The sequence below is a fragment of the Haemophilus parainfluenzae genome (assembly GCF_003252795.1).
GTDB classification, from domain to species: Bacteria; Pseudomonadota; Gammaproteobacteria; order Enterobacterales; family Pasteurellaceae; genus Haemophilus_D; species Haemophilus_D parainfluenzae_K.
This window is the reverse complement of the sequence record NZ_QEPQ01000001.1, coordinates 172,819-230,489: the sequence shown is the minus strand read 5'-3', so window position 1 is coordinate 230,489 and position 57,671 is coordinate 172,819. Positions and strand designations below refer to the sequence as shown.

The window sequence follows — 57,671 nt, the reverse complement described above, 5'->3', positions numbered from 1 at the left end:
ATTGAATTTAGCTAGAATAAGTGAAAGTCCCCATAAAATTAAAATATTAAATGGGGGAAGAATCATGGCTGTAATCAGTTTTTTCAATTCAAACATTATTTATCCAATTCAACAAAATCTAGCTCTTTGGTCCATAATTTGGCATAGCTACTATTTTTACCATAAGAGTTATCGCAAACACGATTTGGAATTTCTAACAAGCAAGAGAAAATATGACCATGTAAGCGAGTTGTGGTGACTTTATCATTCGCTAAGAATACTTGTGCAACACGTTTTACAATGCGTTGAGTATAGGCATACCAAAACTGATGGCAAAGATCTTTCAGCCAACCCAGACCAAATTTATTGGCTATTTTACTCATTCGCCAGCTTACTGCTAAAACAACATCGTCTTCTGTTGAAAGAATATCTTCCCAGTCTTTTACATCGCTGTTAGCAGGCAGTTGAGCAAGGATATTTTTCTCGATATCACTCGCTTCAATATCTTTACGTAGGAAGTAAAGTTGCTCACCAGTTTTGCCTTGTTTCGTTTCCATGGTTCCATAAAGCTGATGAGCCATGTCCGGTGACAAATAAACATGATTTGAAAATTGTGCAAATAGATTCGCTGTTCTTTCGTCACGAGCCAGTAGATGGCAATCACTGTGGCTACGGAAAAGTGCGGCTGATTTTTGCAGATTTTCTTCGTGTTTAAAATAAGCAGTTTGTGGCAGCACAATAATTCGATTATTCGGGAAATGCGTCACCATTTCTTCACGGATCTTTTGGTGCTGCGGATAAAGATCGCCAAAGTTACCGCCACCATGTAAAAGGATGGTGGTGTTTGGTGTAATTTTCGCTTTAACTTCTTCAAGATCTAAATCATATTCGCAACGTTTTAAGGTTACGTTAATGTGGTGATCTTTAAAAAATTGCTCAGTTCCGTGATAAATCAGCAAATCGCCCACGTTCAAATGAAGCGGGTAGTCGAAATAAAATACGTCGTTTTTATCTTTGATCAGTTCAACAATAGGATTCAGTTTGTTTTTTAAATCAATAAGGAGTTGATTCATTTTTTTACTCTTTTCTTTAAATAGCTAAACAAGAAATTTTTTTCTGCTGTGTTTAATCCGAAGATTAAAATGACACAGATTAATACCATTTCTAAAATGATGGATTGTCCAATAAATTCCAATAAAGAATAACTGCGGGTGGTATCTGATATATAGATGATACCTAATAGCAGGCCAAACACCACGCCCACATTCACTAAATATGAGACAAATTCTTTGTGGTTAAATTTAATTTTTTTATTAATAAAATATAATCGATAGATTTGTGAGATGACCATCGTACTAAATTTACCCACAAAGGCAAATACTGGATTATAACCTAGTGTGAACAAATAATAAGCCAAAGGCACCGTACAAAGATCGATTAATGCTACGATGATATTGTATTGTTTTACGGTGGATGTGCCAATGGCTAATGCACTCATCCAAAATGCCCCAGCCATCGCACTGATTAATAAGCAAGCAATAATAGCTTGTACAAGCTGTTCAGTATATTGCGGAAGATGATCACCTAACCAAAATGTCAGTAAGGTATGGGTGAAATACAATACAGGTGCAGAGAGAATCGCCATTAAATAAAGTGAATATTTTGAAATACCAAGAATTAATTGGCGATTGCGATCGTAATCTTTTGCTGCATAAGACTGCACTAACTGCGGATTAGCCGCCATTTGGAAATTATTCACAAAGCTATAAACGGCACCTTCTACCTGTGTCGCAATGGCAACAGCGGCGTTGACTGCCACACCAAAGAATAAGTTTGATACCATATTCAAGCCTTGTGTTGAACCCACATAGGCAACTTGTCCCATGAGCATCCAACCGGAAAAACTTACCATTTCTTTGGTTTTGCTTAAATCTTTATATAAGCGGAAACGTGCGGCTTCTTTGAAATAATATTTAGTGAATAACACATAAAGGGAGAGCACAATTAAGCTGACTGAAAGCAATAAGCAGCCATAAGTAATCAACTTATCGTAATGTGTGATGTGGCTTAAGATAAAGACAGAAGTCAGTTTTAAGATGGTTTCACCTAATCCCAACCAAGCATAGAATCCCATTTTCTCGTGTGCAACAATCATGGCATTGAATGGCACCTTGATGATTTCAACAAGGGCAATAATTAATGCTAATTGGTAAACGATATTTACGGCTTGCAAGCGTTCAGCGGGGATCACCAATTTGTGATTTAAAAACCATAAACCGACGGTTTCAGCTAACACGAATACGATAAAAATAATGAGTAGGTGATTTAAGATACTAATATTAAAGACTTTATTAACGCGTTGAATGTCATTCGAGGCTTTTTCTACGTTAATAAAACGCTGTGTAGTGGCGGTCATTGTGCCATTAAAAAAGGAAAATAAGACCACAACCCCCATCACAATGTTGTAGATACCAAAATCTTCCACACCCAATACCTGTAATACTACACGAGAGATATATAGCATCGCCCCCATATTGAAGAGCATTCGGATATAAAGAAATAGCGTATTTTTAGCAATGGTTTTATTTGACATTGTGAAAATGAAATTAAAAAAGTTGGGGGAATTATAGGGGGGATTGGGGTGTGTAGCAAGCCTTGAGAGACTTCTTATAAGTTCAATTGTATTTAGTAAAAAAAGAAAAGGCTAAATATAAATTTAGCCTTTTATTATTTAGACGATGCAGACTGCTAAATCTAGTTGCTTATTATGGAACTGATGCAATGTGCCACGATGACCCACGCTCAGAATGATCATATTGGGTAATCGCTCTTTAATTGTTTTATAAAGGAGGTACTCGGTTGGCTCATCAAGTGCTGATGTGGTTTCATCTAAAAAGACCACTTCAGGTTTCGTCAGTAAAATCCGAATAAATGCCACGCGCTGTAATTCACCTGGCGACAAAATTGCTTGCCAATCGTTCTCTACATCAAGGCTATGAAGATATTTATCTAAACAGCAATCAGTCAGTGTTTTTTCCAATTCAGGATGATAAGGATCGATATCCGGATAGCAAATCGCTTCACGTAGCGTACCTTGTGGCATATAAGGACGCTGCGGTAAGAATAAACTGGTCACACAAGGATGTTCCACCAGACCAACAGTCTCAAAAGGATAAATCCCCGCCATCGCTTTTAATAGAGATGTTTTCCCTGTGCCAGATGGACCTTGAATTAATAAAGCATCACCATTTTTTAATTCAATATCTAAGTTATTAAGCAACAATCTACCTTGCTCATCTTTAATACCAAAGTTTGACAATGCAACACGGTTAGAACATTTCATGGGTTGATGAACCTCTGAATGATCTAATTCATCCAACTTAGTCATAAAACCATAAAGACGATTTAAACGCGCTTGGTAGAGTGTAAATTCTTCATAGAACAAACGGAAGAAAGAAAGTGCTGTCATTAATCGGTTAAATGCTTGCACAGTTTGGTGCATATCGCCCAGTTTGATTTGTCCAGTGAAAAAACGAGGGGCTTGCAGCATTAACGGCAAGAGTTTTGCAACACGCGTGACACTTCCATTAAAGCCGTCTAATCCCAGCATTCTCAATACAATTGCCCAACGGTTATGAATGATTTGAGCAAATTTGTTTTTCAATAAATGTTGTTCTTGCAATTCACCTTGATAGAACGCGATACTTTCCGCATTATCTCGCACTCGAATTAAAGAATAACGATAGTCACCATTAAGTTTTTCTTTGTTAAAGTTTAACTTGATCAAAGGGTGACCAATCCAAACAGACATTAACGTTGCGAGGATAATAAAGGCGTAAATAAAGAAGACAACACCTTTTTCGATATTTAATCCGAAAAGACTTAACACGCCAGAAAGAGACCAAAGGATGATAGTAAATTCAATGGTGGTCAGAACAGAATTAATCATGCCACGTACAATAGTGACAGTGCTACTGATGAATTCACGAGCATCTTGTTCAATACGTTGGTCAATATTATCGGGTAGCTCTTTTTCGTATTTAAGACGATAGTATTTTTTATTTTCTAACCAGCGTTTAACAAGGACTTTATTTAAGCTTTCCAACCAACGAATTTCAAATACTTGCTGCAAGAAATAATCGGCGATGGAGTGGATAACTTGTACCAATACTAAGAGGGCATTCAGTTTTGCAAAGAACCAAAACTTATCCGCATCTAATTCCTGCATGGAGCTATAAAGCCCATTGTAGAAAAAAGAATTGAGAACACTGAAGCGTACTTCTAATAAAATCATGGTAAACAACACCAATAGCATAAGGATTATTTTGATGCTGTTACTTCGATCAATCGAAGGGGATGCAATATGCCAAAACTTTTGACCAAATGTGGTTTGCTTTAGTGCTATCATCACCATGCTAAAGCATAAAACTACCCAGAAAAGTGCGGTCAAAATCCAGCTTAAACTTGAGTTAAGTTCAGTTTGCCAATTCATTGATTATCCATAAAGTAAAAAACGAAAAAAGGGCGAAATATTCGCCCTAATATTGTGCGCTCAATTAAAACTCAACTTTCGTGTTGAAGATAAATTCACGTCCATAACCTAACGCAACAGGGATTAACGTGTTTGTTGCGTTACCAGAGGTAGATGGATAGTAAGTTTTATCTGTTAAGTTTTTACCGTTAAGTTGGAAAGACACTTTCTTGCCAGAGATTTTGGTGTCGTAAGCAATAAAGGCATCATATACCACGGCATGAGGTAATTTGTATGCTTTGGTGTAATCACTGTTATAAGCATGCCAAGAACCTAAATAACGAGCACCGCCACCAACACGGATGTTACCAAAATCAAATTCACCTATGTTATAAGCTAAGAATAGAGAAGCTTGATGTTTCGGTACACCAGAAAGTTGTTGATTTACCGCATCAGGATAAAGCTCATTTTCAAGTGATTTTACTTTAGTGTATGTATAGTTAGCCGCTACACTTAGGTTATCAGTAACTTGACCATTAAGATCGAATTCCACACCGCGAGAACGTTGTTTGCCCACAATATTTAGCTGCGCACTTGAACCCGAACCAACGGCCTCAGCTACATTACGTTTGGTGATATTGAATAATGCAAGTGTCGCATTGAAGCCAGAGTTTTCGTATTTTGCACCAATTTCAAAAGATTTACCTTGTTCTGGTTTTAAATCACCGCTAACAGGTGTTGCAACACTCATTTGTGGACGGAAAGACTCAGCGTAGTTAGCAAATGTCGCAATATGTGGCGTAAATTTATATACGGCACCTAATTGATACAATAATTTACCATCGTGCTGATCAGTATTTCCTGTTCTTGTTAGATTTTGGCCTTTTTTACAGTTTGCAGCATTTAAACAATGACGTCCCGCAAATTGATCAAAGTACTCATAACGTAAACCACCAGTCATGATAAAGTTATCGGTAAAGTAAGCGGTATCTTGAATATAAACACCAACGGTTTTGAGATGGTTATATTGGTAAGCGTTGCCGTTACCGTTTTTATGTTCAGCAACCGGATTGGTATAATTTGGATGATCGATATTGATATCAGAACTCATGATACCTTGGTTATAAATAGGTCCAATATCACGAATATTACGCATAACATCCACACCGGCTACAAAACGGTTGGCAATATCACCAATACCAAATTCACCGACGATATTTAATGTGCCACTATGAACACGTTGATCGCCTTGTTGTTGCTCAATAGCTCGGCGTACATGACGAGCGCTTAATTCTGGAGAGGTAATCTCGCCCTTTTTATTTTTAATAGCAGGGATCGCAACATCTTTAACATTGATATTTGTAATACGTGCTTGGTTATAGAAATATTTATAACGAGCATAGCTGTAACCCGCATTTAATTTCCAACCGTCACTTAATTTGTGTTCAATTTTGAAATCGATATTATCGGTTTTTGCGGTTGTTTCATTATTCGGCTCATCTAAACGACGTGATACAGGGATATCCGGTAATGCATTCGTTGCCGTTAAAAGATTTGTACCACGATCAAATGGCTCAAGAATATCTTTATGTTCATAAGAAAGAAGCACTTTAGTTTTATCATTTTCCCAAGAAAGTGATGGTGCGTAAGTGGTATTCTTCACTTTACCAAAATTACGCCAGTAGTCTTTTTCTTGTTTGTCATAGATAAAGCGGTAAGCAAAACCATTTCCTAAGCCACCAGTGAAATCTAATTGTGTTCCCCATAGGCTATGATTACCTAAAGTTCCACCAATGATATAGCGAGGTGTTTGTTGTGGTTTTTTAGTAATGATATTAACCACACCACCAGGATCTTGAATACCGTAAAGTACAGATGCAGGCCCTTTTAACACTTCAACGGTTTCAGTTGTCGCGCTAAAGTTTTTTGCTGGGCCGGCTTGTAAACCGTTACGCATAATCGAGTTGTCACGGTTTCCACCAAAACCACGTTTTTGGATGGCATCAAACATACCACCTAGCGTATTGGCTTGGCTTACACCACTGACGTTATAAAGCGCATCAATGAGTGATTCAGGTTTACGATCTTCTAATAATTTAGTCGAAAGGATATTGACAGTATTTGGCGTATCGAATACAGGCACTTCAGCTTTTGATACAACGGATGTCCCTGTTGTTTGATAACCATTTTGTTTAATACCTGTATCTTGAACATTAATTTGTTCAAGCGTTTCAGTGTTTGCTTTTACAGGTTGTTCAGTTTCCGCAAATGCCGAAACAGAAAAACTGGTTAAAAGTGCGGTTGAAATGAGGCTTAATTTAAAATTCATAATCGCTATCCCGATAGATAATAAAAGAGGCGCAAGTATAGCGAAAACGTTTTCGTTGATCAATGAAAATTATTTTCATTTGTACGGGTGATTCGTTCAGAAAGTATCCATTCAAATTAAGTAGGGATAAAAAGAAAAAATCCCAAGCTAAAAAGCTTGGGATTGCAAGATGGTGCGACTAGCTGGACTCGAACCAGTGACCCCCACCATGTCAAGGTGGTGCTCTAACCAACTGAGCTATAGTCGCGTAAAAGATGTGGCAGATGATAAACAGTTTTGAGGATGAAAACAAGAGGATTTGTTTTAAGTTAAATTTAGCTGCTAAAAAAATAACCAAAAATTGATTTAAAAAGTCTCAGTAGTTATTTTGATTTTATGCAGGTTTAAGCGTATAATGCGCAGCGTTTTTTATCTCGGATGAGCCGAAATTTAAAAAGAGCTTTAGTAAATTGTAACCATTTGTGGAGTTTAGATAATGTCTAGAAAATTAAGAAGAACGAAGATTGTATGTACAATGGGTCCAGCAACAGACCGCGATAACAATCTTGAAAAAATTATCGCAGCAGGTGCTAATGTTGTACGTATGAACTTTTCTCACGGTACACCAGATGATCATATTGAGCGTGCTGAGCGTGTTCGTGCGATCGCGAAAAAATTAGGTAAAACCGTGGCAATTTTAGGTGACTTACAAGGTCCTAAAATTCGTGTTTCTACTTTTAAAGACGGCAAAATTTTCTTAAATGTTGGTGATAAATTTATTCTTGATGCGGAATTACCAAAAGGTGAAGGTAATCAAGAAGCCGTTGGTTTAGACTATAAAACACTTCCACAAGATGTTGTGCCAGGCGATATTCTTTTATTAGATGATGGCCGTGTTCAATTAAAAGTTCTTTCTACTGACGGTGCAAAAGTATTTACTGAAGTGACAGTTGGTGGTCCGTTATCAAACAATAAAGGGATCAACAAATTAGGTGGTGGTTTATCTGCAGACGCATTAACTGAAAAAGATAAAGCAGATATCATCACAGCTGCACGTATTGGTGTAGATTACTTAGCTGTATCTTTCCCTCGTTCAAGTGCAGATTTAAACTATGCGCGTGAATTAGCAAAACAAGCAGGTTTAGACGCGAAAATCGTTGCTAAAGTTGAACGTGCTGAAACAGTCGTTGATGAAGCAGCAATGGATGATATCATCCTCGCTTCTGATGTAATTATGGTTGCGCGTGGTGACTTAGGTGTTGAAATTGGTGACCCAGAATTGGTTGGCGTACAGAAAAAATTAATTCGTCGTTCACGTCAATTAAATCGTGCGGTTATTACTGCAACTCAAATGATGGAGTCAATGATCAGCAACCCAATGCCAACTCGTGCAGAAGTGATGGACGTGGCAAATGCGGTATTAGATGGTACTGACGCGGTAATGCTTTCAGCAGAAACTGCTGCAGGTCAATATCCAGCTGAAACAGTTGCAACGATGGCGCGTGTATGTTTAGGTGCAGAAAAAATGCCTAGCATCAATGTTTCTCATCACCGTTTAGATCGTGAGTTCAGAGATATTGAAGAATCTGTAGCAATGTCTGCGATGTATGCAGCGAACCACTTAAGCGGTATTGCAGCAATCATTACATTAAGCCACTCTGGTCGTACACCATTATTAATGTCACGTATTAGCTCAGGTTTACCAATCTTTGCACTTTCTCGTGTTCAAGAAACATTAAACCGTTGCGCATTATACCGTGGTGTAACACCAGTTCATTTTGATGGTGAATCTCGTAGCTCTGCAGGTGCAAAAGCCGCGATTAACCTATTAAAAGAAAAAGGTTATTTAGTTTCAGGTGATCTTGTTTTATTAACACAAGGTGATGAATCAGAAGGTACAACTAACGTTTGTCGTACTTTAACTGTTGAATAATCAACATTCCTGAGTGAAAAAGAGCGGTGGATTTTTCCACCGTTTTTTTATGTCTAAAATATTGAAAATATTGACCGCACTTTTTTCTTAAAACCACCTCGTATTTGCGGTATCATAAGCACAGTCCTTTAGTTTAAATTGAAATCCTTATGGCATCACAACGACAAATCCAATCTTCCGATCAGAAAACTGAACAAGTTAGCATCCCGCCTCATTCTACTGAAGCTGAACAAGCCGTTCTTGGCGGCATCATGTTGAGTAATCAACATTGGGATGGTATTGCAGAAAGAGTGATCGCTGAGGATTTTTACACGTTTGCACATAAAGCAATCTTCCAAACTATGGAAGAATTAATGCGTAACCAAACGCCGATTGATTTAATCACCCTTGATCAAGCCCTTAAAGCCAAAGGTATCAGTGATTCCGTAGGCGGTTTTGCTTATCTCGCTGATCTTTCTAATAACACCCCAAATGCTATTAATATTTTGGCCTATGCAGAGATCGTACGTGAAAAAGCGATTTTGCGTGAGCTTATTGCCGTAGGGAATCGTATTGCAGAAAACAGTTATTCGCCCAAAGGCAAAGACATCAAGATGGTGTTGGATGAAGCCGAAAGAGAAGTGTTTGCGATCGCTGAAAAACGAAGTTCTTCAACAGAAGGACCACAAAACGTGCTCAGCGTATTGGAAAGCACCATCGCTCGAATTGAAACTTTAGGTAAGCTTGAAAATCATAACGGTGTGACAGGGGTCACAACAGGCTTTGTTGATTTAGACAAGAAAACAGCTGGTTTACAGCCTTCAGACCTCATTATTGTGGCGGCGCGTCCTTCCATGGGTAAAACCACGTTTGCAATGAACCTTTGTGAAAACGCTGCTATGGCAAGTGATAAGCCAGTATTAGTATTCAGTTTAGAGATGCCGGCTGAACAAATCATGATGCGTATGATTGCCTCTCTCGCTCGCGTGGACCAAACCAAAATTCGTACTGGCCAAAACTTGGAAGAAGCAGAATGGAGCAAAATTGCCAGCGTGTTTGGGATGTTTAAGCAAAAAAACAATCTTTATATTGATGATTCATCGGGGTTAACCCCAACAGAATTGCGTTCTCGCGCACGTCGTGTGTATCGCGAAAATGGTGGATTGAGCATGATTATGGTGGATTACCTTCAATTAATGCGCGCGCCCGCATTTTCAGATAACCGTACCTTAGAGATTGCTGAGATTTCTCGTTCTTTAAAAGCATTAGCGAAAGAATTAGAGGTTCCAGTGATTGCGCTTTCCCAGCTTAACCGTACTTTGGAACAACGTGCAGATAAACGTCCGGTAAACTCAGACTTGCGTGAATCTGGCTCTATTGAGCAGGATGCTGATTTGATTATGTTTATTTATCGTGACGAAGTGTATAACGAGAATTCTGAAGATAAAGGGGTGGCTGAAATTATTATTGGTAAACAACGTAACGGTCCGATTGGTCGTGTACGTTTAGCATTTAACGGTCAATTCTCACGCTTTGATAACCTTGCCGAACAGCGTGAATACAGAGATGATTATTAGGCAAGATAGAACGGATTAGAAAAATGAACGTAAAACCGGCAACAGCGAAAATCAGTTCGCTTGCCTTAAAACATAATTTACAAGTTATTAAAGAAAAAGCGCCACATAGCAAAATTATTGCAGTGGTAAAAGCAAACGCATATGGTCATGGCGTGGTATTTGTTTCATCTGCTTTAGAAAGCATGGTAGATTGCTTTGCCGTAGCGCGTTTAGAAGAGGCGTTATCGTTACGCTCTAACGGTATTATCAAACCGATCTTATTACTAGAAGGATTCTTTGATGAAAAAGACTTACCGATTATTGCGGTAAATAACATTGAAACGGTGGTACATAACCGTGAACAGCTTGAAGCATTAAAACGAGCTGTGGTACCAAGTCCAATCAAAGTCTGGTTGAAGATTGATACGGGGATGCACCGTTTAGGTGTGTCGCTTGATGAAGTGGACTATTTTTATCAAGAGCTGAAAAAACTCCCTCAAATTCAACCGCACTTAGGTTTTGTCAGCCATTTTAGTCGAGCAGATGAATTAGATTCTGATTACACTCAAGTCCAGCTTGATCGTTTCCTTCAAGCGACAAAAGATAAAGGTGGAGAAAGAACCATTGCGGCATCGGGCGGGATTTTATTCTGGCCTGAAGCACATTTAGATTGTATTCGACCAGGGATTATTATGTACGGCATTTCACCAACGGATACTGTCGGTGCTGAATTTGGTTTAATCCCCGTGATGAACTTAACTTCTTCATTGCTTGCGGTGCGAGAACATAAAAAAGGTGAACCTGTTGGCTATGGTGGCATTTGGACCAGTCCGAAAGATACCAAAATTGGTGTTGTCGCTATTGGATACGGTGATGGATATCCGCGTGATGTGCCGGAAGGTACACCAGTTTATCTAAATGGTCGTATTGTTCCTATTGTCGGTCGCGTCTCAATGGATATGCTAACGGTAGACTTAGGCGCTGATAGCCAAGATAAAGTTGGTGATGAAGTGATTTTATGGGGTAAGGAATTACCAATTGAAACGGTAGCTAAATACAGTGGTATTTTAAGCTATGAATTGATTACAAAATTAACCCCGCGTGTTATAACAGAATATGTCGATTAATTGTTTTTGCAAGAAAGCAAAAATGTAAAGAATTCAATTTTTAAAAGGAAATATTCATGAAAAACATCAATCCAACCAATACACAAGCGTGGAAAGCGCTTGAAGCTCACCAATCTCAACTGGCTCATACCACGATTGCTGATTTGTTTAAGCAAGAAGAAAATCGTTTTAATGACTATTCTTTAACTTTTGAAAATCAAATCTTAGTAGATTTTTCAAAAAATAAAATTAATCAAGAAACCCTCAAATTGCTTCGTCAATTAGCCAAAGAATCGGCATTAGATGAAGCGATTAATGCTATGTTTACAGGCAAAAAGATTAATCGTACAGAAAATCGAGCTGTATTACATACCGCACTTCGTAACCGTTCAAATACACCTGTCTATGTAGATGGCAAAGATGTGATGCCAGAAGTGAATGCCGTATTAGCGAAAATGAGTGCGTTCTGTGAGCGTGTGATTTCAGGTGAATGGAAAGGTTATACGGGAAAAGCGATTACTGATGTGGTGAATATTGGTATCGGTGGTTCGGACTTAGGTCCTTACATGGTGACTGAAGCGCTTCGTCCTTATAAAAATCACTTGAATATGCACTTCGTTTCAAACGTGGATGGAACCCATATCGCTGAAACATTGAAAAAAGTGAATCCTGAAACGACACTTTTCTTAGTGGCTTCTAAAACCTTCACCACTCAAGAAACCATGACCAATGCGAATTCTGCACGCGATTGGTTATTAGCGGCAGCGAAAGATAACAGCGCGGTGGCAAAACACTTCGCTGCGCTTTCTACCAATGGTAAAGCGGTAGCAGAATTTGGTATTGATACCAATAATATGTTTGAGTTCTGGGATTGGGTTGGTGGCCGTTATTCTTTATGGTCTGCAATCGGTCTTTCAATTGCACTTTCAATCGGCTTTGATAATTTTGAAGCACTCTTAAGTGGTGCACATGAAATAGATAAACATTTCCGTACTGCGCCATTAGAAAAAAATATCCCTGCAACATTAGCATTGGTTGGTTTATGGAATACTAACTTCCTTGGTGCACAAACTGAGGCAATTTTACCTTATGACCAATATTTACATCGTTTTGCGGCTTATTTCCAACAAGGCAACATGGAATCAAACGGTAAATATGTTGATCGTAATGGCGATGTTATCCGTGATTATCAAACCGGCCCAATTATTTGGGGTGAACCAGGTACAAATGGTCAGCATGCGTTCTATCAATTGATTCACCAAGGTACGATGTTAATTCCTTGTGACTTTATCGCGCCGGCACAAAGCCATAATCCATTAGGTGATCACCACAGCAAATTGTTATCAAACTTCTTTGCACAAACTGAAGCGCTTGCATTTGGTAAAACCAAAGAAGAAGTCGAAGCAGAATTTGTGAAAGCGGGTAAATCTTTAGCTGAGGTAAAAGACATTGTGCCATTTAAAGTCTTTACCGGTAACAAACCGACCAACTCTATTTTAGTGCAAAAAATTACACCATTTGTTCTTGGTGCATTAATTGCCATGTATGAACACAAAATTTTTACACAAGGTGTGATTTTTAATATCTTCAGTTTTGACCAATGGGGCGTGGAATTAGGTAAACAATTAGCGAATCGAATTCTTCCTGAATTGGCAGATAAAGAGAAAGTCTCAAGCCATGATAGCTCAACCAATGGATTGATTAACCAATTCAAAGCATGGCGCTAAGATAATATAAAGTAAAAGTGCGGTCAAAATTGACCGCACTTTTTTATTTTCATTAAACTGATTTGACTTTCCACATACAGCCTACGCTGATAAAAATTAGTGCCACAGCGACATAAAAAACAGAGTTGTAGTGCCAAATTTCCGCAATAATACCCGCAATCGGTCCACCAATAATCCAACTACTTTTGGCTGCATTACTGAATAGCGTAGTGGCTGTGCCCATTTTAGTCGGCATTAAATCTTGGAAATACACCATGCCAATGGTAGCAGTAATACCAATAAAAATCGCATTAAGCATTTGTAATCCGATAAGCTGCCAAGTTTGCTCCGCAAATAATAAACTTGAATAAAAAGCAAGGCCTGAAACTAAAGCAATCATCATCAAGCGCTTTTTACTGAAATATTTGGTGAGATAGCCCGCAAAAATCATCACAGGAATTTCCAATCCAGCAGCCGTCCCCATCAATGTCCCTGCCAGTTCTTTGTTTAAATGTAATTCATTAATCACAAATAATGGCATATTAATGAGATACATGCTGTTACAGGTCCAAAGCAATAGGTTAGCGATGAACAAGTAAATCACACTTTTTCTTGGTGGCGTATTGTCTAAAATCTCTTGATTTTTAACCGCACTTTGGCGAGGAATTTTCGGCAATAATTTGCTGACGCCTGCACAAAGTAAAAAGGCAGAACCCGCCACCAAATACATGTAATCAAAGCCCCAGTTTAACGCAATGAAAAAAGAAAGCGGTGGCCCAACAATCCAAGCCAATGAGATTTGAGTTCGCATAATCGTGGTGAACATCACCGCTTCACGATGACTGCTTTCTGCATATTCTCGTGCTAAAGCAAAAGATTGTGGATTAGCGGATGAGCCCAATCCTAATAGGGTTGTACCGATAATAATCAACACATAATAATTTCGGCTATAAGCAAAAATCAGACAGCCAAGCACAGCAATCAAACAGCAAACAATCATCACTTTGCGACGGTCATCTTGCTTATCAGAATATTTCGCGAGAATTTGGCTTAAGATAATGCCAATAATGGCATTAACTGAATAGAATAAGCCCACAAAAAAAGGCGAAACTTGAATCTCTTGAGAGAGATACAAACTCAAAGTCGGTGTTTGAAACGCAGAGGCAATTCCCGTTAAAAAGGCAATCAATAGAAAATTGAACGCCACAAGATTAGATGGTGTTGCGTTTTGTTGTTGAACAAACATAGTCATTACTTAATAAGAGAACATGGTTGGAAATAAAAGTGCGGTTAATTTTAACCGCACTTGAGTTGATTATTTGTCATATTGAATTGCTGGTAAATAACCAATCATTAAATCCAATGGACGGCTACAGCTTATTGTATTTTCTCTGTTCTCAATGAAAAATCTTGATGTCATCGCTTTTTCACCCTGATTAAAGAAAATTTCAATAATTGAACGATCAAAGAAAATTTCAACAGTTTGCAGATTTTCAACTTCGCAGAAGCGTTTGGTATCGAATTTTTCCATTAAATCGGTTTGTTCGCTTTGACTGCGATCTAAGCAAACCAAGCCATTTTCATAAGAAAGTCGTAATGATTGTCCTTTTTCATTTTGGAAGAAGGTTAAGTCAAAGGCTTGGTTATTTGCCTCAAATTTAATATACGCACGATCTAAATTAGCAATATCCGCTTTTTCATTGAGATGACGCGCAGAAAGTGCGGTCAGATTTTTGTATATTTTATCAATCGGGCATTGATAAATTTTCGAACCTTCTAAACGCAATTCTCTTGGTAAGGTTAAAGCTGAGTGCCATTTAAATTTGTCTGTTGGATAAGTTAAATCTGGCAAACCAATCCAACCGAAAAGCACGGCATGAGTTTGGTTATCTAAGCCTGCAAATGTTTGTGGGGCATAGAAATCAAAGCCTTGATCTAATTCGCTAATATATTCTGCTTCAAAGGTTAAATCCGTTAATTTCCCCACAGCATAAGTCGCATGATAATTATTTTGGAATTGATGAGCTTCCCGATCTTTACCTTGTGGCGACCAAATAAACACATCTTTATCACCGAGCTTCAATAGGTCAGGGCATTCCCACATAAACACGTTTTTATTGTCAAAAGCGGGTAAGGAAAGCTCACCTAATAAACGAGGCGTATCTTCAAGATTGTCCATTTCAAAAATAATGGCTGTCCCTGTGAGGTTTTCTCGCTGTGCGCCACAGATAAAACGGATTTTACCCTCTTTAGTTAAATACGGTTTAGGATCGCGAACGTGTTCTGTATAACCTTCTGGTGCATTTTCAATTAATGGACGTTTGCTAAGCAATTTCCCATTAAGATCAAAAATCGCTAAATTTTGATAAGGCACGCGTTGATTATTACTTGGACGACGAGTATTGCCAGTGTAGAACATGGCCAATTTATCACCGACTTTTAAAGCACCACCCGAATAACATCCATGAGATTCAAAAAGCTCACAAGGAATCAGATCATCCGCTGATTGGTAATGTTGGAAGTCTTTTGTGATTAAATGCTTCCAATGTTTCATCCCGTGAATTGCATCGAATGGAAACCATTGGTAGAACAGATGATATTTCTCTCCATCGAAGATCAAACCATTCGGATCATTCATCAAGCCAGTTGGTGGGGCAATATGAAAGTGCGGTCGGAAATCCTTGTCTTTTTGCACGGTTTCAGCAATTCCCGCAAGTTCACCTTTTTCTGCGGCTAGAATACTTTTGTATTTGCCATTATTGAAAATAATCATAATTTAATCTTATTTTGGTAAGGTATTTTTTAAGCAATCATAGCGTTGATTCATTGCTTCAGCCCATGTTTTTAATGATTTGATGGTTTCATGTTGTGACGCATGAGTCCAAGCATCGCGAAATAATAGAAAATCAATTGCACACACGGCATTCAATGTGCCGATATTTAATTCTTCACCAAAACTATCAATGGCTTTTTTTAGTTCAATTAAGCTTCGCTCAGTGCGGTCAAAAATTTGCTGATGACGTTCAAGCCACCATTGCTCTTGTGGACGAAGGCATTTTTCAGGTGCTACGGATATTTCATTCTCTAAAATACCATCGGCTAAATAATGTAAACGGAGTATTTCCCAACGTGTCTCGCTGTTTCCATAAAGTGAAGGTTGCGTACCAATGTGATCGAGATATTCAGCAATGAGTGAACTGTTATAAAGCCATTCACCATTTTCTCGTTGTAATGCCGGTAAACGACCAAGAGGATTGTCTAAGTTATGTGGTGAGTTCTTATCTAAGCCACTGCTTGCGAGGAGTAATTCAACATGATCTTGCAATTGATGATATTGCACTACAGCACGGGCTTTTCTAGCATAAGGGCTAGAGTTCGAATACCAAAGTTTCATACATACTTCCTAAATTATTTTCATAAATAAAAGGTGCAGCTATTTGCACCTTTGCATGCTAATTCGCTAAAAATGCCGCTAATTGTGTTTGGTTTGGTAAGGCAGACATTGCCCCTTTTGCCGTTGTTGCAAGAGCGCCGCAGGCATTAGCCTGACGGACGATTTGCACTAATACATCATTTTCTTTCCAGTTTGGATGCTGTGAAAGTCCAGCAAGTAGGCCACCAACGAAAGCATCGCCAGCACCCGTTGTATCAACAGGTTGTAAGGCTTTTCCAGAAATCACATCTTTCTTACCTTCTAAGTGATAGAGTGCACCATCTTTACCTAAAGTCACGATAATCAATTTTTCAGGATAAAGTGCGGTCACTTTTTCAAAGGCTTTTTCAAGGCTGTCAGTATTAGTCAAAAGCGTTAATTCTTCTTCAGAGAATTTTAATACGTCAGCTAATGCAACTGCTTCCATTACCACAGTTTTCATTTCTTCTAAGCTTGACCAAAGCGACTCACGTAGATTTGGATCGAAAGAGAAGAAACCGCCAGCGGCTTTAACACGACGAATGGCTTCGAAAGTCGCTTCGCGTGATGGATTATTAATCAGCGCGATAGAGCAGCAATGCAGCCATTCACCTTGTTGGAATGGGGGTAAATCGCTAGCTTGTAAAAACTGATCCGCACTTGGGTTTACCATAAAGGTAAAGCTACGTTCGCCATTATCTAAGCCGACGATAACTGTAGAGGTGCGATGTTGCGGATCTAAAATCATATGTTGTGTATTCACATTTTCCGAATTTAAGGTATCTTGCATAAATTGGCCAAGCGGATCGTTACCTACGCGACCAATAAAGGCACTCTGGCTGCCTAATCGTGCCACGCCAACAGCCACATTTGCAGGGGCGCCACCAGCACAACGTAAATAATGATTTTCACCGTCAGGAATAAGATCGACAACCGCATCTCCGGTTACCCAAATTTTTTGGCTCATATTATTTTCCTTCTATTGTGGATATCAGTTAAAAAATAACCGCACTTAAAAAGAGCGGTCATTTTCATAGGTGTTTTATGCGATGGTTACGCGAGCGAACTTACGTTTACCGACTTGGTAAACATTCGTGCCTTTTGGCGCGTTGGCTTTCATGTCTTCAACTTTTTCACCGTTAATTTTCACACCACCTTGTTTCGCTGAGCGAATTGCTTCAGAAGTAGAAGGAACCAGTCCCGCTTCTTTTAATAAGGTTGCTAAACCAATTTCGCCTTCAAAGGTGAATTCAGGCATTTCATCTGGCATCGCACCTTTTTGGAAACGGTTAATAAATTCTTGCTCAGCCGCCTCTGCCGCTACTTCATCATGGAAACGTGCAATGATTTCTTTGGCTAATAAAATCTTCACATCACGTGGGTTTTTACCATTTTCCACTTCTGCTTTTAATTCAGCAATTTCAGTGAGTGGACGGAAAGAAAGTAAGTTGTACCAATCCCACATTAATTCATCCGAGATCGACATAATTTTACCGAACATATCGCTTGGTGCATCTGTCACGCCGATGTAGTTACCTAATGATTTAGACATTTTCTTCTCACCGTCTAAACCAACAAGTAATGGAAGCGTAATTGCTACTTGTGGTTTCTGACCAGCTGATTTTTGTAATTCACGACCAACAAGTAAGTTAAATTTTTGGTCAGTACCACCAAGTTCAACGTCTGCTTCTAAAGCAACAGAGTCATGACCTTGTAATAAAGGATAAATAAATTCGTGAATTGCGATAGGTTGGTTGTTACCAAAACGTTTTTTGAAGTCATCACGTTCTAGCATACGCGCTACGGTGTAGTTACTTGCTAAACGGATCATCCCTTCAGTACCCAATTTACCTAACCATTCAGAGTTGAATACGATTTTCGTTTTTTGTGGGTCTAGAATTTTGTAAATCTGTTCTTTATAGGTTTCCGCATTGCGAAGCACATCTTCGCGGCTAAGCGGTGGGCGAGTGGTATTTTTACCAGATGGGTCACCGACCATCCCCGTGAAATCACCGATTAAGAAATAGACTTCGTGGCCTAATTGTTGGAATTGACGAAGTTTGTTTAATACCACGGTATGCCCTAAGTGAATATCCGGAGCAGTAGGGTCTGCACCAAGTTTAATTTTAAGTGGGCGATTTTCTTTTAGTTTTTCGATTAAATCCGCTTCAGAAAGAATCTCATCAGTACCGCGTTTTAGTTCTGCGAGAACGGTATTAATATCAGTCATTCTATTTCCTAATGTTATTTCAATATTAAAGGCTACATTATAGAGAATATGGCTGAAATGAAAAGATTGAGATGAAAAAAAACGCCTATTTGTGGGGAAATAGGCGTGAAGTTGGAGTGATTATCTGTTTGTTTTTAGAATGGCTAGATGATAACTATTATCAAATAACTTGTCAACAATAAAATGCAAATAATTCTCAATTATTTTTTTTAATCGATGTAAGGTACACTTTCTGTGAGAGAAAGTGCGGTCGGAATGCCATCTGAAATGTTAAATTTTCCCGCATAAGCATAAGCTTCAACGCTCTGAGATTTGGCGTCCTTTAAAAGACGATCATATTCAGGATCTACAAACTCAGCGATTTTAAAACGATCGAAGCCATCATGTAATCCGGCAAAGAGAACAACGGCTCGATGTCCTTGTTTTTTCATAGCTAAAAGCTCGCGAACATGTTTTTGTCCACGAGTAGTTACCGCATCGGGAAACATCCCTAATGTGCCTTTTACAAAAGTGATTGATTTCACTTCAACATAACAATCTGGCAAGCCCCCACCTTTAAGTAAGAAGTCGATACGGCTATTTTCTTCACCATATTTCACTTCAGGATAAATTTCATCATACATAGCGAGTTCTTTAATTTGCTTATTTTGCAAGGCTTCAAAGACTAACTGATTGGATCTGTGAGTATTAATGCAAACAAGTTGGCCATTTGCTAATTGCGTTAATTCCCAACTGTGTGGATATTTGCGAGTTTGGCTATCAGAATGAGAGTACCAAACGGTATCGCCTTTTTCACCACAGCCAGTCATTGCACCAGTATTTGCACAATGAATCGTGATCACTTCACCATTTGGTAATTCAATATCAGTCAAAAAACGCTTATAGCGGCGAATTAATTTTGCGGATTGTAGGGTAGGGAGTTGCATGATTGTTCCTTGATTGTCCTTGTTAAAAGAAAGTGAGGTCAAATTTAATGATGAAATTAATCGCTCTTTGATCTGCCCCCCAAAAGTTGGACAGGTTAGTTAACTTAAATATTGAGATCGGTATTGCACTGGGCTCAATCCTTTGAAAGCAAGTTTAATGCGTTTTGGGTTGTAATACACTAAATATTCTTCAATTTTAGCCTGTAATCCAGCAATTGAATGATAAGTCCGAGAGTAAAAACACTCTGATTTTAGTATCGCAAAAAACTTTCAATCACCGCATTATCATAGCAATTTCCTCGGCGGCTCATACTTTGCACCGCTTTGTGATAAAGCGAAGGAGTGGAATATGATTGCATATAGATTTTTTTACCTTAGAAAAGAGGGCGAAACAGTGTTTTTTAGCTCTTTATTATTGGTTATAACAATGGATTTCAGTCAATTTCTTTAAAAATTTTACAAAAATCTGTAAGAAATCGGATTATCCGCCGTCTAACCTTATGTAACGTTAATTTTCACATCATAAGGAAAAACAATGAAACTATCAAAAACATTTCTATTTATTACCGCACTTTGTTGTGCTACACCAACTTTAGCAATACAAAATTCAACATCATCATCTGGAGAACAAAAAATGGCAATGGAAAATACACAAAACATTCGAGAAATTTATCTTGCTGGTGGCTGTTTCTGGGGTATGGAAGCATATATGGAGCGCATTCACGGGGTGAAAGATGCGATTTCTGGCTATGCCAATGGTAATACGGAAAAAACCAGTTATCAGATGATTGGCGTAACCGATCACGCAGAAACAGTAAAAGTCACTTACGATGCAAATCAAATTTCGCTCGATAAATTATTGCAATATTATTTTAAAGTGATTGATCCAACGAGTGTAAACAAACAAGGTAACGATCGTGGCAGACAATATCGCACAGGGATTTATTATCAAGATGGGGCAGATAAAGCGGTGATCGAACAAGCACTCGCCCAGCTTCAAACCAAATATAAAAAACCAGTGCAAATTGAGGTGCAGCCGCTTAAAAATTACATCGTAGCAGAAGAATATCATCAAGATTATTTAAAGAAAAATCCAAATGGTTATTGCCATATTGATATTACCAAAGCAGATGAACCTATGATTGACGAGAAAGATTATCCGAAACCGAGTGATGCAGAACTTAAAGCGAAATTGACACCGTTGCAATATTCCGTTACTCAAAATAAACATACTGAACGCTCTTTTAGTAACGAATATTGGGATAACTTCCAACCGGGTATTTATGTTGATGTCACCACGGGCGAGCCTGTTTTCTCTTCAAATGATAAATTTGAATCGGGTTGTGGCTGGCCGAGTTTTACGAAACCAATAGCAAAAGAGGTAGTGCATTATCAAACAGATAATAGTTTTAATATGCAACGTACCGAAGTGCTAAGCCGTGCGGGCAATGCTCATTTAGGTCACGTATTTGATGACGGCCCGAAAGATAAAGGCGGTTTGCGCTATTGCATTAACAGCGCATCAATTAAATTTATTCCGTTAGCTGAAATGGAAAAAGCAGGATACGGATATTTGATTCAATCAATTAAAAAATAAGGAGATGCAGGATGTTAGATCAACAACTCCTTATTGGAACTGTATTTTTAGCTGGGCTTGCTTCTTTTCTTTCGCCTTGTATTTTCCCGATTATTCCAATTTATTTTGGTATTTTGAGTAAAGGCGGTAAAAAAGTCCTAAATACTTTTTTATTTATTTTAGGGCTTTCCCTTACATTTGTAAGTCTAGGCTTTAGTTTTGGTTTTTTAGGGAATATTTTATTTAGTAACACTACCCGCATTATCGCTGGCGTTATCGTGATTATTTTGGGTATTCATCAACTTGGCATTTTCAAAATTGGTTTGTTGGAACGCACGAAATTAGTGGAAATCAAAACATCAGGAAAATCGACCGCACTTGAGGCATTTGTGCTTGGTTTAACGTTTAGTCTTGGTTGGACACCTTGTATTGGCCCGATTTTGGCTTCCGTGTTAGCTTTATCAGGCGATGAAGGCTCTGCACTTTACGGTGCATCAATGATGTTTGTTTATGTACTTGGTTTAGCAACGCCTTTTGTGCTGTTTTCGTTTTTCTCTGATAGCTTGCTAAAACGTGCCAAAGGGTTAAATAAACACTTAGACAAATTTAAAATCGGTGGCGGAATTTTAATTATCGTGATGGGCATTTTATTGATTACGAATAATTTTTCGTAAGACATAACCTCAACAAAAGAAATCTATAAAAGGAAAAAAACAATGAAAAAACTACTATCAATATTTTTAATGGCATTCAGCCTAAACACTTTTGCACAAACTAATTTGGCGGATGTTCAACTCAAAGACTTAAACAATCAGCCAGTTACTTTAAGCCAATATAAAGGCAAACCTGTGTATGTAAAAATGTGGGCATCTTGGTGTCCAATTTGCTTGGCTGGCTTAGCTGAAATTGATGATTTAAGTGCGGAAAAAAATCGTGGATTTGAAGTCATAACCATTGTTTCGCCAGGTCATAAAGGTGAAAAATCACCTGCTGATTTTATTGAATGGTACAAAGGGCTAGAATATAAAAATATTAAAGTCTTGCTAGATGAAAATGGTGATATTATTGATCGTGTTCATGTTCGAGGTTATCCGTTTAATCTATTTTTAGATTCTGATTTAAATGTGAAGAAAACTGTGCCAGGGCATTTAGGCGCAGAGCAAATTCGAGTGTTTGCTGAAAAATAACGATGACAAGCGGCTTATTTTTAAGCCGCTTTAGGTGAAAAGTCTGTGGTTTCTGGAATTTCAATGCCTTTCTTTTTCATCTTTGGCTTCACTACTTTCGGTGTTTGAAGGTTTGTATAAGGCGATTTTATGCCATCAAGCCCTCTTTCCCGAAATGCTTTTAGCCAATAAATGACGAGAGCATGGGAAATTTGATGAAGTTTAGCCACCTCACGGATACCATAATCCTGTTCGGTGACGAGTTTGATAATTTTCAAACGAAATTGATAAGAGTAGGACATAATCTGCATCTCAAATTAGATGTCCAGGTTTTGGGGGTAGATCACTTTTACCTTCTTAAATTTAAAAATTAAAACAAATTCTTGATTTACCATTGACTTTTTGACCTATAGTCCTTACTTTACGTATTGATGTTTCATCAACTTTATTCTTTGTAAAATAAGGAGCTTTTATGCAATCTCGCATTGTTGTTAATTCACAGGAAGAATCACTACTTAGCACACATAAAGTGCTACGTAATACCTATTTCTTATTGGGATTAACGATGGCATTTTCGGCAGTTGTTGCTTATATCTCTATGAGCTTAAACTTGCCTTATCCTAACCTTATCGTGTTACTTGTGGGTTTCTACGGTTTACTTTTCGTGACAAACCGCTTAGCAAATAGTGCATGGGGAATCTTAGCTGCATTCGCGTTTACTGGGTTTATGGGTTATACCGTCGGGCCAATTTTAAACATGTATGTGGCGAGAGGAATGGAAGATTTAATTATGCTTGCATTCGCAGGTACAGCAATCGTCTTCTTTGCGTGTTCAGCTTATGTGCTCACTACGAAGAAAGATATGTCTTTCCTTTCTACCGCAATTTTCTCATTATTTATCGTGTTATTGTTAGGGATTGTGACAAGCTTCTTCTTCCAAATTCCGGCACTAGCGGTAGGGATCAGTGCATTGTTTGTGGTGTTCTCAACAATGACAATCCTTTATGAAACCAGCAATATTATTCACGGTGGTGAAACAAACTATATTCGTGCAACTGTGAATATTTATGTATCAATTTACAACTTATTCATTAGCTTATTAAGATTACTTTCTATCTTCTCAAGCGATGACTAGTCAGCATTAAATTTAAAGACGCTCCTTATTAGGGGCGTTTTTTGTTTTGAACTAATTTTCTGAAGAGAAGTCTTAGCATACAGGTTCGCTACTTGAACCTATTGATAATAAAACAGGAGTTTTTATGAAATCTTTAAAATCACTTTTAACATTAACATCACTCGCATTAGCGGTATCAGGCTCTGCATTAGCAACGAATACTTCCGTATTGCCAACAAAAGAAGATGTTGTAACCAATTCAAAATCAATGGTTGAAAGCACAAAAGCTGATATGAAAAATGCAGCAAATGATAAGCTTAAATCAATGACAGATAGTGCAAGTTCAACAAAATCAACTGCATTAGATAAAGTAAAAGAGGCTAAAGAAAAAGCGACATCTGCAAAAGATGCAATGAAAGATAAAGCAACTTCTGCAAAAGATGCGGTAAAAGAGAAAGCATCAGCGTTAAAAGAAAAAGCGACTGAGAGTAATCAACCCTCAATTAAAGATAAAGCTACTGAAAAATTAAATTCAGTCAAAGAGAGTGCAAAAGAGAAAGCGTCTGATGCAAAAACAAAAGCAGCAGACAAAGTAAAAGAAGTGAAAGAAAAAGCGGCTTCTACAAAAGATGCAGCCAAAGAGAAAGTCGCTTCTTCTGCAAAAGTGAATGTCAATAAAGCGGATGCTGAAACCTTACAAAAACTTTCTGGTATTGGTGAGAAAAAAGCACAAGCGATCATTGATTACCGTAACAAAGTGGGCAAAATCAAAAACGCTGCCGAACTTTCAAATATTGATGGTATCGGTGAAGCCACAATTGAGAAAATCACACCATTCTTAAGCTTCTAAGAAAGCATAGATAAAACAGACCGCACTTTATGTGCGGTTTTTTTATTGAAGTAGATCACAAAATTGTAACAAAGTGTGATTTGGTGGATTATTTCTTTTTGTATCCTATGTATAATGTGCGGACAACATCATGTAATACAAGGGGTAGATATGCAGCATTATAATGCCTTTGATGAATGGTTGGCTTCAACTGCTTTAGGTGGGGCGAATCAATCGTATATTGAAGAGTTATACGAAAGTTATTTAGAAGATCCATCGTCAGTCGATGAAAGCTGGCGTGCCACATTTGATGCATTGCCAAAAACAACCGCCGCAGAGCAACCACATTCACCAGTCCGTGATTATTTCCGTCGTTTAGCGCGAGAAAATACAACAGAAGCCGTGACGGTTATCGATCCAGAAGCCAGTGCCAAATTAGTCAAAGTCCTCCAATTTATCAATGCGTATCGCTTCCGCGGCCATTTAGAAGCGAAACTTGACCCAATCAATTATTATCGTTGGAAAGTCTCCACCGTACCTGAATTGGATTACCGTTATCACGGTTTTACCGAGCAGGATCTCAATGAAACCTTCAATATTAATCACTATGTCTATCATCGAGATAACATCAAATTAGGTGATTTAGCTGAAATGCTGAAAGAGACCTATTGTGGCTCAATTGGTCTTGAGTTTATGCATGTTCAGGATATGGAGCAAAAAAATTGGCTACAAAGTAAATTAGAAAGCCAATTAAATAAACCGCTCTTTACCAAAGAAGAAAAAATTAATTTATTAAGCGAATTGACCGCTGCAGATGGCTTAGAACGTTATCTTGGTGCGAAATTCCCAGGTGCAAAACGTTTCTCTTTAGAGGGAAGTGATGCCTTTATTCCATTGATGAAAGAAATTATTCGTCATGCGAGCAAACAAGGTGTAAAAGATGTGGTGTTTGGTATGGCACACCGTGGCCGTTTAAACATGTTAGTAAACGTGCTCGGTAAGAAACCCGAAGATCTTTTCGATGAGTTTGCAGGTAAACATTCAGGCGAGCGTACAGGTGACGTGAAATACCACCAAGGTTTCTCTTCTGACTTTGCGGTCGGTGATCGTCGCGTGCATTTAACCCTTGCATTCAACCCATCCCATTTAGAAATTGTTAGCCCAGTGGTTATTGGTGCGGTACGTTCTCGTCAAACGAAAAAGAACGATACAGAGCGTAATCAAGTATTAGCGGTTACCGTTCATGGGGATTCGGCGGTAGCGGGACAAGGTGTTGTACAAGAAACCTTGAATATGTCTAATGCACGTGGTTATACCGTTGGTGGAACAATCCGTATTGTGATCAATAACCAAATTGGTTTTACCACCTCTAACCCAAATGACACCCGTTCAACAGAATATTGTACAGACATTGCGAAAATGATTCAGGCACCGATTATTCATGTGAATGGTGATGATCCTGAAGCAGTGGCTTTTGCGGCGAGAATGGCGGTGGAATATCGTAATTTATTCAAACGCGATATTTTCATTGATCTCATTTCTTATCGTCGTCATGGTCATAATGAAGCAGATGAACCATTAGCCACTCAACCAATGATGTATAGCATCATTAAAAAACATCCAACGCCACGTAAAGTCTATGCAGATCGTTTAATTGCTGAAGGGGTGATTACCGAAGAAGAAGCCATTGAAATGATGAATCTCTATCGTGATGCCTTAGATAACGGTGATCGCGTAGTGAAAGAATGGCGAGAAATGGATATCGCCCAAATGGACTGGTTGCAATATCTCAACTATGACTGGACATCCCCTTACGAAAGTAAATTCCCACAAGAACGTTTCCAAACTTTAGCGGAGCGTGTCAGTGAATATCCAGAAACCTTGCGTGCTCATCCTCGTGTAGAAAAAATTTATGCTGATCGCCGTGAAATGGCAAAAGGCGAGAAATTGTTCGATTGGGGTATGGCGGAAACTATGGCATACGCAACCTTATTAGATGAAGGTGCTAATGTTCGTTTATCGGGTGAAGATGCGGGACGTGGTACGTTCTTCCATCGTCATGCGGTTGTGCATAACCAAAATGACGGGACAGGTTATGTGCCATTAACACATTTACATGCCAACCAAGGTCGTTTTGAGGTGTGGGATTCTGTATTATCCGAAGAAGCCGTATTAGCTTTTGAATATGGTTATGCGACAACAGATCCAAAAACATTAACCATTTGGGAAGCGCAATTTGGTGACTTTGCAAACGGTGCACAAATCGTGATTGACCAATTTATCAGTTCAGGCGAACAAAAATGGGGCAGAATGTGTGGCTTGGTGATGTTATTACCACATGGTTATGAAGGCCAAGGTCCAGAGCACTCATCAGCTCGTTTAGAACGTTATTTACAACTTTGTGCAGAACAGAATATGCAAGTGTGTATTCCATCTACACCAGCACAGGTTTACCACATGCTACGTCGTCAATCGATCCGTAAAATGCGTCGTCCATTAATTGGTATTTCACCAAAATCCTTATTACGTCATCCACTTGCCGTGTCAAGTTTAGATGAATTAGTAAATGGCACATTCCAAACAGTCATTGGTGAAATTGATAACATCGATCCAAAACAAGTTAAACGAGTCGTCCTATGTTCAGGTAAAGTGTATTACGATCTTTTGGAACAACGTCGTGCGAATAACCAAACCGATGTGGCGATTATTCGTATTGAGCAGCTTTACCCATATCCACATGAAGATGTGAAGAAAGCATTAGAGCCTTATGCTCATGTGACGGATTATGTATGGTGTCAAGAAGAGCCATTGAACCAAGGCGCTTGGTATTGTAGTAAGCATAATTTTGACAGCTCGCTTCCTGAGCATGTGAAGTTAAAATATGCGGGTCGTCCTGCCTCAGCTTCACCTGCGGTAGGTTACATGTCTTTACACACCAAACAGCAAAAACAATTGGTAGAAGACGCGCTGACACTGTAAAAGTGCGGTCGAAATTTCAGTAATTTTTAAAGAAAGAATAATTTAAAGGAAAATAAAATGGCAATTGAAATTCTTGTTCCAGATTTACCGGAATCCGTTGCGGATGCAACTGTTGCAACATGGCATAAAAAAGTTGGTGAGACGGTAAAACGTGACGAAGTATTAGTAGAAATTGAAACAGATAAAGTGGTACTTGAAGTACCAGCCTTAAACGATGGCGTAGTGACTGAAATTCTTCAAGAAGAAGGTGCAACCGTAGTAAGTAAACAGCTTTTAGGTAAACTTTCTACTCAACAGGCTGGCGATATTTCATCTGAAACAGTGAAAGACAATGAGCCAACACCGGCTGATCGTCAAAGAGCAGCCATTGAAAATAGTCACAATAATTCAGCTGATCAAGGTCCAGCTATTCGTCGTTTATTAGCTGAACACGATTTAGATGCAGAAAAAATTCAAGGCTCTGGTGTGGGAGGCCGTATTACCCGTGAAGATATTGCGCGTGAAGTGGCAAAACGTGATGCACAAAAAGCGAAACAAGATGTGGCGACAGAGCAGAATACCATTAGTACCGTGGCATATAGCTCTCGTTCAGAAAAACGTGTACCAATGACCCGTTTACGTAAACGTATTGCGGAACGTTTATTGGAAGCGAAAAATACCACCGCAATGCTCACCACATTCAATGAAGTGGATATGCAGCCGATTATGAAATTACGCAAAACATACGGCGAAAAATTTGAAAAACAACATGGTGTACGTTTAGGCTTTATGTCTTTCTACATTAAAGCCGTGGTTGAAGCGTTAAAACGTTATCCTGAGGTGAATGCTTCAATTGACGGTGATGACATTGTGTATCACAACTATTTTGATATTAGCATTGCCGTTTCTACGCCGCGTGGTTTGGTAACACCTGTACTACGCAACTGCGATAAACTGAGCATGGCGGATATTGAGAAACAAATCAAAGCACTAGCAGAAAAAGGCCGCGATGGTAAATTAACCGTTGAAGATTTAACAGGCGGTAACTTCACCATTACTAATGGTGGCGTATTTGGTTCTTTAATGTCCACACCAATTATCAACCCTCCGCAAAGTGCGATTTTAGGCATGCACGCCATCAAAGAACGTCCTGTTGCGGTAGATGGTCAAGTGGTGATTCGTCCGATGATGTATTTGGCCTTATCTTATGACCACCGCTTAATTGATGGTCGTGAATCAGTAGGCTTCTTAGTGGCGATTAAAGACTTATTAGAAGATCCAACTCGTTTATTATTAGAAATCTAAGCACATAGGCTTTTCTCTTTTGAGGGGAAAAGCCTTTTTTACATTGATGTGAATAAAAGGGCGGGAACAATGCCCGCCTTTCTATAGTTAAAATCCGATCTTTATTTAGCTATTTTGCGTACTAAGATTGCTAAGATAAAGGTAATGATGATAACAGGGAAAGTCAGACCTAAATCGGTTTCCCAACCTTTTGTCATAAGGAAACGATAGAGCACGAAGCCGACAAACCAAACACCGAGTCCAACACTATCAACTGATTTTTTAACATCATGCTGTTTAAGCACAAAGAAATCAGCAATAAGCACAGCGATCATTGGCGCGAATACTGAACCAATAAAGAACAAGAAATGTTCGTATTCTGTCACTGGTAAGGTTGAGGCTAATATAATGCCCACAATCACGGTAAGTACGGAGATTGGCGTGACTTTTAATTGAGGGAAAATATTGTTTAAACTCATGCCGGTGGAATAGGCGGGAAGTGCAGTGTTAATCATGGTAGAGGCGATGACAATTAATACACCAATAACACTTACACCAGCAAGAGAAAGAATTTGTGAGATTTCAGATTTACCGGTCACTAATGCTGCACCTAAGCCGAGAGCATACATCCAGCAGCTGGTCACGGTATAAGTTAGCGTTGAAAGTGCGGTCGTTTTAAATGGTGTTTCGCTGTTCTTCGTGTGGTCAGATACTACAGGTAACCAAGAAAGTGGCATGACGGCAGCAATTTCTACAGCAGTACCAAATTTAATATTTTGTGCAACGTCCATGGCAATAAATGGTTTATTAGCTACTTGAATACTTAGCCACAGCATCAGTAAAAACATGGTGACAAGTGAGAGGCTTTTGAAGATACCTAATTTAGTGAAGCCGAGTAGTAGCCAAAGTATGATGAGTATGCCTAAGCCAAGTGTAAGGAATGGGAAGAGTGAAGGATCAGGTGTTTGATTTAAGATGGAAATAACGTCAGCGCCCATATAAATCATGACTGCAGTCCATCCCATTAATTGCATGGCATTAAGTAAAGAGAAAAGCGCAGAGCCTTTTTCACCAAATGAAATTTGTACCGTTTGCATAGCACTTTTTTGGGTTTTCGCGCCGATGTAACCTGCACAGAAAAACATCGAGCCGCCAATAAAGTGCCCAACGATGATGGCGATTAAACCTTGTTTCCATCCTAGTGGTGCAAACCAAGTACCCGTGAGAATTTCTGCCATTGAAATAGCAGCGGTAAACCAAATGAGTGCAATCGCAAGATTGCTTGATTTTTTCGTTTGCATGTTGTTATCCTTAACATGAGTTGTGGTTATTCTGTCCCAGTATATAACTCAATATAGAAAGGGCAAGCCCAGAATTTAAAATAAAACAAAGTGCGGTCAAATTTTTGTTTGTTTCGCTAAACAACATCAAAAATAGGAAGGAAATATGAATTTACATGAGTACCAAGCTAAGCAGCTTTTTAAGCAATATGCTCTGCCTGTGAGTGAAGGTGTCGTGTGCCAAACGGCAGATGAAGCTGAAATGGCACTCTTTCAGCTGAATGGTGATGTTTGGATAGCGAAATGTCAAGTTCACGCAGGTGGACGTGGAAAGGCTGGTGGTGTGAAGCTCGTGCATAATGCAGAAGAGGCGCGTGCTTTTGCAGATAAATGGCTTGGCCAGCATTTAGTCACCTTCCAAACTGATAAAAAAGGCCAACCCGTTAATAGCATTTATATTGAAGAAACCTGCCAGATTGAGAAAGAACTCTACTTAGGTGCAGTGATTGATCGCGCTTCGCAGAAAGTGGTTTTTATGGCTTCTTCAGCAGGGGGGATGAGCATTGAGGATGTGGCAAGAGAGACGCCTGAATTAATTCATAAAGTGACAATTGATCCTCTCGTGGGTGGAATGCCATATCAAGGCCGTGAATTAGCCTTTAAACTTGGTTTAAGCGGCGAACAAAATAAACAATTTGCCGAGATTTTTGTAAAACTCGCTCAGCTTTTTATCGAAAAAGATTTTTCTCTAGTTGAAGTCAATCCGCTCGTGGTGACAAAAGAAGGCAATTTAATTTGCGTAGATGCGAAAGTGGGCATTGATGATAACTCACTTTATCGACATCCTGATTTATTAGCTTTACGCGATTTAAGTCAAAGTGATGCACGTGAAGCCGAAGCAGAAAAATATCAGCTTAACTATGTCGCCTTGGAAGGGGATATCGGCTGTATGGTCAATGGCGCCGGGCTTGCTATGGGAACCATGGATATCGTGAAATTATATGGTGGCAACCCTGCAAACTTCCTTGATGTTGGCGGCGGTGCAACGAAAGAGCGTGTTGCTGAAGCCTTCAAAATTATTCTCACAGATAAAAATGTGAAATCTGTTTTAGTGAATATTTTTGGTGGAATCGTACGCTGTGATCTTATTGCTGAAGGTGTTGTGGCGGCGATTCAAGAAGTCGGTGTGAAAGTGCCTGTTGTGGTTCGATTAGAAGGAACCAATGCTCCACAAGGCAGAGCAATTTTAGCCGAAAGTGGTGTGAATTTAATTGCTGCACATAGTTTACAAGAAGCAGCACAAGCGGCAGTGAAAGCGGCAAAAGGAGAATAATCATGGCGATTTTAATTAATAAAGAGACAAAAGTAATTTGCCAAGGTTTCACTGGTGCGCAAGGGACATTTCACAGTGAACAGGCATTGGCTTATGGCACCAAGTTAGTGGGGGGCGTTTCACCAAATAAAGGCGGAACAACGCATTTAGGTTTGCCGGTATTTAATACAGTGCGTGAAGCAGTGCAAGCTACAGAGGCTACGGCAACCATGATTTATGTGCCCGCACCATTTTGTAAAGATGCTATTTTAGAAGCCATTGATGCAGGTATTCAGTTGGTAGTCTGTATTACAGAAGGCATTCCAACATTGGACATGTTGTTGGTAAAACAAAAATTAAATGAAACGGGTGTTGTGATGATCGGCCCAAATTGTCCAGGTGTGATTACACCGGATGAATGTAAGATTGGTATTATGCCGGGCAATATCCATAAAAAAGGCAGAGTAGGCATTGTTTCTCGTTCAGGCACCTTGACTTATGAAGCGGTAAAACAAACGACAGATGAAGGTTTCGGTCAATCCACTTGTGTCGGGATCGGTGGCGATCCTATTCCAGGATCTAACTTCATTGATATTCTTAAACGGTTCCAAGAAGATCCTGAAACTGAAGCTATCGTGATGATTGGTGAAATCGGTGGCTCTGCAGAAGAGGAAGCAGCTGCGTTTATTAAGGCTCATGTGACAAAACCAGTGGTGGCTTATATCGCAGGTGTAACAGCACCAAAAGGCAAGCGTATGGGACACGCGGGAGCGATTATCAGCGGTGGAAAAGGAACAGCGGCAGATAAAATTGCCGCACTTGATACTGCGGGTGTGAAGACAGTGAGAAGTCTCGCTGAAATCGGTTCAGCTCTCCGTGAATTGTTGAAATAAAAACTAAAAAAATAGACCGCACTTTGGATGAGTTTTCAAAGTGCGGTCGTTTTTTATAACAAATTCTTATAACCTGCCTCTAAATCGGTGTATAATCTCATCAGTTTTTTAAGGACAAAATTATGAGCCAATTTTTCTATATCCACCCTGAAAATCCGCAAGCGCGTTTGATTAATCAAGCGGTAGAAATTTTGCGTCAAGGTGGCGTCATTGTGTATCCGACAGATTCGGGCTATGCCTTGGGTTGTATGATAGGCGATAAACATGCGATGGATCGTATTGTGGCAATTCGTAAATTGCCAGAAGGGCATAATTTTACGTTGGTATGTAGCGATTTATCCGAGCTTTCAACCTATGCAACGGTCAGTAATGTGGCTTATCGCTTAATTAAAAACAATACACCGGGGCGTTATACCTTTATTTTGACGGCAACGAAAGAGCTTCCTCGTCGATTAATGACGTCAAAACGCAAAACGATTGGCTTGCGTGTACCAGATAATCAAATAGCCTTAGATTTATTGAAGGCATTAGGTGAACCGATTTTATCTTGCTCACTGATGTTGCCTGATAATGAACATATGACTTATTCCGATCCCGAAGAAATTCGTGAATGTTTAGAACGCCAAGTGGATTTAATTATTCATGGTGGTTATTTAGGTCAAGAGCCAACAACGGTGGTAGATTTAACGGAAGAATCGCCAGTCATTTTACGTGAAGGAAGTGGTAGTACCGATCCTTTCATTTAACTTATTTTAGACGCTTGGGAAAGCGACAAAGGAAAACAGATGAAACCTATTCAAAAACCAGTCAGACAAGAACGTGAAAAACAAGCGGGAAAACAACCGCACTTTGAGCGTAAAGATCGTAAAAGTGCGCTCAATTCTGACATCAAATCAACTCCTAAGGCTAAGGTGGCTAAGCCATCTCGTCAATCTACTGTAGAAGGTGAAAAATTACAGAAAGTGCTTGCGCGAGCAGGACAAGGTTCTCGTCGCGAAATTGAAGCGATGATCGCTGAAAACCGTGTGAGTGTCGATGGCAAAATGGCGACCCTTGGCGATCGTATCGATGTACATTCCGGTGTAAAAGTGCGTATTGATGGTCGTATCATTAATCTTCAACAAGCACAAAAAGAAGTATGCCGTGTATTAATGTATTACAAACCAGAAGGTGAACTTTGTACGCGTAGTGATCCCGAAGGTCGTCCAACTGTATTCGATCGTTTACCACGCTTAAATGGCGCAAGATGGATTGCTGTCGGTCGTTTGGATATTAATACTTCAGGCTTATTGCTTTTCACAACAGATGGCGAATTAGCTAACCGTTTAATGCACCCAAGCCGTGAAGTTGAACGTGAGTATTCTGTGCGTGTATTTGGTCAAGTGGACGATGCCATGTTAGCGCGTTTACGTAAAGGTGTGCAGTTGGAAGATGGCCCAGCCAATTTCAAAGAAATCAAATTTGCAGGTGGTGTAGGGATTAACCAATGGTACGATGTGACTTTAATGGAAGGTCGTAACCGTGAAGTGCGCCGTCTGTGGGAATCACAAGGCATTCAAGTGAGCCGCTTAATTCGTATTCGTTATGGCAACATTAAGCTGATGAAAGGCTTACCGCGTGGTGGTTGGGAAGAAATGGATCTGGAAAACGTTAACTATTTACGTGAATTAGTGGGCTTGCCACCTGAAACCGAAACTAAATTGGATGTGACGAAACCTCGTCGTCGACCAAAATCAGGTCAAATTCGTAAAGCAGTAAAACGTTATACTGAGTTAAGTAAACGCTATAAAAAATAGGTGGTATTCGCGATGAAAATGCAGCAACTCCGCTACATTGTTGAGATTGTAAACCAAAATTTAAATGTGACTGAAGCCGCAAATGCGCTTTATACCTCTCAACCTGGTATCAGTAAACAGGTTCGCTTGTTAGAAGATGAATTAGGTTTAGAGATTTTTGAACGTAATGGTAAACACATTAAATCCATTACGCCTGCGGGTAAAAAGATCGTCGCTATTGCTCGTGAGCTTTTAGTGAAAGCCCAAAGCATTAAATCAGTGGCCAATGAATATACTTGCCCGAATCATGGCGTGTTACGCATTGCGACAACCAATACGCAAGCGCGTTATATGTTGCCGGCTGTGGTGGAGCGTTTCTCTAAACAATATCCGGATGTGAGTTTGCATATTCATCAAGGTTCACCGACGCAAATCCATGATGCATTGATTTCAGGTGAAGTAGATTTAGCGATCACAACAGAAGCACCGTATCTTTTTGATGATTTGATTCAACTGCCTTGTTATTTGTGGAATCGTTCGGTGATAGTTAAACCTGACCATCCTTTAGCAAAAGTAAAAAATCTTACAGTTGAGGAGTTAGGCAAATATCCGTTAGTCACTTATACCTTTGGTTTTACCGGTGTGTCTGATTTGGATTATGCATTTAACCGTGCGGGGATTCTGCCTAATATTGTGTTTACCGCAACGGATGCTGATGTGATTAAAACTTATGTGCGTTTGGGATTAGGTGTAGGTATCATGGCATCTATGGCACATACACCAGCAGATAAGGATTTAGTGGCGCTTGATGCAGGGCATTTGTTCCGTGCGAGTATGACGCAAATTGCGTTTAAACACAGCACTTTCTTACGCAACTATATGTATGATTTTATCGAATTTTTCTCACCACACTTAACGCGTCCAATGGTTGAAAAAGCGGAGAAATTGCGTGATAACAGCGCGGTGAAGAAATTGTTTGATAATGTTGAATTAGAAGTGAAATAAGAATAAAAAAATATAAAAGCGCGGTCAGAATTTAATGTGAATTCTGACCGTTTCTTTTTTACAATAAAAACAAATGTGGCACTAAGTTCATGACGATAACTGTTGCGATAGAAAGCAATAATCGTGATGAGCCAAAGATAAAACCTCGGTTTGTACCATTATCAAATTTTACTAATAAATTTGCCATCGCGGTTAAAGTATAGACTTCAATCACCGTGAAAATGACCAAGTAAATATAAGCAGAAACCAAAGAAATATATTTCAATGTAATAAACCAAGGCAGGATAATACCAATAGCCAAGATTGGTGCTACCCATAGGGTTTGTTTAATTGTTAAATTAATTTTTCGAGAAAAATAACTTTGTAGCGATACAGTCAACAACCCATTTACAAAAAGTGCAATGGGAGAGTGTTCTGGCATGCCTAATTTGTTATCAAACAGGAAAGGGAAGATCACAAAGAATGAGGTTGCAATGGAAAGGGGAATAAATAACATCAAATGCACCAATAAAAATTCTTTAGTGATGATTTCTTTAATTTGGGCAAAGCGAAATTTCACTAAGGTTTGCAAGGTTTGGATTTGATAAAACGGTTTAACCATTAGGGCAAAGAGAATCGCTTCCATCGCAAAGCAGACCCAAATCAACCATTCAATGTGATTGTATTTGATAAATGGAATCACCAATAAAGGCGCAAACATAGACGATATGGAAGTGACTTTCAAATATTTTCCCTGTAATCGGGTTTTATCTTTGTATTCTTCGCCTGCAAGTACCAATAGGCAGGCTTTCGCATTGGTACCAAACAAACAACTGCCTAAGCCAAAACAGGTGGTGGCAATTAAAAGTAGAATGTAATTGTCTGCAGAGAGAAAGAAAATATAGGCAATCACATCTAAAAAGCACCCGAGCAACATCATTTTAGCCAGTCCAAAGCGATCGCCCCAGATACCGGCTAAAATAGCTAATGCTTGGTTGCAGAAGAAAAGCAACGAGAGTGAAAAGGCAATTTCACTGTTACTTAAGCCTTTTCCTTGTAAATAGATGAAAAATACCGTTTGCATGGAAAAGAATGCAAGGGTAGAAAAGAAACGACGAGTCAGTAAAAGTTTTTGTAAATTCATTGTTTTATTTAAAAAAAAAGCACGCGTTAAGAACGCGCGCCAGTAATTTGTTAAGTGCGGTCAAAATTTACGACGATTTTTAACTGCACTTTTAGTTTAAAAAGAATCGTGGTATTTCACTAAATCTTCGCGGCTAATGGCAAATACACCTAGACCGCCATTTTTTAGTTCAACCCATTCAAATGGCACATCTGGATATTGTTCAATGAGACTTACCATGCTGTTGCCCACTTCGCAAACGAGTATGCCATTTGGTGTTAAATAATCCGACGCTTGTTTTAAAATTTGTTTTGTAATTTCTAAACCATCAACACCCGAACCTAAGGCTAATTCAGGCTCATAATGGAATTCTTCCGGCATATCTGCCAAATCTTCTTCATCCACATAAGGTGGGTTGGTCACGATTAAATCATATTGTTGGCCGAAGAGATTTTGGAATAAATCTGATTGAATCGGGAAAACACGGTGTTCTAATTGGTGGCGAGCAATATTGATTTCCGCCACATTTAATGCATCCACAGAAAGATCGACTGCATCCACTTCAGCCTCAGGAAAGGCTTCAGCAATAGCAATCGCGATACAACCACTGCCGGTACAAAGATCTAAAATACGTTTTGGTTCTGATTTTAAAAGCGGAGCAAATTTATCTTGGATTAATGCACTGATTGGTGAGCGAGGAATAATTGTGCGCTCATCCACATAGAATTCTAATCCACAGAACCATGCACTATTCGTTAAATAAGCGACAGGTACACGTTGTTCAATTCGGCTTAAGACTAACTGTACTAAGGTTTCTTTTTCTGAAGGAGTGAGTTTGCTGCTGAATAAATCTTGCGGTAAATCGAGCGGTAATTGAAGTCCAGCTAGAACTAATTGAAGACTTTCATCCCACGCATTGTCATGGCCTTGCCCGTAGTAAATATCAGAACGATTGAATGTGCTGTATGTCCAGCGTAAAAAATCTTGAATGGTCGTTAATTCACTTGCCACATTATCTTCTAAAATTGTCGCAACAAGTTCTTGATTGTGTAAGGTTTCCATTTTGTGCCTCAATAAAAAATTTGGCTAGTTATACCATAGAATAGATGTGCTATCATTAAGCAAAATAACAAATTGAGAAAAATAATGACAGAACCAGATGATTTTGATCTTTTTCGGGCGGAAACAAAAGGGATCAAGCCCATCAAGCAAGATACCTTTGTGGCACCTCGTCAAAAGAGCGGTCAAAAAAAATCCCATTTACGTGATATTCGAGAAAAAGAAGATACGCTTTTCTATTTTTCCGATGAATATGAACCCTTGCTAAATGAACATGATGGTGTCATCAAATATTTACGCGAAGGGGAAGATAGCCATTTATTAAAACAACTTCGTCGTGGCGATTTTTCACCTGAATTATTTCTGGATTTACATGGCTTAACCCGTGAACAAGCCAAAATGGAATTAGCAGCACTGTTGTTAGCTTGTGAAAACGAACATGTTTATTGTGCAAGTATTATGACTGGCTACGGTACGTTTACGTTGAAAAAACAAATTCCACGTTGGTTAGTTCAGCACCCTAAAGTACGTGCGTTACACCAAGCACCCAAAGAATGGGGCGGAGAAGCAGCAATACTCATTTTAGTGGATGTATAAATAAAAAAGCGCGGTCGAAATTGACCGCGTTTTTTTTACATTTTTTCGATTGTCTTAATGCCTAATAACGCTAAACCTTGTTTTAAGGTTTTCTCTGTGAGAGAAGCGAGTTTTAAACGGCTTAATTTTACGTTTTCATCTTCTGCATTTAAGATTGGGCAGTGTTCATAGAATGAAGAGAACACACCAGCCAATTCATATAAATAAGCACAGAGTACATGCGGTGTCCCTTCTTTGCCCACCGTTTGAACGGCTTCTTCAAATTGAAGCAATTTGATCGCTAATGCACGTTCTTTTTCATCAGAAAGCTGAATCTTAGCTTCAGCAAGTACGGTTGGATTCAGATCTGCTTTATTGAAGATTGAACGAATACGCGTGTAAGCATATTGCATATAAGGCGCGGTATTACCTTCAAAGCTAAGCATATTGTCCCAATCGAATACATAGTCAGTGGTACGGTTTTTAGAAAGATCCGCATATTTCACCGAGCCAATACCCACCGCTTCAATAACCGCAGTTTTTTCTTCATCAGATAAGTTGGTATTTTTCTCGTTGATTAATACAGTGGCACGTTCAATCGCTTCATCTAATAAATCTGCTAATTTTACGGTGCCACCTGTACGAGTTTTGAATGGTTTACCATCTTTACCCAACATCATACCGAAGTTTTTATGTTCAAGTGAGAAGCTGTCTGGTACATAACTGGCTTTACGCGTAATTAACCACGCTTGTTGCATGTGTTGGCTTTGGCGTGTATCAGAGAACACTAATGCACGATCTGCTTTTAAGGTTTCATAACGATATTTAGCCGCCGCGATATCGGTAGTGGTATAAAGGAAACCGCCATCTTTCTTCTGAACGATTACCCCCATCGGTTCGCCATCTTTATTCTTGAATTCATCAAGATAAACGACTAACGCCCCTTCATCTTCAACGGCTAAACCTTGTTTTTTCAGATCTTCAACGATAGCAGGTAACATTGGGTTATAAAGACTTTCACCCATCACATCTTTTTCGGTCAATGTGACATTCAAACGATCGTAGTTACGTTGGTTTTGTTGCATGGTGATATCGACTAATTTTTTCCACATTGTGCGGCAATATTCATCTCCACCTTGCAATTTCACTACATAGTTACGCGCTTTTTCAGCGAACGCTTCATCTTCATCATAATGTTTTTTCGCTTCGCGATAGAATGCTTCAAGATCTTGAAGTTCCATTTCGCTCGCGTGTTCATTTTCCATTTTTTCAAGATAAGCAATGAGCATACCAAATTGTGTACCCCAGTCACCTACGTGGTTTGCACGAATAACGTTGTGACCTAAAAATTCAAGGGTGCGAACAACAGCATCACCGATAATGGTAGAACGTAAGTGACCTACGTGCATTTCTTTCGCAACGTTTGGTGAAGAATAATCAATCACGATAGTTTGTTTTTCATTTGCGCTGACACCAAGATTTTGATCTTTTAATGCGGCAGAAACGTTATTAGCTAACCAAATTGGATTTAAGAAAATATTAATAAAACCTGGACCAGCAATTTCAGTTTTTTCTGCGACATCAGAAAGATCAGCATGATCTAATACTTTTTGTGCAAATTCACGTGGATTTAAACCTAGTTTTTTAGCAGCAGCCATGATGCCGTTTGCTTGGTAGTCGCCAAATTGTGGTTTACCAGATTGGCGAATAAGCGCATCACATTGTTCATCTGCGCCAGCAGCAATCATCGCTTGTTTAATTTTATCGGATAAAATAGATTGAATATTCACGGTTTTTCCTAATCTTGAAATTGAATAATGAAAATAATCGGCTATGATACCGTTGTTTATAGATTTCTCAAAGTAAGAGCAGGAGAAAATGTCAAATTTAATGGAAAAATCGACCGCACTTTATCAAGAATTGCCTTTATTTCAGGAAAAAATTCAGCAATTAGCTGCCGTTATGAAAGTGAATTTGAATGATTTCCAAATTGATCATTTAGCTTTAAGAGCAAATACTGAAGAAAAAGCAAAAAATTGGCTGACAGAGTTATTAAAGTGCGGTAGAATTTTAAGCGATAATATCGTCAATGGGCGTCCTATCTATTTGATTGAATTAGATGAGCCAGTTGATTTCATTGGTCAGCCTGTCGATGTTATTGAATTACCGTTTCCTAAAAATAAACAATATCCCCAAGAAACTTGGGAACATATTGAAATTGTAATGCCGTTTTTATCTCATGAATCTGTTGAGGATTGGGTTAATCGGATTTGCAACACATTTTTATGGAAGGAACTAACTCAATTAACCATGAAGGTGAGCGAACCTAAGGTGGAAGGGGAGCAATTGCCCAATCCATCAATTGCAGTGAGTTTTGTTGATAAAACAGAAAATCATGTTTGCATAAAGGTTCATCCTTATACAATAAAGAAAATACTCGAGGTTTAGTGTAATGAAAAAAATTACCTTAGCATTAACTGTCTTATTAAGTTTAGGTTTATCAGCTTGTTCATCTCAATCACAAAAAGATGAAAGCGCTTATAAAGGTCAAGTTATCTTCACCGAATTACAAGGTGATGATGTAAAATTAACCGTTCGTAAAAACGACTGCTCGTACAAACAAGAAGGTGAAACCGAAGTTATCGTTCACAAATACGATTCAACTTTAGTAACTGGTGCTTGTGTGAAAGTATCTGACAACGGTCAAGGCGTGAAAAACGTTTCTACTTGGTCTCCAAGAAACCCAATCTAATTCATTTTTAGAAGGTTAGTTTTATGAAAAAAGTAACAGTAGCATTAGCACTTATGATGTCTGTTGGTTTAACGGGTTGTGCAAACACCGATGTTTTTAGTGGTGATGTATACTCTGCAGATCAAGCAAAAGAAGCGCGTTCAATTAGTTATGGTACAATCGTATCTGTTCGCCCTGTTAAAATCCAAGCTGATAACAATGGTGTAATTGGTTCAGTTGGTGGTGGTGCTTTAGGTGGTATCGCTGGTAGTGCAATAGGTGGCGGTACAGGACAAGCCATTGCAGGTGTTATTGGTGCAATTGGTGGTGCCATTGCAGGTAGCAAAATTGAAGAGAAAATGAGCCAAGTTAATGGTGCAGAGCTTGTTATCAGAAAAGATAATAGAGAAGAGATCGTTGTGGTTCAAAAAGCGGATCCTAGCTTCAAAGCAGGTCGCCGTGTGAGAATCGTTGGTGGTTCATCATTAAATGTTTCTGTTATCAACTAATTTAAACAAGAACTAGAAAAAAGCGAGCCATTGGGTTCGCTTTTTTTTATGCTTAAAATCAAAAGAAAGTGCGGTTGTTTTTTGCTTGAAAGTCAAAAATATGATAAAACTATCAACTGTTATTTCACACCGACAATAGGAAGCAATATGTCAAATTTACAACAAATTATTGAAGCTGCATTTGAAAAACGTGCGGAAATTACCCCTAAAACAGTTGATGCACAAACTCGTGCAGCAATCGAAGAAGTGATCGAAGGATTAGATAGCGGTAAATACCGTGTTGCAGAAAAAATTGATGGTGAATGGGTTACTCACCAATGGTTGAAAAAAGCAGTATTATTATCTTTCCGTATCAACGATAACCAAATCATTGATGGCGCAGAAACCAAATACTATGACAAAGTGGCATTGAAATTTGCTGACTATACGGAAGAGCGTTTTTCTCAAGAAGGTTTCCGTGTCGTACCTTCTGCAACGGTACGTAAAGGTGCATACATTTCTAAAAACTGTGTATTGATGCCATCTTATGTAAATATCGGTGCATATGTGGGTGAAGGTACTATGGTTGATACATGGGCAACGGTTGGTTCATGTGCGCAAATTGGTAAAAATGTACACTTATCTGGTGGTGTAGGTATCGGTGGTGTATTAGAGCCATTACAAGCAAACCCAACCATTATTGGTGATAACTGTTTTATCGGTGCACGTTCTGAAGTCGTTGAAGGCGTGATTGTTGAAGATGGTTGTGTGATCTCTATGGGCGTATTCATCGGTCAATCAACTAAAATCTATGATCGTGAAACAGGTGAAGTATTCTATGGCCGTGTACCAGCTGGCTCAGTAGTGGTTTCTGGTAGTCTTCCATCAAAATGTGGTAAATACAGCTTATACTGTGCAGTGATCGTGAAAAAAGTTGATGCAAAAACTTTAGGTAAAGTTGGTATCAACGAATTATTACGTTCTATTGAAGAGTAATTAAAATACCATAAAAAATGACCGCACTTTATATGACAAAGTGCGGTCATTTTCTTTTTTAAATTAGAGAATTATTTTTTTCTTGCTAGCATTGTCGCAAATTTTAATTTAATGCGATTGCCGTTTTCATCGGTTTTATGTAATTCGCCCATATTTTCGTTGTATTCTAAGAATTCCCAATCTTTGTAGTATTCTTTTAATTCACCTTCAGAGAACGTAAATGAGAACGCTAATGGACAAGGTACCTCAGGTGTAGACATCGCTGCTACAATTAAGTTGTAACCACCTGGGTTGGTGTGTTCTTGCATATTCTTAATAATGGCTGGAATTCGCTCACGGTTTAAGAACATAAATACCACGGTTGATACAATAAAGTCGTAGTTTTCTTGAATATTGGCGGTATTAATATCATAAACTGCAGTCTTGATATTCAAGTTTTCTTTATCTTTAGTTTCGTTCAAGAAGGCAATGCTGTTTTCGTTATGATCCCAAGAGGTCACATCATAGCCTTTTAAACTTAAATAAAGGGAGTTACGACCTTGTCCACAGCCTAAATCTAACACTTTACAAGGTTTAATAATTTTAGCTGCATCAACTACATCACCATGCGTTGCAGTCATATTATATTTTTTGCTGAAGTAATCCTCTTTTTTGCAATAGAAGCCAAGCGTACATTCTAAGTCATCAGAAAGTGCTTCAACTCGATGCCAGGCTTGTGGCTCAACAAATGGAATATCACTTTCAGGCGTGAAAATATGCTCAGCAATGACATCGCCATTTTCAGTTAGCTCATAAAACTTAAGTTTACCTTTTAGCACTGTAAGTTTGCCCCAAGTTCCCACTTTAGTATTGTGTTTTTCTTGGAACATTTTAGGTAATTTATCTTTTGTCCAAACTGGCATTTGTTTATAGCAGATAAGTTCGTTTGTCATAATGAATTCCTTTTAATTTGTATGATAAATAGCTGATTGATATGGTAGGGTATTTGGTTCTGTTTGGCAATAAAAAAGGCGACCGAAGTCGCCTAAATATTAAATTATTTTACTTGCATACCAGCAGCGACACCGCTATCAGCTGAAAGTAAGAATAAATCACTTCCGCCAGTACCAGCAGAAAGAATCATCCCTTCTGATACGCCGAATTTCATTTTACGTGGTGCAAGGTTTGCAACCACAATAACAAAACGACCTTCCAATTCTTCAGGTTTGTTGTAAGCCGCTTTAATGCCAGAGAACACTTGGCGAGTATGGTCACCTAAATCTAATTCAAAACGTAAGAGTTTATTAGATTCTGGTACCGCTTCGCATTTCAGTACTTTTGCTACACGCATATCAATTTTAGCAAAATCATCAATGGTAATAGTATCAGCAATAGGTTCGACATTTGAAAGTGCGGTCGGTTTTGCCGCTGTTTTTTCTGTTGTTTTGTTTGCTTCAGCGAAAAGAGCTTTAGTTTCTTCTATAACAGCATCAATTTGTTTTTTCTCTAAACGCGAGAAAAGCGCTTTAAATGGAGTAAGTTGATGACCTAATAGTGGCTGTGCAATATTATCCCATGTTAGTTCTGTTTGTAAGAACGCTTCTGCACGTTCAGCCAATTTTGGAAGAACCGGTTTTAAGTAAGACATTAATACACGGAAAAGCTCGATACCCATTGAGCAAACTGCTTGCAATTCAGCTTCTTTGCCTTCTTCTTTTGCAATCACCCAAGGTGCTTTTTCATCAATGTATTTATTCGCCTTATCGGTTAATGCCATGATTTCACGAATCGCCTTGTTGTATTCACGAGCTTCATAATAAGAAGCGATTTGTTCAGCTTGTGCAGTAAATTCAGCAAAAAGTGCTTCGTCTTCTAATTTATCTGCTAATCTGCCTTCAAAACGTTTAGCGATAAATCCAGCATTACGAGAAGCTAAATTGACTAATTTATTAACAATATCCGTATTGACACGTTGAACGAAATCTTCCAAGTTGAAATCAAGATCTTCGATGCGATCGTTTAATTTTGCCGCATAGTAATAACGCAAACATTCCGGATCAATGTGATTTAAATAGGTGCTGGCTTGGATAAATGTACCACGTGATTTTGACATTTTGGCGCCATCTACGGTGACATAACCGTGAGCAAACACATTGGTTGGTTTGCGATATTCGCTCCCTTCTAACATTGCTGGCCAGAATAGACTGTGGAAATATACGATATCTTTACCGATAAAGTGATAAAGTTCTGTATCGCTGTTTTCTCCCCAGAATTCATTAAAATCAATGCCTTCACGATCGCAGAGATTTTTGAAAGAAGCTATGTAGCCAATTGGCGCATCCAACCAAACATAGAAGAATTTATCTTTAGTTCCTGGGATTTCAAAACCAAAATAAGGTGCATCACGAGAGATATCCCATTGTTGCAAGCCACTTTCAAACCATTCTTGCATTTTGTTTGCAATTTCAGGTTGCAGTGAACCAGAGCGAGTCCATTCTTTTAACATACCTTCAAAAGCAGGTAAGTCAAAGAAGAAGTGTTCAGATTCTTTGATGATTGGTGTTGCACCCGACACAGCAGAACGTGGATTAATTAAATCCATTGGGCTATAAGTGGAAGCACAAACTTCACAGTTATCGCCGTATTGATCCTCTGCTTTACATTTTGGGCAAGTCCCTTTGACGAAACGATCGGGTAAGAACATATTCTTTTCAGGATCGAATAACTGAGAAATGACTTTCGTTTTAATGAAACCTTTGGCTTTTAATTTATTATAAATGTCAGCGGTGATTTGTTTATTTTCTTCACTGTGAGTAGAGTGATAGTTATCAAAACTGATATTAAAACCTGCAAAATCACGCACGTGATCAGCTTTTGCTTTTGCGATTAGTTCTTCTGGTGTAATACCTAATTTATCGGCATTAAGCATAATTGGTGTGCCGTGCGCATCATCAGCACAGACAAAATGAATTTTATTGCCACGCATACGCTGGAAACGCACCCAAATATCCGCTTGAATATGTTCTAACATATGGCCTAAATGAATGGCCCCATTTGCATAAGGTAATGCGCAAGTGACTAAAATTTTACGAGGTTGAGTTGTCATTATTTTTCTCTTATTCTTTTGTAAAAATTGTGAGTATGTTACCCGATTGGTGTGATTTTTTCTAGTTTAGTTATACTTTTAGCTTAACATTTGAGGTGTAAAAGGGGTAGAATATCCCTGACAAATTTACTCTACTACCTACTACTATTAAAGGAATATTATGGCAACTGCTTTTTCTGAAAATTTAACGGCAGAACAACAATCTCAGGTTCTGCAACTTTTCCAACAATTTCAACACCCAACCTTACAAAAAGACTTAATCGAATTAAAGACTTTGAAGAAAGTTGAAAAAGGCGGTGACGTATTACGTATTGAATTACAATTGCCTTTTGCATGGAACACTGGCGTGGAGCAAGTGAAACAGCAGCTTTCTGATGCTTTATTAAAAGCAACAGATAGCAAAGAAATCAAATGGGTGGTGAATTATCAAATCGCAACGTTAAAACGTGCAAATAATCAACCCGCTGTAAAAGGTGTGAAGAACATCATCGCGGTGACTTCAGGCAAAGGTGGGGTAGGGAAATCGTCCGTTTCGGTGAATCTTGCACTTGCTTTACAAGCTCAGGGTGCTCGTGTGGGGATCTTAGATGCAGATATTTACGGCCCATCTATTCCGCATATGTTAGGTGCGCCGCATCAACGCCCAACTTCACCAGATAACCAACATATCACCCCAATTAAAGCGTATGGTTTATCTGCCAACTCAATCGGTTTCTTAATGGATGAAGATAATGCAACCATTTGGCGAGGTCCAATGGCAAGTAGTGCATTAAGCCAACTTTTAAATGAAACCTTATGGGATAGCTTAGATTACTTAGTGATCGATATGCCACCGGGTACAGGTGATATCCAATTAACCCTTTCACAACAAATCCCTGTAACGGGGGCTGTAGTAGTGACGACGCCACAAGATATTGCGTTATTAGATGCGGTGAAAGGCGTGTCGATGTTTGAACGTGTATCTGTGCCAGTGTTAGGTATTGTGGAAAATATGTCTATGCATATTTGTAGTAATTGTGGTCATCACGAAGCGATTTTTGGTACCGGTGGTGCAGAAAAAATGGCACAAAAATATAATGTGAAAGTATTAGGTCAGTTACCGTTGAATATCCAAGTTCGTCAAGATTTGGATGCGGGTAAACCAACTGTAGTTGCCGCACCAGATAGTGAAATTGCGAAATCTTTCTTAGATTTAGCGGAGAAAGTATCAACTGAGCTTTACTGGCAAGGGTCTGTGATTCCAAGCGAGATTTTATTCCGCGAAGTGAAATAATCACAAAAACATCATAAAAATTAACCGCACTTTAGGTCATCCAAAGTGCGGTTATTTTTTTAGGTAAATTTGCTTATTTTAAATGATCCGCATCATTTATTTTCTCAACGCAAAAACCGTTCTCATCGTCATAATGCACAACACTAATTGAGGTATTAATGAGCGATACTGATTTATCTTCATCGCGGTGATTTTGCCACGTAGCACCGTTTAATAAGGCAAGCAACAAACGTAGAGTATGGCCATGCGACACAATGAGAATATTGCCTTGATTGTGGATCTTAATAATGTCGTGCAATGCTTTCATGGCACGCTTGCCCAGCTGTTCGAATGTTTCTCCACCATTTACTTGAGCTTTGTAATTGGCAGGATCTTTAATGAGTTGCTGGAATTCAGGATGTTCTCTTAAGGTATCAACAAGTTGACCTTCCCAAGAACCAAAATATTGTTCGTTTAAACCTTGGTGATGGAAAAGGGGAATATCTCGTTCACCAATAATATGAGAGGCTGTCGCGATGGTACGTTTTAATACGCTAGAGTAGGCCGCAACAAAAGGAATATTATTAAGTGCCACACCTGTTTTTTTCGCACCAATAACGCCTTCTTCAGTTAAAGGAGAATCGCCATGACCTTGCATTAAACCTTCTGTATTCCAAACGGTTTTACCATGTCGAATAAAATAAAAAGTCAGCTGTTTTTTCATTTTTCATGTCCATAAAAAAGATTAAGGAAGCCGAAACTTCCTTAATCATGATTTTAACGAGAGTAATAACCTGCCATTGAACTATATACGGCATTTTCTGCCTGAATGATGTTGTATTTCGCATTCAAGATAGAAAGTTGAGAGCTTTTCTCTGTATTTGCCGCAGCAAGCCATTCACGTAATTCAGATACACCAGCATTGTAACGATCACGATAGTATTTAGTGATACGTTGGTTATAGCTGTGTGTTTTTTGCAAGTTAGCAAAAGCACTTTGTGCTTGTGTATAGGCGAAGTAGTTGGTATCTACATCATTCAGGGCTTTAGTAATGCTTTGCTCGTAATTTAAACGTGCGGTTTCATAATCTGCTTCAGAGATTTTCACGTTCCATTTCACCGTATTCCAGTTGAGGAATGGTAGGCTAATACCGATTAAACCTGTACCAACTGGATTGTGCAATGCGTTACCGACTTTAGTGCCACTTGATGTTAAGCTGCCGCCTAAAGTCACTTCTGGGAACCAACCTTTTTCGGTTGCTTTCGCATTTTTGAATGCACTGCTTAAGCGATATTGATAGCCTTTCACATCAGGACGATTCGCAATCACAGAAACAGGCACATTTAAATTCACGCCCACATTTTTCACATTAAGAATGTGTGGGAAGTTGATATTTAATGCTTCTTCTGGTTTTAAGTTCAGTAAGTTACGTAAAGTTTGTTCTGCTGTTTTACGTTGTGTTTGATAGTTAATCAAGTTGTTACGTGCGTTCAATACCGCTTGTTGTGCTTGATCTACACTTGCGCTGTCAGCCACACCTTGAGATAAACGACGTTGCATAATGCTGCTAATGTCGTTGTAGTATTTAATGGTTTCCTCAGTTGTGCTGATAGCGTCATTTAAATAAGCAATTTGATAATACGTTGTCACAACAGAGTTGATGAGTGAAAGTTTGGTTGCTTCTAAATCTTCAGCCGTTGCTTTGTGTGACCATTCTGCGGCATCTGCAGTATCCGCTAAGCGTTGCCATAAATCTAACGTATAACTCACATTTAATGCACCTTGATGACTTACTGCTGAGCTGCCACCGGTTTTCACATTTTTACTTGCGGAAGACTGGGTTGAACCGCTAAATGCTGGAATTAAATTCGCGCCTGCAAGGTTTGCATTATATAGAGCACGGTTTACGGCAACAGACGCTTTGGCTAAATCTTTGTTGTTAACTAATGCTTGTTCTACCACACGATTTAATTGTGAATCATTGTAAAGCGCCCACCAGTTTTCTTTTACATTAAATTGTTTGGTGATTTCCGCATAATTTTGGTAATCCTGCTGGCTCGCTTTATAAGAATCGCCGATGTTAGCACAACCTGCAAGAGCAGTTGCCATCGCGATTGCTAAGGTTAATTTTTTCATTTTTAACATGGATTTTTTCCTTTCTTTTTTATTAAAGTGCGGTCAAAAATTAGTAAGAATTTTAACCGCTCTTTTGAGTTTTACAAAATTTCTTTATTCTCTCGCAAGGGCGGTAATTGGATCTAATTGCGCTGCACGTTTTGCAGGCATATAGCCGAAGAGCACACCAATCAGGGTAGAGAAGACCACTGCCGCAACAATTGAGCCGGTAGAGAATGCCATCGTAAAGTCAGTCATAAATACGTTAAATAACAGACCGATTAGGCCCGAAAGCAGAATACCCGTCACGCCGCCAATTAAACAAATCAGCACGGCTTCAATTAAAAATTGTTGCAGAATATTAAATTGTCTCGCGCCAATAGCCATGCGTACACCAATTTCTTTGGTTCGCTCTGTCACGGAAACCAACATAATATTCATCACACCAATCCCACCAACGATTAATGAAATAAAGGCGATAGAGGAAATGAGCAATTTCATCGTGCCCGTTGTGCTTTCAATAGTTTGTTTGATGGTATCACTATTCATGATGAAGAAATCTTTTTTACCATGACGCATGGTGAGCAATTCAGTAATCCCTTTTTCAGCGACAGTAGTATTCACGGAATCATCCACTTTAACGGTAATCGAACCAATTTTTTTACTGCCCGAAATACGATTCATCACGGTGGTGTAAGGCGCATAGAGATTAAGTGAACTACTTGCCCCGCCCATTTGTTTATCAGATACCACGCCGATAATACGTAATGGACGTTTATTAAACATCACAATTTTGCCGATGGGGTTTTCATCTGGGAAAATGGATTTTTTTGCACTTTCATCGATTAAGGCTACTTGGTTGTTATCAGCAACATCTTGAGCAGAAAATAAATTACCGGATTTTAGTTTTAATCCCTCTACATCAAAATATTGTTCGCCTACACCTTTTAAACTGGTCGAGGAGAAAGTTTGGTTGCCATAAATTAATGTGCCACTTGATGAGCTATTCGGCGTGACACTTTGTACATAGCTTTGTTGATTTAAGGCAGTGGCATCATTAATTGTAAGGTTTTGCATCTGTTCAGCACGACGATCACCAAAGCCTGTACCATTAAAAATCGTTATGGTGCTTGTACCAATACCTTTGATATTCTCTAAGATTTTTTGCTGTGAACCATTTCCCAATGCCACGACAGAAACCACAGAGGTAATCCCGATAATAATCCCGAGCATGGTTAAAAGAGAACGCATTTTGTGGGCGATAATCGCACTCACAGACATACGAAAGGCTTCGACAAATTGATCTTTGCTAAACCCAAAGTGCGGTTTAGATTTGGTTTGATTTTCGACCGCACTTTTTACTACTTCTTTTTGCGTATCGCCAATGATTTCACCGTCTTTAATTTCAATCACGCGATTCGCACTGGCGGCAATTTCTCGGTCATGGGTTACCATAATAATAGTGTGGCCTTCTGCGTGTAATTGACGCAGAATTTCCATCACATTTTGCCCGCTTTGAGAATCCAATGCACCAGTGGGTTCATCGGCTAAAATAATTTCGCCACCATTCATCAACGCACGTGCAATACTCACACGTTGTTGCTGACCACCAGAAAGCTGGCTTGGTTTATTTTGCCATTTATCACCTAAGCCTAATTTTTCTAAAAGTTGTTTTGCACGAGAAAGCCGTTTTTCTTGCGACATCCCCGCATAAATTGCAGGCAAAGCGACGTTCTCAGCGGCCGTCAAACTCGACAATAAGTTATAGCGTTGGAAAATAAAGCCGAATTTTTGGCTACGTAAATCTGAAAGCTGATCTTTGCTTAATTCAATGGTTTCTTTGCTATTGATTTTGTAAGAGCCACTGGTTGCCGTATCCAAGCATCCGATGATATTCATCAAGGTCGATTTGCCCGAACCAGATTGTCCAATAATTGCCACAAAATCGCCTTTTTCTATATTTAAAGAGACATTCTTTAAAATATGAACGCGATTTTCGCCTTCACCGAAGTAACGGTTGAGATCCTTAATTTCAATAATATTCATTAATTTTCTACCGCACTTTTAGAACATTCTTGGACCACGAGGCATAGAGCCTACTTTTTCACCATTGGCCACTTGTGACACGATAACTTTTTCACCTTCGTTTAAACCAGATTTGATTTCAGTTTGGAAATCATTTTGTACACCGGTTTCAACTTCACGCTGTTCAGGTTGATTTTTGTTATTCAATACATTCACAAAGCTTTTGCCATCACGTTTTTGAATAGCCATATTGGAAATCAATAACACATCCTTAGCGTTGGCAATTTTAATGTTGTTTTCTGTCGTCATTCCGATGCGTAAAGTTCGATCAGGATTATCAATCAGTACATTGGCATAATAGTAAATCGCACTGGTTGTGGAGCTACTACTTGAACTTGTCGAAGATGATGTTGAAGAACTATCACTTGTCGTGGTATTGGCTGGATCAACAGAATCAATGACGGAGTGATATACAGTTTGACTATCCGATAAAATAGTAAAGCTAACTTCTTGACCTGCTTTAACTTTAGTAATATCGCCTTCTGAAATTTCAGGCTTAATTTTCATTTTGCTTAAATCAGCAATGGTTACAATTGTTGGAGTCATTTGGTTGGCATTAACGGTTTGACCTTCAGAAATGGGCACGGAAATAACAGTACCGTCCATTGGTGCGGTGATTTTGGTATAACCCACATTGGTTTCTGCGGTATTCACTTCAATTTCAGCTTGTTTGATATTGGCTTCAATGGCTTCCATTTCCGCTTTCGCATTATCAAGGGTGCTTTTAGCCGTATTCACACTATCCAAAGATGTTGCTTTTTGTGTATAAAGTTTTGATAAGCGGTTATAGCTTGAAAGGGCTACATCGTAAGCGGTTTTCTTCGCTTTTAATTGTGCTTGATAGCTAACCAATGCCGCTTTTTTGGTATTTAAGGTATTAATTTGGGTTGTGGAATCAATATCAGCGATCATTTCGCCTTTTTTGATTTCTTGCCCTAATTTGACATAGAGTTTAGTGATTTTACCCGAAGCTTGGGCGCCGACATCGACTTCATTCACGCTTTCAACTGAACCAGAAGCGACAACTGTTTTTTCCAGATTGCCACGTGTAACCGATTCAGTCAGATAGGTGGTTTCTTGTTTGTTATTGCTTGAGAAAAAATAATAAACAGCACCGGTAGCAACGAGTAATCCGAGTAAAATAAAAAAGCGTTTTTTCATAAAGACTTTGTTATCCTAAATAAAAATGAACGTTTGTTCAGTGAAGTGGTATTCTAAAGGTAAACTTTTCAGTTTGCACGAAAAATCTTCAAGTTAGACCTAAAAATCCTAAAAAATTCAGTCTTAATTTAATGAAAGTGCGGTTAGTTTTGTGATCAAATTCACAACGCCAGACTTTTCGTATAGAATGGGGAAATTATTTTCAATTTATTGAGAAATTTATGAGCAATACAGAACACACTCTAGAAAATGCGGAAAATACCCGCACACACAATTTCATTACTCAAATTATTGATGAAGATTTAGCTTCGGGTAAACACAAAAGTGTTCATACTCGTTTCCCACCTGAGCCAAATGGCTATTTGCATATTGGCCACGCCAAATCAATTTGCTTAAACTTTGGCTTAGCAAAAGAATATAACGGTTTATGTAACCTACGTTTTGACGATACCAACCCGGTGAAAGAAGACGTGGAATATGTGGATTCCATCAAAGCCGATGTGGAATGGTTAGGCTTTAAATGGGAAGGCGAACCGCGTTATGCGTCGGATTACTTCGATGCACTTTATGGCTATGCGATTGAGTTAATCGAGAAAGGTTTAGCCTATGTAGATGAACTTTCACCAGACCAAATGCGTGAGTATCGCGGTACATTAACTGAGCCAGGTAAAAACAGTCCATATCGTGATCGTAGTGTCGAAGAAAACTTAGCGTTATTTGAAAGAATGAAAAATGGTGAGTTTGCCGAAGGTACATTAAGTCTTCGTGCGAAAATCGACATGGCTTCACCATTTATGGTCATGCGTGACCCTGTGCTTTATCGTATTAAATTTGCGAGCCATCACCAAACTGGTGATAAATGGTGCATTTACCCAATGTACGATTTTACTCACTGTATCTCTGATGCGATTGAGCGTATTACACACTCTCTATGTACATTAGAATTCCAAGACAACCGTCGTTTATATGACTGGGTGTTGGACAATATTAGTATTGAACGTCCATTACCGCATCAATATGAATTCTCTCGTTTAAATTTAGAAGGCACATTAACATCTAAACGTAAATTATTGAAATTAGTAAATGATGGCATTGTAGATGGTTGGAACGATCCGCGTATGCCAACCATTTCAGGTTTACGTCGTCGCGGTTATACACCGGCTTCATTACGTGAGTTCTGCCGTCGTATTGGTGTGACTAAACAAGATAACGTCGTAGAGTATTCTGCGCTTGAAGCATGCATTCGAGAAGATTTAAATGAAAACGCACCACGTGCAATGGCGGTGATTGATCCTGTTCGCGTAGTGATTGAAAACTTTGAAGGCGAAGAAACCTTAACGGCGCCAAATCACCCGAATCGTCCTGAATTAGGTGAACGTCAATTACCGTTTACGAAAGAGCTTTATATTGATCGTGCAGACTTCCGTGAAGAAGCAAACAAACAATATAAACGTTTAGTATTAGGTAAAGAAGTGCGTTTACGTAACGCTTACGTGATTAAAGCTGAACGTGTCGAAAAAGATGCAAATGGTGAAATCACTACGATCTTCTGTACTTACGATCCTGAAACTTTAGGTAAAAATCCAGCGGATGGTCGCAAAGTGAAAGGGGTAATTCACTGGGTATCTGCAGTGCATAATCACCCAGCGGAGTTCCGTTTATATGAACGTCTCTTCACCGTACCAAACCCAGGTGCAGCAGAAGAAATCGAAAGCGTGTTAAATCCAACCTCTTTAGTGGTGAAACACGGTTTTGTAGAACAAAGCCTTGCAAATGCAGAACCTGAAAAAGGTTATCAATTTGAACGCGAAGGTTATTTCTGTGCGGATAACAAAGACAGTCGTCCAGAGCACTTAGTGTTTAACTTAACCGTAAGCTTAAAAGAAGGCTTCTAATTCTAAACAACAAAGTGCGGTCAAAAATCACGTAAATTTTGACCGCACTTTTTTATTGGTTTCACTATGCAATTTGAATCTCATTTTTGGCAAACAAAATCGCTTCTTGAAATGACGGAATCCGAATGGGAAGCCCTATGTGATGGCTGCGGGAAATGCTGTTATCGAAAATATATCCAAGGGAGAGGCAAGCGTGAAAAACTCTATTACACACGCATTGCTTGCAATCTATTAGATGTGGAAACAGGAAAGTGTCGTAATTATCCTGAACGTTTTAAAATCGAAAGTGATTGCACCAAATTAACCAAAAAGAACTTGCCTGATTTTGGGTGGTTGCCGAATACCTGTGCATATCGTTTATTGTATGAGGGGAAATCTTTGCCCGAATGGCATCCTTTAATCAGCGGCGATCCTAATTCAGTGAAAAATGCAGGTGTTTTAATTCAAGATGGCGTACATGAAGAAGATGTCATTGATTGGTTTGAATTTGTCATTGAAACTGAATAATTTAAATTTCGCTGTTTTTTTATTCTCTTTAAATTTTGTTTTTTGATTTAGGTCACAATTTGCAAGATTGGCAATTGTATTTCAATTGTGCTTACTTATAATACTTATTAAGTATTATATAGATGTATCATTCATTGTATGCAAATGTCCTTATCACTTAAACAATCTGCTGAAAAACTTGGCATTTCGTTTTCCCATTATGATATTGATGGGCATTTGATTGATGCATCGCCAACCAGTATTGATTATTTTATCGAGCAGTTGCAATTTCCGCCGAATATTGGACAAAATCAGCCGTTCCAACATGTCATATGTGCCTTTGAAAATGAACCCATTCATGATGATTTAATCAAGTTTTCTTCTCCTCCTGATGCTTCTTTGCGTTATCAATTGCTCGACGAGCAAAACCAAATTCAGTTTGAAAAAACAATTCCATATTCAACCGCACTTTCATTCATTGCCTGCTTTACCTTTTATCTATTATCGTTTAATGCTTTTTGCCGCTCAAAAAACGAGAAAATACAATCGGTTGTAAATAATCAAGCTTGCAAAGCATAAAGGAGTATGTCATGACGAAATTAGTCGCTCAATCAGTAATTAATTCATTTTTTGATGGCAAACATGCCGATCCTTTTGCTGTATTAGGCATGCATGAAACTCACAATGGTATTGAGATTCGTGCTTTATTACCCGATGCAGATAAAGTCGAAGTGATTGATAAAGAAAGTCAATCCATCGTTGTTGAACTAGAAAAACTGGATGACCGCGGATTTTTTGCTGCTATTGTGCCAGAGATTCACCATTTCTTTACCTACCAATTAAAAGTGTATTGGGGCGTAGAAGCCCAAATTATTGAAGATCCATACCGCTTCCATCCGATGATTAATGACTTGGATCAATGGTTATTAGCGGAAGGTTCGTTATTGCGTCCTTATGAAGTATTAGGTGCGCATTTTACTGAATGTGACAGTGTCCCGGGCGTAAATTTCCGGGTATGGGCTCCGAATGCGAAACGTGTTTCGTTGGTTGGTGATTTCAACTATTGGGATGGTCGCCGTCATCCAATGCGTTTCCATCCAGCAAGTGGTGTGTGGGAGTTATTCTTACCAAAAGCTAGCCTTGGTCAACGGTATAAATTTGAATTAATTGATTGCTATGGCAACCTTCGTTTAAAAGCCGATCCTTATGCATTTAGCTCTGAATTACGTCCGGATACTGCATCAGAAATCAGTATGTTGCCAGATGTGGTCGAAATGACGGAGCAACGTCGTAAAGCGAATCAACGTAATCAACCTATCTCGATTTACGAAATACATTTGGGCTCATGGCGTCGTAATTTAGAGAATAATTTCTGGCTTGATTACGACCAGATTGCTGATGAACTCATTCCTTATGTCAAACATATGGGCTTTACCCATATTGAGTTTTTACCGCTCTCCGAATTTCCATTCGATGGCTCTTGGGGCTACCAACCGATAGGGCTGTATTCACCAACGAGTCGTTTTGGTACACCTGAAGGCTTTAAACACTTAGTCGAAAAAGCACACAAAGCAGGGATTAATGTGATTTTAGACTGGGTACCAGGACATTTCCCAAGTGATACGCATGGTTTGGTAGCATTTGATGGTACAGCCTTATATGAGCACGCAGACCCTCGTGAAGGCTATCACCAAGACTGGAATACCTTGATTTATAACTATGGCCGTAATGAAGTGAAAAACTTCTTATCCAGTAATGCACTGTATTGGCTTGAACGATTTGGTGTAGATGGTATCCGTGTAGATGCAGTAGCATCAATGATTTACCGCGATTACAGCCGTGCTGAAGGCGAATGGATTCCGAATCAATATGGCGGTCGTGAAAATTTAGAAGCCATTGAATTCTTAAAACATACCAACTGGAAAATCCATTCTGAGGTGCCTGGTGCGGTTTCCATTGCTGAAGAATCCACTTCTTTCGGTGGCGTAACCCATCCGACAGAAAATGGTGGGCTTGGATTTAATTTCAAATGGAATATGGGCTGGATGAATGACACCCTAAGTTATATGAAACTCGATCCCGTTTATCGTCGTTACCATCACGACAAAATGACCTTCGGGATGATTTATCAATACAGCGAAAACTTTGTATTACCGCTTTCTCACGATGAGGTGGTACACGGCAAATGTTCGTTACTCGGCAAAATGCCAGGTGATGCATGGCAAAAATTCGCTAACTTGCGTGCTTACTACGGTTATATGTGGGGCTATCCAGGCAAGAAATTATTATTCATGGGCAATGAATTTGCTCAAGGTCGCGAATGGAATTATGAAGAAAGTTTGGATTGGTTCTTACTTGACGAAAACCATGGTGGCCTATGGCATAAAGGCGTATTGCAATTAGTCAAAGATTTGAACGGAGTTTATCAAAACAATGCACCGCTCTTTGAATTAGACGGCGAACCTGAGGGCTTTGATTGGTTAGTAGTAGATGACGCTGAAAATTCAGTCTTTGCTTTTGAACGTAAAAGCAGTAATGGCGAACGCATTATTGTGATCAGTAACTTCACACCTGTGCCACGCGAAGGTTATCGCATTGGGGTTAATGCAGCGGGTGAATACGAAGAAATTTTGAATACTGACTCAATGTATTATCAAGGTTCAAATGTAGGTAATTTCGGCTTGGTAGAAAGCGAAGCGATCGCAAGTCACGGACGTGATAATTCGATTAGCGTGACCATTCCGCCACTCGCAACAATCTATTTAAAATATAAAGCATAACAATAGCGAAGAACACGATGTTTAGTATTTATAACAATGGCAAACCTTTCCCAATGGGATATTCGCAAACGCTGGAAAACGGAGTAAAAATTTCGAATTTTGCGCTGTTTTCTAGTGCGGCGGATGCTATTGAACTTTGCTTGTTCCGTGATGGTAAAGAAAGCCGTTTTGCCATGAGCAGAACCGATGACATTTGGCATGTAGCAATTGAAGGCGTTGAGTTAAATGATGAGTATGCGTTCAGAATCACAGGCAAAAATGACCGCACTTTAGCCAATCCGCAAAAGTTAATGCTTGATCCTTATGCCAAAGCAGTAAGCCATAAACCGGATTTGAGCTCACCAGAATCTCGTTCAATTTTCGTGTTAAATGATGGACGAGACAATGCCGCCGTTGCACCTAAAGGCCGCATTATTGACGAGCATTTTGATTGGTCAGGGGATTGTAAACCGTCTATTCCTTGGGCTCAAACCATTGTGTATGAATTAAATGTTAAAGGATTTAGCCAATTAAATTCCCGTATTCCAGAAAATATCCGTGGTACTTATGCGGCATTGGCTCACCCCGAAAACATTGCGTACTTTAAATCATTGGGTATTACCAGCCTTGAATTGCTCCCAGTGAATTTCTTCATTGATGAACCACATTTACAAGAAAAAGGATTACGCAATTATTGGGGCTACAACCCATTAGCTATGTTTGCTTTAGAACCAAGTTACACAGCTGATCAAAAACAGCCTTTGAACGAATTTAAGGGCATGGTGAAAGCCTTGCATCAAGCAGATATTGAAGTGATTTTGGATGTGGTGTTTAACCATACGGCTGAATCCGAAAAATCATTTCCGACATTTTGTCAGCGCGGTATTGATGATAAAACCTATTACTGGCAAAACGAGCATGGTGATTATCTCAACTGGACGGGTTGCGGCAATATGCTCAATCTTGCCAATGACGTCACTCGCAAATGGGTATTAGATTGCTTACGTTACTGGGTAACAGAATGCCATGTGGATGGTTTCCGTTTTGATTTGGCCACTGTGCTTGGTCGTGAAACACCTGATT

Annotated in this window: 49 protein-coding genes, 1 tRNA gene and 1 pseudogene (2 of these 51 only partly in view); 27 read left to right on the top strand and 24 right to left on the bottom strand. The window is 39.0% G+C overall.

The genetic code is table 11. From position 1 onward, the window contains the following. The 6 genes from DPV81_RS01075 to DPV81_RS01050 form a co-directional block, all read right to left on the bottom strand. Positions 1-96, bottom strand: the beginning of a protein-coding gene (locus DPV81_RS01075; protein WP_049365880.1) for a YdcF family protein. It extends 648 nt beyond the left edge of the window; the window shows 96 of its 744 coding nt (coding positions 1-96); the start codon lies at positions 94-96; its stop codon lies beyond the left edge, outside the window. Next, positions 96-1,052 carry a polysaccharide pyruvyl transferase family protein gene (locus tag DPV81_RS01070; RefSeq protein ID WP_111386256.1) on the bottom strand — a complete coding sequence of 319 codons (957 nt, stop codon included), beginning with the start codon at positions 1,050-1,052 and terminating at the stop codon, positions 96-98. Before DPV81_RS01070 ends, DPV81_RS01075 begins: the two co-directional genes overlap by 1 nt. Then, entirely contained in the window at positions 1,049-2,572 is a 1,524-nt protein-coding gene (locus tag DPV81_RS01065; protein ID WP_111386254.1) for a lipopolysaccharide biosynthesis protein, read from the bottom strand. Before DPV81_RS01065 ends, DPV81_RS01070 begins: the two co-directional genes overlap by 4 nt. A gap of 138 nt (positions 2,573-2,710) precedes the next feature. After that, positions 2,711-4,471 carry an ABC transporter ATP-binding protein/permease gene (locus DPV81_RS01060; protein WP_111386252.1) on the bottom strand — a complete coding sequence of 587 codons (1,761 nt, stop codon included), beginning with the start codon at positions 4,469-4,471 and terminating at the stop codon, positions 2,711-2,713. 64 nt (positions 4,472-4,535) lie between these two features. Beyond that, positions 4,536-6,779 (bottom strand): TonB-dependent siderophore receptor, encoded by a 2,244-nt coding sequence (locus DPV81_RS01055; RefSeq protein WP_111386250.1) that lies wholly within the window; start codon positions 6,777-6,779, stop codon positions 4,536-4,538. A gap of 170 nt (positions 6,780-6,949) precedes the next feature. Continuing rightward, positions 6,950-7,026: transfer RNA gene (locus tag DPV81_RS01050), tRNA-Val, on the bottom strand. 228 nt (positions 7,027-7,254) lie between these two features. On the opposite strand from DPV81_RS01050, the gene pyk reads away from it, so the two are divergent. The 4 genes from pyk (at position 7,255) to pgi (ending at position 13,059) form a co-directional block, all read left to right on the top strand. Further along, entirely contained in the window at positions 7,255-8,691 is a 1,437-nt protein-coding gene (gene pyk, locus DPV81_RS01045) for a pyruvate kinase (RefSeq protein ID WP_111386248.1), read from the top strand. Between the two features lie 149 nt (positions 8,692-8,840). Then, positions 8,841-10,247: a replicative DNA helicase gene (locus DPV81_RS01040; RefSeq protein WP_049372524.1), complete on the top strand. Its 1,407-nt coding sequence runs from the start codon at positions 8,841-8,843 to the stop codon at positions 10,245-10,247. Positions 10,248-10,270: 23 nt separating this feature from the next. Further along, entirely contained in the window at positions 10,271-11,353 is a 1,083-nt protein-coding gene (gene alr / locus DPV81_RS01035; RefSeq protein ID WP_049380934.1) for an alanine racemase, read from the top strand. 56 nt (positions 11,354-11,409) lie between these two features. Further along, positions 11,410-13,059: a glucose-6-phosphate isomerase gene (pgi, locus tag DPV81_RS01030; RefSeq protein WP_111386246.1), complete on the top strand. Its 1,650-nt coding sequence runs from the start codon at positions 11,410-11,412 to the stop codon at positions 13,057-13,059. Positions 13,060-13,111: 52 nt separating this feature from the next. Here the strand turns inward: pgi and DPV81_RS01025 are convergent, their stop codons facing one another. The 7 genes from DPV81_RS01025 to DPV81_RS09540 form a co-directional block, all read right to left on the bottom strand. Then, positions 13,112-14,290, bottom strand: coding sequence for an MFS transporter (locus DPV81_RS01025; RefSeq protein ID WP_347812330.1), 1,179 nt, complete (start codon positions 14,288-14,290; stop codon positions 13,112-13,114). Positions 14,291-14,353: 63 nt separating this feature from the next. Further along, complete coding sequence (locus DPV81_RS01020; RefSeq protein WP_111386242.1) at positions 14,354-15,811, bottom strand: glycoside hydrolase family 32 protein; 1,458 nt, start codon at positions 15,809-15,811, stop codon at positions 14,354-14,356. A gap of 9 nt (positions 15,812-15,820) precedes the next feature. Further along, a complete protein-coding gene (locus tag DPV81_RS01015) occupies positions 15,821-16,432 on the bottom strand; it encodes a glutathione S-transferase N-terminal domain-containing protein (protein ID WP_111386240.1) in 612 nt (203 codons plus the stop codon). Between the two features lie 58 nt (positions 16,433-16,490). After that, positions 16,491-17,417: a fructokinase gene (gene cscK, locus DPV81_RS01010; RefSeq protein WP_111386238.1), complete on the bottom strand. Its 927-nt coding sequence runs from the start codon at positions 17,415-17,417 to the stop codon at positions 16,491-16,493. Between the two features lie 75 nt (positions 17,418-17,492). After that, on the bottom strand, positions 17,493-18,680 hold the full coding sequence (gene tyrS, locus DPV81_RS01005; RefSeq protein WP_111386236.1) for a tyrosine--tRNA ligase: 1,188 nt from the start codon (positions 18,678-18,680) through the stop codon (positions 17,493-17,495). A 209-nt stretch (positions 18,681-18,889) separates the two neighbouring features. Further along, complete coding sequence (gene sfsA / locus DPV81_RS01000) at positions 18,890-19,606, bottom strand: DNA/RNA nuclease SfsA (RefSeq protein ID WP_054419356.1); 717 nt, start codon at positions 19,604-19,606, stop codon at positions 18,890-18,892. 99 nt (positions 19,607-19,705) lie between these two features. Continuing rightward, positions 19,706-19,822, bottom strand: a complete 117-nt coding sequence (locus DPV81_RS09540; RefSeq protein WP_373897080.1) for an IS3 family transposase — start codon at positions 19,820-19,822, stop codon at positions 19,706-19,708. 319 nt (positions 19,823-20,141) lie between these two features. On the opposite strand from DPV81_RS09540, the gene msrAB reads away from it, so the two are divergent. The 3 genes from msrAB to DPV81_RS00980 are packed head-to-tail and all read left to right on the top strand — an operon-like array spanning position 20,142 to position 22,369. After that, positions 20,142-21,203: a bifunctional peptide-methionine (S)-S-oxide reductase MsrA/peptide-methionine (R)-S-oxide reductase MsrB gene (gene msrAB / locus DPV81_RS00990; RefSeq protein WP_005636030.1), complete on the top strand. Its 1,062-nt coding sequence runs from the start codon at positions 20,142-20,144 to the stop codon at positions 21,201-21,203. Between the two features lie 11 nt (positions 21,204-21,214). Continuing rightward, a complete protein-coding gene (locus DPV81_RS00985) occupies positions 21,215-21,856 on the top strand; it encodes a cytochrome c biogenesis protein CcdA (RefSeq protein WP_005628783.1) in 642 nt (213 codons plus the stop codon). A gap of 42 nt (positions 21,857-21,898) precedes the next feature. Further along, positions 21,899-22,369, top strand: coding sequence for a redoxin family protein (locus tag DPV81_RS00980; protein ID WP_054419358.1), 471 nt, complete (start codon positions 21,899-21,901; stop codon positions 22,367-22,369). Between the two features lie 26 nt (positions 22,370-22,395). Here the strand turns inward: DPV81_RS00980 and DPV81_RS00975 are convergent. After that, a pseudogene (locus DPV81_RS00975) lies at positions 22,396-22,650 on the bottom strand (transposase); the annotation flags it as partial. Positions 22,651-22,820: 170 nt separating this feature from the next. On the opposite strand from DPV81_RS00975, the gene DPV81_RS00970 reads away from it, so the two are divergent. The 4 genes from DPV81_RS00970 to odhB all read left to right on the top strand — a co-directional run bounded on the left by DPV81_RS00970 (position 22,821) and on the right by odhB (position 28,554). Further along, positions 22,821-23,483 (top strand): Bax inhibitor-1/YccA family protein, encoded by a 663-nt coding sequence (locus DPV81_RS00970; protein ID WP_111386234.1) that lies wholly within the window; start codon positions 22,821-22,823, stop codon positions 23,481-23,483. Positions 23,484-23,607: 124 nt separating this feature from the next. After that, positions 23,608-24,312, top strand: coding sequence for a ComEA family DNA-binding protein (locus DPV81_RS00965; RefSeq protein WP_111386232.1), 705 nt, complete (start codon positions 23,608-23,610; stop codon positions 24,310-24,312). Positions 24,313-24,462: 150 nt separating this feature from the next. Then, positions 24,463-27,270, top strand: coding sequence for a 2-oxoglutarate dehydrogenase E1 component (sucA, locus tag DPV81_RS00960; RefSeq protein WP_111386230.1), 2,808 nt, complete (start codon positions 24,463-24,465; stop codon positions 27,268-27,270). Positions 27,271-27,327: 57 nt separating this feature from the next. Beyond that, entirely contained in the window at positions 27,328-28,554 is a 1,227-nt protein-coding gene (gene odhB / locus DPV81_RS00955; RefSeq protein WP_111386228.1) for a 2-oxoglutarate dehydrogenase complex dihydrolipoyllysine-residue succinyltransferase, read from the top strand. A gap of 101 nt (positions 28,555-28,655) precedes the next feature. On the opposite strand, the gene cytX is transcribed toward odhB, so the two are convergent. Beyond that, positions 28,656-29,834, bottom strand: coding sequence for a putative hydroxymethylpyrimidine transporter CytX (gene cytX, locus DPV81_RS00950; protein ID WP_111386226.1), 1,179 nt, complete (start codon positions 29,832-29,834; stop codon positions 28,656-28,658). A 145-nt stretch (positions 29,835-29,979) separates the two neighbouring features. Here cytX and sucC point away from each other — a divergent pair, with 145 nt between their 5' ends. The 5 genes from sucC to cysB all read left to right on the top strand — a co-directional run bounded on the left by sucC (position 29,980) and on the right by cysB (position 34,798). Further along, on the top strand, positions 29,980-31,146 hold the full coding sequence (gene sucC / locus DPV81_RS00945; RefSeq protein WP_111386224.1) for an ADP-forming succinate--CoA ligase subunit beta: 1,167 nt from the start codon (positions 29,980-29,982) through the stop codon (positions 31,144-31,146). A gap of 2 nt (positions 31,147-31,148) precedes the next feature. Then, on the top strand, positions 31,149-32,018 hold the full coding sequence (gene sucD / locus DPV81_RS00940) for a succinate--CoA ligase subunit alpha (RefSeq protein WP_111386222.1): 870 nt from the start codon (positions 31,149-31,151) through the stop codon (positions 32,016-32,018). Between the two features lie 122 nt (positions 32,019-32,140). Next, positions 32,141-32,764 carry an L-threonylcarbamoyladenylate synthase gene (locus DPV81_RS00935; protein ID WP_005695962.1) on the top strand — a complete coding sequence of 208 codons (624 nt, stop codon included), beginning with the start codon at positions 32,141-32,143 and terminating at the stop codon, positions 32,762-32,764. 39 nt (positions 32,765-32,803) lie between these two features. Continuing rightward, positions 32,804-33,814, top strand: coding sequence for a 23S rRNA pseudouridine(2605) synthase RluB (gene rluB / locus DPV81_RS00930; RefSeq protein WP_111386220.1), 1,011 nt, complete (start codon positions 32,804-32,806; stop codon positions 33,812-33,814). Positions 33,815-33,826: 12 nt separating this feature from the next. After that, positions 33,827-34,798: an HTH-type transcriptional regulator CysB gene (gene cysB / locus DPV81_RS00925; RefSeq protein WP_111386218.1), complete on the top strand. Its 972-nt coding sequence runs from the start codon at positions 33,827-33,829 to the stop codon at positions 34,796-34,798. A 58-nt stretch (positions 34,799-34,856) separates the two neighbouring features. Here the strand turns inward: cysB and DPV81_RS00920 are convergent, their stop codons facing one another. After that, entirely contained in the window at positions 34,857-35,921 is a 1,065-nt protein-coding gene (locus tag DPV81_RS00920) for an MFS transporter (RefSeq protein WP_111386216.1), read from the bottom strand. A gap of 96 nt (positions 35,922-36,017) precedes the next feature. Beyond that, a complete protein-coding gene (prmB, locus tag DPV81_RS00915) occupies positions 36,018-36,962 on the bottom strand; it encodes a 50S ribosomal protein L3 N(5)-glutamine methyltransferase (protein ID WP_111386214.1) in 945 nt (314 codons plus the stop codon). 84 nt (positions 36,963-37,046) lie between these two features. Between prmB and smrB the strand changes: the two genes are divergently transcribed. Beyond that, positions 37,047-37,556 (top strand): endonuclease SmrB, encoded by a 510-nt coding sequence (gene smrB / locus DPV81_RS00910; protein WP_111386212.1) that lies wholly within the window; start codon positions 37,047-37,049, stop codon positions 37,554-37,556. A 35-nt stretch (positions 37,557-37,591) separates the two neighbouring features. Here smrB and argS read toward each other — a convergent pair whose 3' ends face one another. After that, a complete protein-coding gene (gene argS / locus DPV81_RS00905; protein ID WP_111386211.1) occupies positions 37,592-39,325 on the bottom strand; it encodes an arginine--tRNA ligase in 1,734 nt (577 codons plus the stop codon). Between the two features lie 88 nt (positions 39,326-39,413). On the opposite strand from argS, the gene DPV81_RS00900 reads away from it, so the two are divergent. The 4 genes from DPV81_RS00900 to dapD all read left to right on the top strand — a co-directional run bounded on the left by DPV81_RS00900 (position 39,414) and on the right by dapD (position 41,750). Beyond that, positions 39,414-39,983: a VOC family protein gene (locus tag DPV81_RS00900; RefSeq protein ID WP_111386209.1), complete on the top strand. Its 570-nt coding sequence runs from the start codon at positions 39,414-39,416 to the stop codon at positions 39,981-39,983. 4 nt (positions 39,984-39,987) lie between these two features. Beyond that, a complete protein-coding gene (locus tag DPV81_RS00895; protein WP_049365853.1) occupies positions 39,988-40,287 on the top strand; it encodes a hypothetical protein in 300 nt (99 codons plus the stop codon). Between the two features lie 23 nt (positions 40,288-40,310). Then, positions 40,311-40,775 carry an outer membrane lipoprotein gene (locus DPV81_RS00890; protein WP_070582358.1) on the top strand — a complete coding sequence of 155 codons (465 nt, stop codon included), beginning with the start codon at positions 40,311-40,313 and terminating at the stop codon, positions 40,773-40,775. A 147-nt stretch (positions 40,776-40,922) separates the two neighbouring features. Continuing rightward, positions 40,923-41,750 carry a 2,3,4,5-tetrahydropyridine-2,6-dicarboxylate N-succinyltransferase gene (dapD, locus tag DPV81_RS00885; protein WP_111386207.1) on the top strand — a complete coding sequence of 276 codons (828 nt, stop codon included), beginning with the start codon at positions 40,923-40,925 and terminating at the stop codon, positions 41,748-41,750. A gap of 71 nt (positions 41,751-41,821) precedes the next feature. Here dapD and tehB read toward each other — a convergent pair whose 3' ends face one another. Next, complete coding sequence (tehB, locus tag DPV81_RS00880; RefSeq protein WP_070582359.1) at positions 41,822-42,682, bottom strand: SAM-dependent methyltransferase TehB; 861 nt, start codon at positions 42,680-42,682, stop codon at positions 41,822-41,824. 104 nt (positions 42,683-42,786) lie between these two features. After that, complete coding sequence (gene metG / locus DPV81_RS00875) at positions 42,787-44,835, bottom strand: methionine--tRNA ligase (RefSeq protein WP_070582360.1); 2,049 nt, start codon at positions 44,833-44,835, stop codon at positions 42,787-42,789. A 160-nt stretch (positions 44,836-44,995) separates the two neighbouring features. On the opposite strand from metG, the gene apbC reads away from it, so the two are divergent. Then, on the top strand, positions 44,996-46,108 hold the full coding sequence (apbC, locus tag DPV81_RS00870; RefSeq protein ID WP_049372548.1) for an iron-sulfur cluster carrier protein ApbC: 1,113 nt from the start codon (positions 44,996-44,998) through the stop codon (positions 46,106-46,108). 73 nt (positions 46,109-46,181) lie between these two features. Here apbC and DPV81_RS00865 read toward each other — a convergent pair whose 3' ends face one another. From DPV81_RS00865 to DPV81_RS00850, 4 genes are all read right to left on the bottom strand, one after another. After that, on the bottom strand, positions 46,182-46,811 hold the full coding sequence (locus DPV81_RS00865; protein ID WP_111386205.1) for a histidine phosphatase family protein: 630 nt from the start codon (positions 46,809-46,811) through the stop codon (positions 46,182-46,184). 53 nt (positions 46,812-46,864) lie between these two features. Further along, a complete protein-coding gene (tdeA, locus tag DPV81_RS00860) occupies positions 46,865-48,232 on the bottom strand; it encodes a toxin/drug exporter TdeA (protein ID WP_070592187.1) in 1,368 nt (455 codons plus the stop codon). 84 nt (positions 48,233-48,316) lie between these two features. Further along, positions 48,317-50,248: a MacB family efflux pump subunit gene (locus DPV81_RS00855; protein ID WP_111386203.1), complete on the bottom strand. Its 1,932-nt coding sequence runs from the start codon at positions 50,246-50,248 to the stop codon at positions 48,317-48,319. Positions 50,249-50,266: 18 nt separating this feature from the next. Further along, a complete protein-coding gene (locus tag DPV81_RS00850; protein ID WP_111386201.1) occupies positions 50,267-51,448 on the bottom strand; it encodes an efflux RND transporter periplasmic adaptor subunit in 1,182 nt (393 codons plus the stop codon). Positions 51,449-51,669: 221 nt separating this feature from the next. Here DPV81_RS00850 and glnS point away from each other — a divergent pair, with 221 nt between their 5' ends. The 5 genes from glnS to glgX form a co-directional block, all read left to right on the top strand. Continuing rightward, positions 51,670-53,343: a glutamine--tRNA ligase gene (gene glnS, locus DPV81_RS00845; RefSeq protein WP_111386199.1), complete on the top strand. Its 1,674-nt coding sequence runs from the start codon at positions 51,670-51,672 to the stop codon at positions 53,341-53,343. Between the two features lie 66 nt (positions 53,344-53,409). Next, complete coding sequence (locus DPV81_RS00840; protein WP_111386197.1) at positions 53,410-53,850, top strand: YcgN family cysteine cluster protein; 441 nt, start codon at positions 53,410-53,412, stop codon at positions 53,848-53,850. Between the two features lie 144 nt (positions 53,851-53,994). Beyond that, complete coding sequence (locus tag DPV81_RS00835; protein ID WP_243583358.1) at positions 53,995-54,408, top strand: 4-alpha-glucanotransferase; 414 nt, start codon at positions 53,995-53,997, stop codon at positions 54,406-54,408. A gap of 11 nt (positions 54,409-54,419) precedes the next feature. After that, positions 54,420-56,609: a 1,4-alpha-glucan branching protein GlgB gene (gene glgB / locus DPV81_RS00830; RefSeq protein WP_111386193.1), complete on the top strand. Its 2,190-nt coding sequence runs from the start codon at positions 54,420-54,422 to the stop codon at positions 56,607-56,609. A gap of 17 nt (positions 56,610-56,626) precedes the next feature. Continuing rightward, on the top strand, positions 56,627-57,671 hold the 5' portion of the coding sequence (glgX, locus tag DPV81_RS00825; protein ID WP_111386191.1) for a glycogen debranching protein GlgX. Its footprint extends 974 nt past the window's final position; 1,045 of the gene's 2,019 nt are visible here — the first part of the coding sequence; it begins with the start codon at positions 56,627-56,629; the stop codon falls past the right edge of the window.

Excerpts from the sequence above, each read along its gene's own strand:
- DPV81_RS01070 (WP_111386256.1), bottom strand. The coding sequence starts at position 1,052 with ATGAATCAACTCCTTATTGATTTAAAAAACAAACTGAATCCTATTGTT.
- DPV81_RS01065 (WP_111386254.1), bottom strand. The coding sequence starts at position 2,572 with ATGTCAAATAAAACCATTGCTAAAAATACGCTATTTCTTTATATCCGA.
- DPV81_RS01060 (WP_111386252.1), bottom strand. The coding sequence starts at position 4,471 with ATGAATTGGCAAACTGAACTTAACTCAAGTTTAAGCTGGATTTTGACC.
- DPV81_RS01055 (WP_111386250.1), bottom strand. The coding sequence starts at position 6,779 with ATGAATTTTAAATTAAGCCTCATTTCAACCGCACTTTTAACCAGTTTT.
- pyk (WP_111386248.1), top strand. The coding sequence starts at position 7,255 with ATGTCTAGAAAATTAAGAAGAACGAAGATTGTATGTACAATGGGTCCA.
- DPV81_RS01040 (WP_049372524.1), top strand. The coding sequence starts at position 8,841 with ATGGCATCACAACGACAAATCCAATCTTCCGATCAGAAAACTGAACAA.
- alr (WP_049380934.1), top strand. The coding sequence starts at position 10,271 with ATGAACGTAAAACCGGCAACAGCGAAAATCAGTTCGCTTGCCTTAAAA.
- pgi (WP_111386246.1), top strand. The coding sequence starts at position 11,410 with ATGAAAAACATCAATCCAACCAATACACAAGCGTGGAAAGCGCTTGAA.
- DPV81_RS01025 (WP_347812330.1), bottom strand. The coding sequence starts at position 14,290 with ATGACTATGTTTGTTCAACAACAAAACGCAACACCATCTAATCTTGTG.
- DPV81_RS01020 (WP_111386242.1), bottom strand. The coding sequence starts at position 15,811 with ATGATTATTTTCAATAATGGCAAATACAAAAGTATTCTAGCCGCAGAA.
- DPV81_RS01015 (WP_111386240.1), bottom strand. The coding sequence starts at position 16,432 with ATGAAACTTTGGTATTCGAACTCTAGCCCTTATGCTAGAAAAGCCCGT.
- cscK (WP_111386238.1), bottom strand. The coding sequence starts at position 17,417 with ATGAGCCAAAAAATTTGGGTAACCGGAGATGCGGTTGTCGATCTTATT.
- tyrS (WP_111386236.1), bottom strand. The coding sequence starts at position 18,680 with ATGACTGATATTAATACCGTTCTCGCAGAACTAAAACGCGGTACTGAT.
- sfsA (WP_054419356.1), bottom strand. The coding sequence starts at position 19,606 with ATGCAACTCCCTACCCTACAATCCGCAAAATTAATTCGCCGCTATAAG.
- msrAB (WP_005636030.1), top strand. The coding sequence starts at position 20,142 with ATGAAACTATCAAAAACATTTCTATTTATTACCGCACTTTGTTGTGCT.
- DPV81_RS00985 (WP_005628783.1), top strand. The coding sequence starts at position 21,215 with ATGTTAGATCAACAACTCCTTATTGGAACTGTATTTTTAGCTGGGCTT.
- DPV81_RS00980 (WP_054419358.1), top strand. The coding sequence starts at position 21,899 with ATGAAAAAACTACTATCAATATTTTTAATGGCATTCAGCCTAAACACT.
- DPV81_RS00970 (WP_111386234.1), top strand. The coding sequence starts at position 22,821 with ATGCAATCTCGCATTGTTGTTAATTCACAGGAAGAATCACTACTTAGC.
- DPV81_RS00965 (WP_111386232.1), top strand. The coding sequence starts at position 23,608 with ATGAAATCTTTAAAATCACTTTTAACATTAACATCACTCGCATTAGCG.
- sucA (WP_111386230.1), top strand. The coding sequence starts at position 24,463 with ATGCAGCATTATAATGCCTTTGATGAATGGTTGGCTTCAACTGCTTTA.
- odhB (WP_111386228.1), top strand. The coding sequence starts at position 27,328 with ATGGCAATTGAAATTCTTGTTCCAGATTTACCGGAATCCGTTGCGGAT.
- cytX (WP_111386226.1), bottom strand. The coding sequence starts at position 29,834 with ATGCAAACGAAAAAATCAAGCAATCTTGCGATTGCACTCATTTGGTTT.
- sucC (WP_111386224.1), top strand. The coding sequence starts at position 29,980 with ATGAATTTACATGAGTACCAAGCTAAGCAGCTTTTTAAGCAATATGCT.
- sucD (WP_111386222.1), top strand. The coding sequence starts at position 31,149 with ATGGCGATTTTAATTAATAAAGAGACAAAAGTAATTTGCCAAGGTTTC.
- DPV81_RS00935 (WP_005695962.1), top strand. The coding sequence starts at position 32,141 with ATGAGCCAATTTTTCTATATCCACCCTGAAAATCCGCAAGCGCGTTTG.
- rluB (WP_111386220.1), top strand. The coding sequence starts at position 32,804 with ATGAAACCTATTCAAAAACCAGTCAGACAAGAACGTGAAAAACAAGCG.
- cysB (WP_111386218.1), top strand. The coding sequence starts at position 33,827 with ATGAAAATGCAGCAACTCCGCTACATTGTTGAGATTGTAAACCAAAAT.
- DPV81_RS00920 (WP_111386216.1), bottom strand. The coding sequence starts at position 35,921 with ATGAATTTACAAAAACTTTTACTGACTCGTCGTTTCTTTTCTACCCTT.
- prmB (WP_111386214.1), bottom strand. The coding sequence starts at position 36,962 with ATGGAAACCTTACACAATCAAGAACTTGTTGCGACAATTTTAGAAGAT.
- smrB (WP_111386212.1), top strand. The coding sequence starts at position 37,047 with ATGACAGAACCAGATGATTTTGATCTTTTTCGGGCGGAAACAAAAGGG.
- DPV81_RS00900 (WP_111386209.1), top strand. The coding sequence starts at position 39,414 with ATGTCAAATTTAATGGAAAAATCGACCGCACTTTATCAAGAATTGCCT.
- DPV81_RS00895 (WP_049365853.1), top strand. The coding sequence starts at position 39,988 with ATGAAAAAAATTACCTTAGCATTAACTGTCTTATTAAGTTTAGGTTTA.
- DPV81_RS00890 (WP_070582358.1), top strand. The coding sequence starts at position 40,311 with ATGAAAAAAGTAACAGTAGCATTAGCACTTATGATGTCTGTTGGTTTA.
- dapD (WP_111386207.1), top strand. The coding sequence starts at position 40,923 with ATGTCAAATTTACAACAAATTATTGAAGCTGCATTTGAAAAACGTGCG.
- tehB (WP_070582359.1), bottom strand. The coding sequence starts at position 42,682 with ATGACAAACGAACTTATCTGCTATAAACAAATGCCAGTTTGGACAAAA.
- metG (WP_070582360.1), bottom strand. The coding sequence starts at position 44,835 with ATGACAACTCAACCTCGTAAAATTTTAGTCACTTGCGCATTACCTTAT.
- apbC (WP_049372548.1), top strand. The coding sequence starts at position 44,996 with ATGGCAACTGCTTTTTCTGAAAATTTAACGGCAGAACAACAATCTCAG.
- DPV81_RS00865 (WP_111386205.1), bottom strand. The coding sequence starts at position 46,811 with ATGAAAAAACAGCTGACTTTTTATTTTATTCGACATGGTAAAACCGTT.
- tdeA (WP_070592187.1), bottom strand. The coding sequence starts at position 48,232 with ATGTTAAAAATGAAAAAATTAACCTTAGCAATCGCGATGGCAACTGCT.
- DPV81_RS00855 (WP_111386203.1), bottom strand. The coding sequence starts at position 50,248 with ATGAATATTATTGAAATTAAGGATCTCAACCGTTACTTCGGTGAAGGC.
- DPV81_RS00850 (WP_111386201.1), bottom strand. The coding sequence starts at position 51,448 with ATGAAAAAACGCTTTTTTATTTTACTCGGATTACTCGTTGCTACCGGT.
- glnS (WP_111386199.1), top strand. The coding sequence starts at position 51,670 with ATGAGCAATACAGAACACACTCTAGAAAATGCGGAAAATACCCGCACA.
- DPV81_RS00840 (WP_111386197.1), top strand. The coding sequence starts at position 53,410 with ATGCAATTTGAATCTCATTTTTGGCAAACAAAATCGCTTCTTGAAATG.
- DPV81_RS00835 (WP_243583358.1), top strand. The coding sequence starts at position 53,995 with ATGTCCTTATCACTTAAACAATCTGCTGAAAAACTTGGCATTTCGTTT.
- glgB (WP_111386193.1), top strand. The coding sequence starts at position 54,420 with ATGACGAAATTAGTCGCTCAATCAGTAATTAATTCATTTTTTGATGGC.